Consider the following 54575-nt stretch of genomic DNA (forward strand, 5'->3'; position numbering starts at 1 on the left):
GACGACGGCTTCTACGTCGGTACCACCTGGCAGGTCACGGCGCCGCTGCTGCTGACTGCGGCGGCCTACTACGATCATTCCCGCAATGCGTTGGACGCCGACGGCACCACGCTCGGCCGCGGCGTCCGCTACTCGGGCGTGCTGCTAGCCGAATACTCGCTGTCCAAGCGGACCGAAGTGTATGGCACGGTCGATTTCATCCGCGGCACTGGCGCGGCGAAAGCAGACTTTCCAGGCCGCAACAACCAGACCGGCGTCGCGCTCGGCCTTCGCAACATATTCTGATTCGTGCTGACCGGTTTGCCGCCGGGCATCGCGCTTCCGAACCACCTGCGCGTGCTTTTTCTATACGCGCGCAGGTGGGGCGCAATGTGCTGCGGATGACCGGTCCGACCGCCAACCTCGCCCTCAGCCGCGAAAATCGAGTTTCCACACGCCCTCGGCCGCGTGCTGCCTCATGCAAAGGGCATACGCAATGTGAGCCGCGTAAGTCTGTGATCGGCGGCACGACCCTCTCCTGCCGTTGGCCCCGAGCAATCCCGATGGCGGCTTCTGAGGTGGAGCAGCCATCGAGTTGGACGACAGCCGCCTAACATCGGCGATGGCCGATGACGTGTCGGCGAGGAACACGTGCGATTGATCGTTGCACTTCATCAAAAGACGTTCAACCAACTGAGCGTCTAACGGCCGAGGTGGGCCGTCGAGACGCGACACTGGGCCCGCGCCGTCGTCATCACTGGCGAGTACCGCTGCGAACCTCTGTATTGGTCGCATAGCTCAAGGAGAAGAGTCGAGTTGGCCTATGGGGCGTCGAACGCATATTAGTCACGCCAGCGGCGAGCCTGATCCTCGTGCGGCTAGGCCGCCCGATCATGTTGCTGAGTCCGACGTGCCGCGCGACCGAAGAGACCGAGGACACGCTTACTAAAATCGCGCTTACAAGCCAAACAGCAGTCGTGTCCGGGTGGTACGGTCGCCCAACGGAGCATCCAGCCTCCTGTGCCCCAACTGGCGACTCTGCGTCAAACCGCCACCTTGCAACCGGCCGCATGCTTGCCTCAAATCGCTCCAACCGCGACATACGTCGGCTCGCATCCTATTGCGCTCAAGAAGCCATCCCAACCGTCGCGTGCCAGGGCAATGGTTGACGTGTTCACGAGCGGATGAAATAGCAGCCGGGACATTTCGCGCAGACTCTCGTCGATCACGAGTTCCACTGCCCTTTCCTTATCATTGATCAGAGCGAGCGGCGACAACGCACCCGGCACGACGCCCAAACGGTCGCGCAGGACATCCGCTGAGCACAACGAAAGCCGCCCACACCCTAGCCTGCGTCCTAGCGATGCCGCATCGACTTGGTGATCCGCTTGCGCGACGACCAACAGTAAACGCCGCTTCTTCTTGTCCTGCATCAGGAGGTTCTTACAGCGCGCCCCCTCGATGCCAAGGCCTAGGCGAGCGGACTCCTGCATCGAAGTCACGACGGCATGAGGTGTTTCCTCGTAAGCAATCGCGTTCTTATCGAGATACGCTAGCAACTCGTGCCTGCCTGCAAGCTGTTTTTGTTCGCTATAGGACATGGCTGAGAAACTCCCGCGTTCGCGGATCCCGGGGAGCATCGAAGAATTCCTTCGGCGATCCGGATTCCACGATCAGCCCTTTATCCGTGAAAAATACCTGATGCGCAACCTCGCGCGCGAAGCGCATCTCGTGTGTCACCAGGATGCTGGTCATGCCCTCCGACACGAGGTCCCTTATCGTGTTCAACACTTCCTTCACTGTCTCAGGGTCGAGTGCTGCAGTCACTTCGTCGAAGAGCATGACGCCGGGGCGCATCGCCAACGAGCGCGCGATGGCAACACGCTGCTGCTGCCCTCCTGACAACTGCCCGGGAAAAGACTTCTCTTTGCCGGACAAACGGACCTTGGCAAGCAGTTCAACCGCGCGCGCTTCGACTTCTTCTTTCGACTGACGCAACACGTTGATCGGCGCAAGCATCACGTTTTCCAGCACTGTCATATGGGGGAAAAGGTTGTATTGCTGAAACACCATCGACACGTCCTTGCGCAGCGCGATGCGATCCTTGTCGTTGCGCAGAGTGTGAACCGCATGGCCCGCCGCATAGACTTCACCATCGTCGATGTCGACGAGGCCGTTGATACAGCGCAAGAGCGTCGATTTGCCCGATCCGGATGGACCGATCAAAGCCGCCGCGGTCCCCTTTTCCACTTCGAGGGACACGCCGCGCAACACTTGATGCGTCCCAAAGGCCTTCTTTACATCGCGCACCGACACGATGGGCTCTGCCGCCGACGCTAAAGGCGGACGTGCGCTCGATGGCGCCAGTTCAATTCGCTGAGTGGCCGTCATATGTCTCTCCACATTCTTCCTGTATTCGTTGGCGCTCGTCGGCTTATCGATAGCGCCGCTCAAGCTGCTTCGTGAGCATCGCAATCGGGGCGCAGTAAGCAAAGAAAAGCACGAGAATGAGACCGTATACGGGCATCATTAGCGCGGGATTGGCGAGCGCCGACAGCACCGAGCTCGCGATGCTCACGCTCTCGTCGACACCTACTATCGAGACCAGCGGCGTCGACATCATCAAAATTGCGTACGTGTTCATCCAAGGCGCGGCCATGCGCTTGACCGCTTGCGGCAAGATGCAGAGCTTGAGCGTTTGCCCGCGCGTGAGGCCGAGCGCGGCCGCAGCCTCCCATTGCGCCGTAGGCAAAGACTGAATGCCGCCGCGAACCACTTCGGACACGTTGCCCATTACCGGAAAGGAAAGCCCCACGATGCCCTTGACCCAGGCAGGAAACGGCACCGACAAACCCAGCACGTTGATCTGATACGGCATCAGGTAAATGCAGAAGAACAAGATGACGAGCCATGGAGCGTTGCGGAAGAATTGGGTAATCCACCGGCTGGCCACCCGCACGCCTTTATGGTGCGATATCTGGCCAATGCCGGCCGCCGTGCCCAAAACCGTTCCAATCGCCATCGCTACGAAGCTGATCAATACGTCGAACGCAAAACCTTTGAGAAGAACGGGAAGCCATGGAATCAATGTCGTCCAGTGGGCACCGTCCGCGCCGGCGGCAGTAGTTTGCGCGCTCGCCACTGCCGGGCAAGCCAGAGCGAGCAAGGCGGCAGCGCCAAGCAACAACGACGGCGACGACGAAATGGAATGACGCGTACTCATTGTTTCCCCCAGCCCGGTACGGCAATCGACTTTTCCAACCTATTCATCAGCATCACGAAGAGACCGATGACGCCCAGATAGAACACCAGCAAAACGATCATCATCTCGAGTGTGTTCAGGTCTTGAGCCCAGATCTGCGACGACACATACAGCAGCTCCGGTACCGCGATGGCGTATGCGTTGGTTGTTGTCTTGATCAGATTGATCAAGTTATTGCTCAACGCCGGCAAGCTGATTCGCAGCGCTAGCGGCATCAAGACTTTGCGAAAGGTTTGCAGATGGCTCATTCCGAGTGAGGACGCAGCCTCCAACATCGAATGCGGTACTGCCTCGATTCCGGAGCGGAAGATTTCGACGTTGAATGCTCCCGCAAACAGGATCAGCGAGACAACGGCCCATCCGATATTCCCGAGCAGCGGCGTGGGAGCGCCGGCCAGATGAGTCAGAAAGGGACTCAGTGCGAAGTAAAAGAAGTACAGCTGCACGAGCGGTGGCGTGTTCCGGAATATCCACACGTAGGCGAGCGCGCACAGGCGCAGCCCTCGTGAATGCGAGCGCTGGAAAAACGCACCGATCGCGCCCAACACGACGCTCCCCGCGATCGATGCGGCCGACAGCACGAACGTCATCGCGATACCACGCACGAAGGTATGCCATTCGAATGCGTCGTAGAACACCGAGAAGTTGACGCCGTAGTGCGCGTTCAACCACTGAAATAATCCAGCGGCATTGATCATCTATTTGCTCCTCTCCAAGGCATCGCCCACGGGCTTGTATCATCTCCATCGGAGCGCTGCCCCCGGTCTCCACCGCTACTAGTTTTACGAAACCTCAAAACGTAGGACGCGTCGATTCCTCGATATGACGGCGAGCCTCGGTCGCGCTCAGTACGCCGCTCTCCTCGAGGATCTTGATCAGCGGCTGCCCTTCCTGCACGGACTGCCTGGCCAATTCGCTGACCTTCGCGTATCCGAGCGTTGGCACGAGCGCCGTGGCCACGGCCATCGATTCGAACACGTGCCGCTCGTTGACTTCGACGTTTGCCCGAATGCCTTGCACGCACTTCTCGCGGAATAGACGAACACCGTTCGTCAGCAACCCCAACGATTCGAATAACCGATCGGCCACCACGGGCTCGAAGTGATTGATCTCCAACTGACCGCATTGGACGGCTTGGGCGACGCAGTTATCGTTGCCGACAACCGCGAACCCCAACTGCACGATCGACATCGGCACCACGGGATTGACCTTGCCGGGCATGATCGACGAACCCGCCTGCACCGCCGGCAACGTGAGCTCCGCGAGTCCGCCAACAGGGCCCGACGAGAGCAGAATCAAGTCCGAAGCGATTTTTCCGAGCGACGTGCCGCACACCCGCAGTTCGGCGGAAATGCGCGAGAACACATCGAGGTTTTGCATCGCATCGAACGCGTCGTCCGGCGCACGGTAGGCAATGCCAGTCAGAGAAACCAGGTGAGCAAGTGCCGCGCGCCGGTAGCCTGCCGGCGAGCCAAACCCCGTACCGATGGCGGTACCGCCGAGCGGCAAAGCGAGCAGGTTTTCGCGAGCAGCTAGCAACTCATTGGCGAGTCGCTTCGTCAGCGCGGCATAGCCGCCGAACACCTGACCCAATCGCATCGGCTGCGCATCCTGCAGACACGTTCGGCCCAGATGCAGCACGTCGCCGAACTCGATGGCATTGGATTCAAACTCCTGAGCGAGTTGCGACAACTCGGCTGCGAGCGGCACGATCAGTTCGTAGACCGCCATCTTCATCGCGGCCGGATAGACGTCGTTCGTCGATTGTGAGCGGTTGACGTGATTGTTCGGATGCACGAAGTCGTAGCGGCCAGGCACGCCGCCGAGCAACTGTTGCGCACGATTGGCAATCACTTCATTGAAATTCATGTTGGTCGACGTGCCGCCTGACCCTTCGAGCAGATCCACCACGAACGAGCTGGCGTGCAGCCCATCGACGATCTCGCGACATGCCCCGACGATTGCTTGGCACTGCTCCTCCGTCAAGACACCCAGATCGCGATTCGCCAGCGCGGCGGCCCATTTGCATCGTGCGAACGCCCTGACGAACTCGGGCACGTCTGCGATCGTCCGCTTCGATACGCGCAAATTCTCCACGCCTCGCACGGAATTCACGCCATACAGCTCATGGTTCGGGATGCTGACATCGCCCCAATAATCGCTTTCCGTTCGCGTCAAAGCCTCTGTGCTACCGCTCATGTTCAGTCTCCGTTTCGATGTCGATCAGTTTGGGAAGGTCGGCATGGATTTGTGCAAGCCGTTGCAATAGCGACGTCGACACGATCGAGTGAGCGATCGCATAGACGTCGTTGAATAAATGACTGTATTCATCGCGGCGTGCGATGAGATAAAGCGAGCGGCCGGAGGTCGATGCACTCAGGAAATGCAACTTCACTTTTCTTGCGTACTCCCCGGCTTGCAACAGGCACATGGGTGTCGTGATCGCCCAGCCGATGTCGCCGGCGACCATCGACGTCAGTGTGTCGGCCGTATCGACTTCGAGGCGTCGAGCAATCCGGACATCGATACGCCGTAGGTAACGTTCGATTTGTGCCCCGATGTGCGACTGCCGATTGAAGCGGACGATCGGCAATGCCTCCCCCAGCGCGCGCAAATCCGCAGGCGTACGTATGGCGCCCGTTTGCTGCTTGGGTGTGATCACCACGAAGGGTTCGGAGAGCAGCCGCCGACGCTCGATGCCGTCAAGGTCCGCCAATGGATCCGTCGAGATGACGAGATCGAGGTCGCGCCCGACGAGCCCCTCGCTGTGATATGGCGAGAGTCCCGTGCGAATCGAAAGCGTGGTGGACTCATTTAACATCGCTTTGATGAACGCTGGCCCGCATGTCCCGGCAAAGGAATCGACGAGGCCGACGCGCACATCGGGTTTGATGCCTTTGCTCGCATCGATGACATGCGCCTTCAAACGATTCAAATCCTCCAGGAGCGCCATGCCGCGATTGCGTAACGCCAAGCCGGCCGCCGTGAGGGTCAGCGGGCGCCGCTCGCGATTGAACAGCACCACCCCGAACTGGTCTTCGAGTTGCCGGATGCTTTGCGACACTGCGGACTGAGTCAGGCCGAGCCGCTTCGCGGCGTTCGACATGTTTCGTTCCTCAGCCGTGGTCACGAAGATCTGAAGGGTTTGCATATCCAAATTCTTGAAGGCGGGCACGATGTTCCCTCTCTTGGTTGGACTTTAAGCGCGGCTCAGTAGACGATCAAATGATAGGTCGACACTATCAGCAACGCTAATTCTGTCCCCCAGTTTTCCTAATAGCACGCCCCGATCATTTGAAAATCGACATTTGGCTGCGTAGGCTGGAATCGCTCGGACGCCTTTGTGGCGGTCCGATCGAGAGTCACACAAAACCGGCGTTAGCCTGAATCTTGGAGGAGTCCATCGTGAAATCGCTGTTTGGAATTGCCCTGTCGCTGTGCGTGGCGGCTTTCAGCATGCAGGCGCATGCGGGTGCGGATGCGTTGAGTCAGATCAAGAGCGCGGGCGTCATCAAGATCGGCGTGAACACGGACTACAAGCCGTTCGGCATGCGCGATCAGAGCGGTCAGATCGTCGGGATTGAGCCTGACTTGGCGCGCGATATCGGCAAGCGGCTGGGGGTAAAGGTCGAAATGGTCCCGGTGCAGCCGGCGAACCGGATTCAGTTTCTGCAGCAGGGACGCATCGACGTCATTCTGGCGAGCCTGACGTACAACCAGGAGCGGGCGAACGTCGTCGACTTCATCCAGCCGTTCTACTACGCCGGCGGTACCGGCTTCATCGCACGTAAGGGCTCGAACTTCAAGAATTGGACCGATCTTCGCGGCAAGACGGTGTGCGGCGTGCAAGGCACCTACTACAACCGAGCCGTCAGCGAGAAATACGGCGTAAACATCGCCGCCTTCGCGGACCTCACGCAAGCAATCAATGCGTTGATGAACAACTCTTGCGTCGGGTTCGTCGAAGACAGCACGGTGACCGGGCAGTTACTGAACGACAGCAAGCTGAAGGATTTCGATGCGCCACTGCCGCCAGACGACGTGCAGCCGTGGGGCCTGGCGGTGGCGAAGGACAACGCGGACACGCCGTTGACCAAGTTCTTGTCGAGCACAGTCGCCTCTTGGCACAAGAGCGGCGAGCTGATCGACTTGGAAAAGAAGTGGGGCCTGCCGGCCTCGGGATGGCTTCAGGCCGAGCATAAGAAGCCGATGTAAGGGGTATCGCGATTGATCGAGCGGAGGCGCGTCGGCCGGGCGCGCCGTTGGGTTCGAAAGGCGTGGTTGGCGATCATCACGGGTACCGCTCCGAAAAGTCCCGTCTACCGGTGTAGCGTTTCCGCAACAACCAGAGAAAGCCAGCCTCCGTTGAGTACGCTGGTGAGTACACCGATGACCGAAACACACTAGCAGCTCTTTGAGAGTCCTAAGAACTGCTAGATTCCGCGCTGCAGTGAATGAGGAAACGACTTCGGTTCAACGATAGAACTGGCGCCCCTACCTGCGTGGCGAGTTGCTGGCCGAATCGCGCACCGACCAGATGCAGCATCAGATCAAGTGGCGCGGTGCCGCCTGTGCATGTGAGGCGGTCGCGATCGACAACGAACAGTTCGTCGGAGAAATACACCTGCGGAAACTCGTCGTGCAGCGCCGACAGATTTTCCCAGTGGACGACGCAGCGGTAGCCGTCGAGCAGTCCGCTCGACATCAGCGCATACGCGCCCGTGCAGATCCCCCCGAGGGGCAGTCCGCGCTTCGCCGGCATGGCAAGTTTCGCGCGCGCGTTTTTTTCGTCGACGACCTCGCGAATGCCGACCCCGCCGCAGACGATCATCACATCCGGCATCGCTCCCGAATCGAGCGTTTGGGTCGGCCACACCGCAATCCCGTTGCTTGCGTGGACCGGTGCGCCGTCGAGCGAATAGATCGACCACCAGTAGTGATCGGCGCGTCCGACGTAGTTCGCCATGCGCAATACTTCCACCGCACTCGAAAACGCGATCATCGAGAAATTCGGCAACGTCAGAAAACCGAAGTGCGCGAGAGACGTGGCCGTAGATGCGCAGTCGACAGGTTCAGCGGCAACGGAAATCACAGCAACCTCCTGAAGAACGGGTCGTGCTATACCGGCTCCGCGGCGAAGGTGGGGAAAGCCGGCACTCGGCTGCCGGGCGCCGCAACGGGCGCCCGGCGCAGCCCTCGCTGAATCAGGTACCCACAGCGGTAGGCTTGGCGCGGAACAACGCCTTGAGGCCTGAGAACAGCGGCGCTTTCGCGGCGCCCGGCGCGCGGCCGAAGCTTTCGGTGATGCGATCGAGGATGATGGCGAGCAGCACCACCGACAAGCCGCTTTCGAAGCCGAGCCCGATGTCGAGACGCTGGATGCTCGCGAGCACGTCGTTGCCGAGGCCGCCCGCGCCCACCATCGACGCGATGATCACCATCGACAGCGCCATCATGATCGTCTGGTTCACGCCCTGCATGATCGAAGGCAGCGCGCTGGGGAACTGCACCTTGTACAGCAGTTGCAGCGGATTGCAGCCGAACGCATGCCCCGCCTCGACGATCTCGATGTTGACGTGGCGAATGCCGAGGCTCGTCAGGCGCACCGCGGGCGGCATCGCGAAGATCACCGTCGACAGAATCCCCGGCACGCGGCCGAGACCGAACAGCATCGCTGCCGGGATCAGGTAGACGAACGCCGGCATCGTCTGCATCAGGTCGAGGATCGGGCGCACGACCGCGGCGACCCATTTGCTCTTGGCGGTCGTGATGCCGAGCGGGATGCCGAGCACGAGGCTGATGATCGTCGACGACAGCGTGAGGCCCAGGGTGACGACCGTTTGGTCCCAGAAGCCCGTGGCATAGATCAAGAAGAGCGCCAGCGTCGTGAAAATCGCAAAGCGCCAGCCCACGCGCCACAGACCGATACCGATGAAGAACGCCATCATCGCCCACATCGGCACGGCCTGGAGGCCATGCTCGACGAGCGCGGCAAGCGTCTCGATTGCGTGGCCGATGGCATCGAACGTCTTCGCATCGTGGTCGAGCAAGTAGTGAACGGATTGGTCGACCCAACTACCGAGGGGGATCATTTCAGACATGGGAACCTCGCGAACGCGTGATGGCCTTCAGGATGAGCGCGCGATCGACCGAGCCGCAGTAGCAGCCCTGGTCGTCGACGACGGGCAGCGCATTCGGACTCGCGACCACGCGCGCGACGACATGTTCGAGCGACGCGTCGCGCCGGATGCTTTCGACCGGCCGCAAAGCCGGCGCGGCATTGCCCGCGCCGTTGCCCAGCGCATCTCGCGTGACGAAGCCGCGGATCTTGCGTTGCGCGTCGAGCACGAACGCGCATCCGGCGCTGCCGTTGAGCGCCGCCGCGACGTTCGTGGCGTCGGCTTCCGACACGAGCGGCACGGCGCCCGTTTGCATCAGATCGCCCGCCGTCAGATAGCGGCTCGTATCGATGCCATGGAAAAACGCGCGCACGTATTCGTCGGCCGGGTTCGCGATGATCTGCTGCGGCGTGCCGACCTGAACGAGGCGGCCGCCTTCCATGATCCCGATCCGGTTGCCGATGCGCAGCGCTTCTTCGAGATCGTGCGACACGAACATGATCGTGCGGCGATGCTCCTTTTGCAGCTGCAGCAGCACGTTCTGCATTTCCTTGCGCTTCAGGGGATCGAGCGCGGAAAACGCCTCGTCCATGATCATCAGCGACGGGTTCACCGCGAGCGCGCGAGCGAGGCCGACGCGCTGCTGCATCCCGCCCGACAGCTCGCGCGGCAGCTTCTGCGAAAACGGCGCGAGGCCCACCTGCTCGAGCACGTCCATCGCGCGGCGCTCGCGCTCCTTCTTGCCCATGCCCGCCACCTCGAGGCCGAATGCGCCGTTCGACAGCACGGTGCGATGCGGCATGAGCGCGAACGACTGGAACACCATGCTCATGTCCTTGCGGCGCAGCGCGGTGAGTTCCGAGCGGCGGGCGGTGGCGACATCGCGGCCGTCGATCAGCACCTTGCCGGCGCTCGGGTCGACCAGCCGGTTCACGAGCCGGATCAGCGTGGACTTGCCGGAGCCCGAGAGGCCCATCAGCACGAAGATCTCGCCTTCCTGCACATCGAACGACACATTGTGCACGCCGACGACCTGGCCGGTGCGCTTGAGTACTTCATCCTTCGTCGCTCCGGCGGCGAGCATGTCGAGGGCCTGCTTCGGGTTGTTTCCAAATACCTTGCAAAGACCTTCGACTACGACCTTGGGGGGTTGCATCGAGACCATCTCCTCATCTATCTGAAATTCGTGCGCCTCACTCCGATGCCTACATAGTTGCCCAAAAAAACAATGGCCTTTCAAAGTTTTGCGACTAGCGCTTGCGCTCTTGCGACACGTCATCCGGGAGCGGCTGGAGGAACTCGCTAAAGAGCGGGGTGGGTTCTCGACACAGGGGTGTCTGCGCACAAGAAAAAGGCCCAATCGACTGGCGTCAATAGGGCCTCCTTAGCCGGTCCAACGGCCCTGAGCACTCGGTTCAACGCCCTGTCCGGCGCGCCTTCCGATGGACAGGGATCTCGCCGCAGGGCGATCCTGTCACTGCGCGCCTGCGACCCAGGCACTGACGCGGTCAGGGTGGTCGGCGATCCACTTGTCGGCGGCGGCCTCCGGTTTCGCGCCGTTCTGGATCGCCAGCATCACGCTATCGATTTCGCCCGGCTTCCACTGAAATTTCTTCAGGAACGCCACGACGGGCGGCGCCTTCTTGTCGAGAGCCGGGTTGACCACGCTATCCACGTGCTCAGCACCGCCGAAGACCTTCTTCGGATCGTCGAGGAACTTCAGCTTCCACTTCGCGAACATCCAGTGCGGCGCCCAGCCGGTCACGATAATCGGCTTGTTGGCGTGCATTTCGCGCGCCAATTCCGAGGTCATCGCGCTGCCCGAGCTCGGCATCAACTGATAGTCGAGGTTGTAGGCCTTGATCGCCTCATCCGTTTTCTTCATCACACCGGCCCCCGCATCGATGCCGACGATGCGGCCGCCGAAGTCCGCCTTATGACCCGCCAGATCGGGAATGCTGTTCTCCGGCAGGTCCGCCGGAACGATCAGGCCGATCTTCGCATCCGGGAAGTTCACGCCCACGTCTTCCACCTTCGACTTGAACTGCTCGTAGTACGCGGCGTGCGTGACCGGCAGCCACGCGGAGAGCGTCGCGTCGAGGTCGCCACGCGCCACGCCCTGCCACATGATGCCCGCGGCGACCGGCACGAGTTGCACCTGGTAGCCGAGCTTCTCTTCGATGACGCGCGCGGCGACGTTCGACGTCGCGACGCTATCGTCCCAGCCTTCGACGTAGCCGATCTTCAGCGTCGGCTTGCCGTCGGCGAACGCCGGCGCGCTCAACGCCACCATCGCCGACAACGCGCCGGCACACAACAGTTTTCCCCAAAGCTTCATGCTCAATCTCCTCTGAATAGGGCAGGCGCCCCGTTGCCTCACTAGGGTCTTCCGCCGTAAATCGGCGGTATCGTTGTTATGCGACACACGTTTGTCCTGCAGCGACTTCCTGCAGCGACGTCCTGGTTATTTATCGACGACGAGATCAGTGAGCGGCTTGCTGCAGCAGAGCAGCACCATTCCCTGATCGATTTCGCGCTGACGAATGCCGCCGTTGTGCTTCATCTCGACCTGGCCCGACACGAGCTTCACCTTGCAGGTGCCGCACATGCCCTGTGTGCACGACGCGGGCAGGCGCACGCCGGCTTGCTTTGCGGCGTCGAGCACGTGCTGCTCCGAGCCGCAGACGATCTCGCGGCGGCTCTTCGCGAAGCTGACCGCGAACTGCTTCGTCTCGGCGCCGCCGTTCATCGCGGGCGCGACTTCGGCAGCCGGCTCGTCGCTCTCGGTCTGCGCGAGCTGCTCGAACGAAAAGCTCTCTTCGTGATACTGCTTGCGATCGAAGCCGGCCTCGTCGAGCAGGTCGCGCACCGCCTTCATGTACGGCGCCGGTCCGCATGTGAAGACTTCGCGTTCCATGAAATCCGGCGCGATCAGCTTCAGGAGCGGCAGCGTCAAAAACCCTGTGATTCCAGGCCAATTCGTACGCGCCCCTGCCCGTTCACAAACGAACGACGTGCGAAAGCGCGTGTGGTTCGAGGCGATCAGGTCGAGCTCGCGCGCAAAGATGATGTCGTCGGGGGTTCGTGCGCTGTGCACGAACACGATGTCGCGGTCCTCGGCGAGATCGTGGTGCGCGCGGCTCATCGACATCAGCGGCGTGACGCCCGAACCCGCCGAAAGAAACAGATACTTGCGCGCCGGATGCCGCGCGCAGGTGAATTCGCCCGCCGGGCCCAGCACGCGGATCGGCGCGCCCGGCTGCAGGTTGTCGTGCAGCCAGTTCGACACCTTGCCGCCTGGCGTGCGCTTCACCGTGATCGAGATCGTGTGCGGCCGCGCCGGCGACGAAGAAATCGTGTAGCACCGGTTGATGGTCTCGCCGTCGATATCGAGCTCGAGCGTGATGAACTGCCCCGGCTCGAACACGAATGCACGTCCTTCGGGCGACCGGAAGAAGAAGCTCTTCACGTCGTGTGTTTCCTGCCGCACGTGGCAGCACACCAGCGTCTCCTCGGCGTCGCTCGTCCAACGCTCAGGAAGTGCGCTCCAGAACGCAGGCCGGGTGACCCTGCTGTCCGCCGCGTCCAATTGGGCCGCCTCTCGCATCATGTAAAACTCCGCTCCTCAAGCCTCTTGCGATGCGTCGATCTGCTCGGCAAGCCGACTGGTGTACCAGTCGCAGAACTTCTCGACGAGACCTTCCGTGTACGGCGAATACGGGCCCGGCTCGTAGGCGCTGCTCGTCGCGCCGCGCTGCGAATACTCGACGAGCGTGCGGTCTTGATCGTTGGTCGCGTTCCACACCGCCGTGAGATTCTTGACGTCGTAGTCGGCGCCTTCGACCGCATCCTTGTGCACGAGCCACTTCGTGCGCACGAGCGTCTCGCCCGCGGACAGCGGAATCACCGAGAACGTCACGATGTGATCGCTCATGAAGTGGTGCCACGAGTTCGGCTGCGTCCAGAACGACAGGCCGCCGAGATCGGCTTGCTTGAATTCGCCGAGCAGCTTCTTCGAGGCGACCTTCGCGTCGAGCGTCTGCGACTCGCCGCTACGGTCGAGCGGCAGGCGCTGCGTGCGAAAGCCGGTCGTATCGAGCAGCCGCTCGATCTCGGCCGACGGGAGGTTCAGTTCCGCCCATTCTTTCGCCCGCGCGATGCAAGTCTGTGCAAACGCTTCCATCCCTTCGGCGTTGGCCGGCGAGCGCTGATAGCCGAAGCCATATTCATAGAGCGAGATGGTCAGCTCGGGATGGTTCGCGACGCAGTGATAGCACTCGCGATTGTTCTCCATCGTGAGCTTCCAATTGCCCTTTTCGATGATGTCGATCTGCGCCGCGATCTTCGCGTTCGGCAGATCATGCGGCAGCAGGTACGGTTCCATTGCCGCGCGCATCGCAGCGAAATCGGCAGGCGGTTCGTCGGCGAGGCAGACGAAGATCAGGCCCGCGAGGTTCTGCACGTGAATCGATTTCAAGCTGTGCTTGCAGCGGTCGAACTGCTCGCCCATGTGCTCCGCAAACAGCAATTGGCCGGTGAGGTTGTAAGTCCAGCTGTGGTACGGGCACACGATATTGCCGACCGAACCCTTGTCTTCATTGCACAGGCGCGCGCCGCGATGGCGGCAGACGTTGTGGAACGCGCGGATCTTCATGTCGTCGTCGCGCACGATCAGGATCGAATCGTGACCGAGCTCGACCGTCACGTAGTCGCCCGGCTCCGGAACGTCCGGCTCGATGGCGACGTGAATCCAGTGCTTGCGAAAGATCGCTTCCATGTCGAGCGCGAAAATCTCGTCGCTCGTATAAAACGGCGCTTCGAGGCTGTAACCCTTTTTGCGCCGATCGACCAGCGCGCGAATGTCTGCCGATACTTTCATATCGTTGGCTCCGGATTCGTTACGTCTCTGTGCTTGAGTGCCTGGCTGAACGCAGGCACGTCAGTAATCGATGAGTTGGTGCTCGCGCAAATACGCGAGGATCACTTGTGCTTTTTCGACCGAACTTCCGTCAATTACGACGCTGCCGCCGCGGCTTTCGGTTGTCGTCGCCGAGAGCATCCGGGCATGCCCGGAGCGCTTTTCGGCGGCGGCGAGCTTCACAGGCTTGCGCTCGATCGGTCCCACCTTCCATGCGCCGGCGTCGGTGTCCGCGCCGGGCACGACACGCACCGGCCGGACCGCGCCGGCGCGCAGCCTTGCATACGCGTAGCGCGGCTGTGCGTTGGCGAGCGGATGCACGGCGACGACGGCCGGCAGCTGCGCGTCGACGCGCCGTCGCAATCCCTTCGGCAAAAACTGCCGGATCGTTGCGCGACCGTTGTCGACCGATACGTCGACGGCCGCGCCGACAAGCGGATAGCCGAGCGCTGCGGCAACACAGTACGGAAGCATGCCGGTGTCGTACGCGCCCTCAGCGCGCGTGCCGGTCAGCACGAGGTCGCAGCCCTCCAGGCGCGCCGCGAGCGCGCTCGCGGCGTCGCCGTCGCGATAGGTCAGCACCTCGACCTCGCGTGCGCCGAGCGCCAGGTATTCGGCGAGCGCGGGTGTGATCGGGTCGCCCGCATGGAGCACGTCGAGTTGCGCTTGATGGCGCTCGGCCAGCGCGCGGCCGATCTCGAGCGCGATCGCGTCGTTGCGGCTGTAGCGCGATTCGCCGCTGACCGGATGGCGGCCGACGGACACCAGCACCGCGATGCGTCTCAACAGTCGAGGGGCATTCATGCTGCGACTCCTGCCAGTTTCGGTTCGCCGGCCACGGCCGGCGTTTGTCCACGCGCTGCGCGCGCGGCCTGCACTTGCTCGATCAACGCGGCAATCGTCGCCTGCGCGTCGCCGACCACCGTCAGGTTCGCGCGCTTCGCGATCGGCGCGCTGCCGTCGAGGTTCACGGCGATCACGTGCCGGCAGTCTTTGATGCCCTGCAAGTGCTGCACCGCGCCGGAAATGCCGAACGCGATGTAGACGCTTGCCTCAACCGTCTTGCCGGTCGCGCCGACCTGCTTGTCGCGCGCGAAGTGGCCGTTGTCGACTGCGACGCGGCTCGCGCCGATCGCCGCGCCGAACGCACCGGCTAAATGCTGGAACGCCGCGATGTCGGTTACGCCGTTGCCGGCCGACACGATGAAATCTGCTTCCTCGAGCGCGACCTGCGCGGCGTCGATTTCCTCGAGGCCGAGGTCGCGGCAGGGCTGCGCGGCTTGATCCGCCGGTCGAACGAAATCGCCCGACAGACGCTCGCCCGAGCCGACGAAGGGCAGCTTCGCCTCGACCGCGTTTTGCGCGAGCAGGATCACTTCGGGCAGCGCGCGCGTCGCGAACGCGCGTTTCGCTTGCGCATACGCGCCGACGTGGTGCGCATCGATCTCGACGACGTGCGTCGCGACGCTCGCCCCGGCGGCGGCCGCGTAACGGCGGCCGAGATCGCCATCGCCGGTCGCGTTGTCCGGCACGAACACGTGCTTCGGCGACAGCGCCGCGGCACATGTCTGCAATGCCTGCAATTCGCGCTCCGGTGCGAAGGTGCGCCGGTCGAAGCCGGGCAGCTCGATCAGCTTGTCGACACCCAACGACGCCACGTCGTCCTTCAGTTCACCGAACACCAGCAACGCGACTTCGGTATGCGCGTCGGCAAGCAGTGCCGCGGCGGCGAGCGCCTGACGTGCGTGGTCGTCAAGCGCGCCGCGCTCGCTGTGCGCGACGACGAGATGGCGGCGCGACACGTCGCGCAGCGCGCGCACGGGCTTCGCTTGCTGAGCGCCGCCGTGCGCATGGCCGGCCCATTGGGCCGCGCTGGCGTCGGCACTGCCTTCTTCGCCCAGCGTAATGCGCTTGAGCCCAGCCGGCGTGACGACGAACGGCCGGCGCGGATCGATTCTCTTGATCGTATTCATCGATTCACTCCAGCGAGGCGGCGACGAGTTCGGCTACATCGAGCACATCGGGGCGCGGCCCCACGACGCCCTCGAGCATCGCCGTGCAATTCGGGCATCCGACCGCGACGACTTCCGCGCCGATCGCACGCGCATCGGCGATGCGGATGTCGGGAATCCGCTGCTTGCCGGGGATATCGGTCAAAGGCGCGCCGCCGCCACCGCCGCAGCAGCGTCCGCGCATGCCGTTGCGCTCCATTTCGACTACCTGGATGCCGATCGTTTTCAGCAGCTTGCGCGGCGCTTCGGTCTCGCCGTTGTAGCGGCCGAGGTAACACGGATCGTGATAGGTGGTGCGCTTCTCGCGCAGCGCTTCGACTGCCTTCGGCGCGATGCGGCCGCTCGATGCGAGTTCCGCGAGGAACGTCGTGTGATGCAGCACGTCATAGCGTGCGCCCAACGCACGGTACTCGTTACGCAGGCTGTGCATCACGTGCGGGTCGGCGGTCACGATGCGCTTGAAATTCAGCGTCGACAGCGTGCTCATCAGTTGCTTGGCCATACGCTGGAACGTGGCTTCGTCGCCGAGACGCCGCGCGACATCGCCCGTATCGGTTTCGATGCCGCCAAGCACCGCGTAATCGACGCCCGCGCGGTTCAACACTTTGACGAGCGCGCGCAGCGTGCGCTGGTAGCGCATGTCGAACGCGCCCTCGCCCGCGACGATCAGCACGTCGACCGCCTTGCCCGGCTGCGCGACCGGCGCGTCCAGGTCGACCGACCAATCGTAGCGCGCGGCTTTATCGTAGCCGCCCGCTGTGCCCGTCTCGCGCAGGTTGGCGAGCACCTCCGGGCCCTTGCCCGGCACTTCGCCGTGCACGAGCGTCTGGTTGCGGCGCATGTCGACGATCGCATCCACGTGCTCGATCAGCATCGGGCACTCCTGGACGCACGCGCGGCATGTCGTGCACGACCAGAGCGTCTGCGCCTCGATCAGACCCGATACGATCGGGCCGTTCGGCGCGCCGCCATGCTGGCCTTCCGCGATGCCTGGCGTCGGGCTGCCCGCATAAGCGGCATCGGTGCCGCCCGCCAGCCCGACAACGAGATCCTGAATCAGCTTCTTCGGATTGAGCGGCTGACCGGACGCGAACGCCGGGCATGCCGCCTCGCACTTGCCGCATTGCACGCACGCATCGAAACTCAGCAACTGGTTCCAGCGGAACTCGACGGGCTTTGCCACGCCGTATTCCTGGTGCTCAATGTCGGGCAGCTTCAGCGCCGTCGGCGGCGTGGCCGTGCCGTTGCCGGTGAACGATTCGCGCGTGGCCGCAAAACGCTCCTGGCGCGGGTGGAAGGCGAGATGCAGCAGGCCGGCCAATGCGTGTTTCATCGGGCCGCCCTTCGCGGCGCCGAACGTCATCGCGAAGGCGCCGATGCCGATCAGTACCGCGCAGCTCACCGCGAACGCCTTCGACATCGCGGAAGCCGGCACGACGATGAACAGCAGGAGCCCGAGCGCAAACGAGCCGAGCAGCCACGGCAGCGTATTCCAGGGGCCCTTCGACAGCCGCGTCGGCACATCCTTCGCATGACGGCGGCGCCACACGAACACTGCACCGACCAGCATCGCGAGCGCCGCGAGGAAGATCAGCTTGTCGAGCCACGGCGAATAGATCGCCAGCCCGTAGTTGACGAACACGAGCGCGAACGCGGCGATCGCGCCGCCGGCGGTCGCGACGTGTGTCTTCGCGATGTACGGATCGCGCGCCACCACATGGTGCAGATCGACGAAATAGCGCTTCGGAATCGCGAACAGGTTTGCGACGCCGAATGAGCCGGGCGCGGTGGCGCGCCCGAGACGCCAATACGCTGAGCGCTTCGCGAGCGCGAACGCAAGCCCCGCCACCGACAACCACAGCAACGCGGTAATGAGCAACGCCGGGCTCATGATCAAAAGTCCTTGCAAAGGCGCAGCGCGTCGTAGATCGCGCCGTGGATGTTGTGCATCGAAATGCAATCGCCGACGCGAAACAGCAGGAAGCGGCCGTCGCCCAGCGTCTCGGCGAGCGATGGCTGCGGCTCGGCCGCAAAGAGCTTGTGCACGTCGACCTGTCCGCGGTTCACGGACTCGGGCTTGAGCTTCCAATAGAGGGCGTCGTTGGGCGTGACGCCGTTTTCGATCACGACCTGATCGACCGCGCGCTCTTCCTGCTCCTCGGTGTATTCGTTGCGCAGCACGGCGATCTTCTTGCCGTCCTCTTCATACACGCTATCGAGCCAGTAGTTCGGCGTATGGATCACGCCCTGCGCATACAGGCGGCGATAGAAGATCGGGAACGTGGTGCCGCCGACGTCGTCGGCCACCTTGACGTCAGGCGTCACGATCTCGACTTTCGAGCCGCGGCTCGAGATGAAATCGGCGACGCCGGCGCCCGCATGCGTGCTCACGCCGTCGTAGACGAGCACGTTTTGTTTCGGCTCGACCCGCCCCGCGAGAATGTCCCATGAGCTGACCGCGAGCCCCTCCTCGACGCCCCACGCCGGCACCTGGTTCGTGAAGCTCGAACCGCCCGTCGCCAGCACGATGATGTCCGGCTTCTCCGCAAGAATCATCTTTTCGTCGGCCGCGACGCCGAGGCGCCGGTCGACGCCGAGGCGCCGGTCGACGCCGATGCGCTTCGTCTCCATGTCGAACCAGCGCACGATGCCGGCCATCTGCTCGCGCTGCGGCGCTTTCGCGGCCAAGAGGATCTGCCCGCCGACTTCGTTCTGCTTTTCGAACAGCACGACGTCGTGCCCGCGCAAACGCGCGACGCGCGCGGCTTCGAGCCCTGCCGGCCCCGCACCGACCACCACCACTTTGCGCTTCGGCCCGCGCGACTTCTCGACCACGTGCGGCATTGTCGCTTCACGCGAGGTCGCCGCGTTTTGCACGCACAGCACGTCGAGGCCGTTGTATTGGCGGTCGATGCAATAGTTCGCGCCGACGCACTGCTTGATTTCGTCTTCGCGTCCGTCGCGGATCTTGATGACCATGTGCGGATCGGCGATCTGGGCGCGCGTCATGCCGACGAGATCGACCATGCCGCTCGCGAGCAGGCGCTCGGCCTGGCCCGCGTCGCGGATGCTCTGCGCATGCATCACCGGAATCTTCACCACCGACTTGATGCCCGCCGCGAGATGCACGAACGGCTCCGGCGGCAGCGCCATCGGTGGCATGCAGTTGGCGAGCGTGTTGTGCGTATCGGCGCCTGAGCCGATCACGCCGAGATAGTCGATGAGCCCCGTTTCGGACATCGCTTGCGCGATCTCTTTCAGTTGCTCGTGATCGAGTCCGTCTTCGTGGAATTCGTCGCCGCACATGCGCAGGCCGACGCAGAAATCCTTTCCGACCGCCTCGCGCACGGCCGTCAGCACTTCGATCCCGAAGCGCAGGCGGTTCTGCAGGCTGCCGCCCCACTCGTCCGTGCGAAAGTTCGTGCGCGGGCTCCAGAACTGATCGATCAAATGCTGGTGGGCGGCCGAGATTTCGATGCCGTCCATCCCCGCGTCCTTCACGCGCTTCGCCGCCGCCGCGAAATCGGAGATGATGCGGCGGACTTCCTCGACCTCGATGATCTTCGCGTTACCGCGGTGTACAGGCTCACGCACGCCCGAGGGCGACATCAGATGCGGCCAGTGCTCGCCATGGAACGCCGAGCGGCGTCCCATATGCGTCGCCTGGATCATGATCTTCGCGCCGTGCCGGTGCATCGCTTCGGCCAGCCGGGAGAGTGGCTCGACGATGCGATCGGTTGCGAGATTCACCGATTTCCACCATCCCTGCGGACTGTCGATCGAGACCGGGCTCGACCCGCCGCACACGGCAAGGCCCACGCCGCCCTTCGCCTTCTCCTCGTAGTAGCGGATATAGCGATCGCCAGGCAGGCCGCCGGGCTCCGCGTACACCTCGGCGTGCGCGGTGCTGACAATACGGTTGCGCAGCGTGAGCTGGTTCAGCGTCAGGGGTTTGAACAGGTGGGGATAGCGCATTTCAAGCGACCTCGAACGTAGTGCTCTATTGCTGTGTTATTGAACGAGCGGCGAAACTTCAAACACGCAATGGTCATGGCCTTCGGCCGCGCATTGCACCTCTTTCGATTGCGAGCGCGGCGCATGCTTGCCTTGCTCGCTCGTATCGTTCACCCAGTCCATCGCGCCCGCGAACCAGCCGGCGAACATGTAGCAGAGCTTGCCCTCCTTGCCCGGCTGCTGGAGCACGAAGGACGAATGGCGCAGCTCGATGCGTGCGTGAGCGCTTGCCGGATCGGCCTCGACGATCTTGAAGAGACCCCAGCCGCGTTGCGACAAACGCTTCAAGTAGTGCTCGAAAACCGCCATGCCGCTGAGGCCGTGCTGCTTCGCTTCCTTATCGCACCAGTGGTACGCGGACTTGTAGCCGGCCTTGTAGAGAATCTCGGCATATGCATCGCGGCCAAGCGCTTCCTCGACTGCCGTATGGTTGTTGGTGAAGAAATGACGCGGGACGTACAGCATCGGCAGCGCGTCGGTGGTCCAGACGCCGGTGTTGGGATCGACGTCGATCGGCAGTTGGGGTTGCATTGTGGTGTCTCCGTAAGCGATGGGGCGCATGCGTATCGCTATTTTTGCGTATGTGGATGAAGCGAGGCTGAAGCGCTAGGCGCCCCACACGTCCTTGAAAACACGCACCCAGTTTTCGCCCATGATCTTGCGGATGCGGGTCTCGCTCCAGCCCGCGCGCTCCATCGCCGCGGTCAGGTTCGGAAACTCGCCGATCGTGCGGATCCCTTCGGGGTTCACGACCTTGCCGAAGTTCGTGAGGCGCCGATAGCGGCCCTTGTCGTGCGTCAGCATGTCGAAGAAGTCCGTGCTGTAGCCCTGCGTGAAATCGGTGCCGATGTCGACCGCATCTTCGCCGATCAGATTGACCACGTAGCCGATCGCTTCGATGTAGTCGTCGATGGTGGCGTCGATGCCGCGCTTGAGGAACGGCGCGAACATCGTCACGCCGACAAAGCCGCCGGCGTCGGCGATCTCTTTCAATTGCTCGTCGCTCTTGTTGCGCGGATGCTCCTTGAGCCCCGACGGCAGACAGTGCGAATAGCACACCGGCTTCTTCGAAAACGCGATCGCTTCCGACGACGTCTTCGCGCCGACATGCGACAGATCGACCATGATCCCGACGCGATTCATCTCCGTGATGACCTCGCGCCCGAAGTCCGACAGCCCGCCGTCACGCTCGTAGCAGCCGGTGCCGACGAGGTTCTGCGTGTTGTAGCAAAGCTGCACCACGCGCACGCCCATGTCGGCAAACGCTTCGATATAGCCGAGGTTGTCCTCGAACGCATGCGCGTTCTGAAAGCCGAAGATGACGCCGGTCTTGTTTTCCCGCTTCGCGCGCAGGATGTCGTCGGTCGAGCGCACGAGCGTGAGCAGCTCGCTGTTCTCGCGGATCTGCTTCTTCATCAGCGCGATGTTGTCGACCGTCTTCGTGAAGCTCTCCCAGACCGACACCGTGCAGTTCGCGGCTGTGATGCCGCCCTTTCTCATGTCTTCGAATACCGAGCGGTCGAACTTCGAGATGTTCAGGCCGTCGATGATGATGCTGTTCTCGTGCAGCGTACTCATGAAGTGCTCCAGGCTTGTCGGGTCGGTCGGATCAGTAGATCGGGAAGCGTTCGCACAGCGCGAAGATCTCGCGGCGCACGCGCTGCTCGGTGGCGTGGTCGCCTTCCGGATTCGCGCGCAGTGCGTCGAACACGTCGAGGATGAGGCGGCCGATCTCGCGGAACTCAGCGACGCCGAAGCCGCGCGTCGTGCCGGCCGGCGTGCCGAGACGAATGCCCGACGTGATCGTCGGCTTCTCGGTGTCGAACGGGATGCCGTTTTTGTTGCAGGTGATGCCCGCCCGTTCGAGCGCCTGCTCGACTTGCGTGCCCTTGAGCCCCTTCGGGCGCAAGTCGACAAGCAACAGGTGATTGTCAGTGCCGCCCGTCACGAGATCGACGCCGCCCTCCTCCAGTACTTCGCCGAGCGCCTGCGCGTTCGCGAGCACGCTGTCGATATAAGTTTTGAAGCCCGGCTGCAGCGCTTCGCCGAACGCGACCGCCTTGCCCGCGATCACGTGCATCAGCGGCCCGCCTTGCAGCCCGGGGAACACGGCCGAGTTGATCTTCTTCGCGATCTCCTCGTCATTCGTCAGAACAAACCCGCCGCGCGGGCCGCGCAGCGTCTTGTGCGTAGTCGACGTGACGACGTGCGCATGGCCGAGCGGATTCGGATGACGTCCCGCCGCGATGACGCCGGCGATGTGCGCCATGTCGACCATCAGCTTCGCGCCGACGCCGTCGGCGATCGCGCGGAAGCGCGCGAAATCGAGCACGCGCGGATAGGCGGAGAAGCCCGCGATGATGAGACTCGGCTTGTGCTGCTGCGCGAGCTCCTCGACCTCGCCGTAGTCGATCAACATCGTGTCGCGGTTCACGCCGTACTGCACCGCGTTGAACCACTTGCCCGAGAGCGCCGGCTTCGCGCCATGCGTGAGGTGCCCGCCTGCGTCGAGCGACATGCCGAGCACCGTATCGCCAGGCTTTGTCAGCGCGAGCATCACCGCGCCGTTGGCCTGTGCGCCCGAGTGCGGCTGCACGTTCGCGTAGCCCGCGTTAAAGATTTGCTTCACGCGCTCGATCGCGAGCGCTTCGACTTCGTCGACGAATTCGCAACCGCCGTAGTAACGCTTGCCCGGATACCCCTCGGCGTACTTGTTGGTCAGCACGGAGCCTTGCGCTTCGAGCACCGCGCGCGACACGATGTTTTCCGACGCGATCAGCTCGACCTGCGACTGCTGCCGCTCGAGCTCTTTGAGGATGGCGTTCTGAACCGACCCGTCGCGATGGGACAAAGACTGCGAGAAGAAGGACTGGCTGTTCGACATGGAGCGTCCGTGACAGTGAGAGTGGGCGAAGGGCAACGCGAGGACCCCGCGATTTCCGGCATTCCAGCGGAGTCACGCTATGGCTGCCGACGGCACTATTCTTGTCGTTCGGATTTGCTGTCGTGATGCGAATTTAGACGTGTTCTTTACCTTTTCCGCCATTCGCGTCCATTTACCACTAATCGTCAGCGCAAAGCGCCCATGCGACGCGCCAACGCCGTCAAAGGATCGCCTCGTCCCGCAGACGGAACTGCGCAACCGCATCGTTGAACCGCGCGCTCTGCTCTTCGAGCGACAGCGCGACGGCCGACGCCTCCTCGACGCGGCGCGTTGAAGCGCCGATCAGCTCCTTGATCTCTTTGGCAGCCGACGCGCTGCGCGCGCATCGACGTGGCAAATTGCGACCTACGTATGCGCGGCCTAGGGTTTTGTCGCATGGCACGTTTCTTCTGCTCGCTCCCAAAATACGGTGCGGCATTCCAGCCACCCTAACCGACACCGATCAAGCTCAAGGAACGGTCCATATGTCCCCCGACCGTGCAGCGAAGTTCGCACACTTCGCCTTCATGCCACTGCCTAACTTCACCATGATCGCGTTCGTGAGCGCGATCGAAGTGCTGCGCATGGCCAACTACTTGAGCGGCGAGCCGCTCTACCGATGGTCGATCGTCAGCCCGGAAGGCGGCCCGGTGACGGCAAGCAACGGGCTCGATATCAACACCGGCCCGGTGGAATGCGTCGGGCAACCGGACATCGTGTTCGTCTGCGGCGGCGTCGACGTGCAGAACGTCACGACGGCCGCGCATCTGTCGGCGTTGCGGCGCTTTGCCCGCATGGGTGTCGCGCTCGGCAGCCTCTGCACGGGCACCTATGCGCTCGCGAAGTCCGGCCTGCTCGCCGGCTACGCCTGCGCCATCCACTGGGAAAACATGTCGGCGCTCAAGCAGTCGTTTCCCGACACGCGCTTCTTGAAGGAGCTGTTCGTCATCGATCGCGACCGCATCACCTGCACGGGCGGAGTCGCACCGCTCGACATGATGCTGCATCTGATTACTGCACGCGTCGGTACCGCACGCGTCATGCAGATCGCCGAGCAGTTCATCGTCGAGCATGTTCGCGACAACAATGCGCAGCAGCGAATCCCCCTCATTGCACGGCTGGGTTCCGCTAACAAGTCGCTGTTCGAAGTCATGGCGCTGATGGAAAACAACATCGAGGAACCGCTCTCGCGCGATGAGTTGGCGCGTCTTGCCAACATGTCGCAGCGACAATTGCAAAGGCTGTTTCATGAGCATCTCGGGATGACGCCCACGCATTACTACCTGACGCTTCGGCTGCGTCGCGCGCGTGAACTGCTGTTGCAGACCGATATGTCGATCATGGACATCACGATGGCGTGCGGTTTCCAATCGGCGTGCCACTTCAGCAAGAGTTACCGTGAGACGTTCGGCGTGCCACCCACGCGCGAACGCCGCAAGCAGCTCGCGCCACTGGCGGCCCACGCTTGAGCCGCCCGCTCCCGGCTCACGACGTCTGCCAGCCATTGAGTAGGGGGCGGGGTCACCCCCGTCGCCCTCTCACACCACCGTACGTGCGGTTCCGCATACGGCGGTTCATTAAACACGCTGGAAGCGCCGCTGAGTCTCCAGCAACGAAACCAACCCTAGTACGTCAAAGAAGCTCTTCGGATAAGCCGTGTTCATGTGGCTCGCGCCGGCGTTCCACCAGGGGCCCCGTCCGTTGCTTGCCGATTTCCATGCACGCGTCTTATCCAGGCCTCGCGCTTGTAGTCGCCTGTTACGGGTAGCCGGGCGTTTCCATTGCCGCCACAGCAGGCAGCGCAGTTTGCGCCGTATCCACCCGTCCAGCTCCTCCAGCACACCTTTTACCTCAGTCAGACGGAAGTATGAGGCCCAGCCACGTAGCACCGGGTTGAGTGCCGCGATCGTGACGGCGAGGTTGCGCGAGGCATTCCCCACCACGATCTCACGCACCCGGTCCCGCAGTCGCTTCAGACTGCTGTCGGCCACCTTCAGGCGCGCCTGCTTGTGCCATGTGGCGCTGTAGCCCAGAAACTTCCGCTGCCAGGGCCGCGCAACGGCGCTTTTATCCCGGTTAACCTGGAGTTTCAGTTTCTTCTCCAGATATTCGGTGATCGCCACCATCGCGCGCTGTCCTGCCGTTTGGCTTTTGACGTAGATGTTGCAATCATCGGCGTACCGGCAGAACCGATGTCCCCGACGCTCCAGTTCGCGGTCCAGATCCGTCAGCAGGATATTTGACAACAGCGGTGACAGCGGGCCGCCCTGGGGCGTACCTTCAGTCCTCGCGCTGACGACCCCTTCAGACATCATGCCCGCTTCCAGATAGCGTCGGATCAGTTTCAATACCCGTCCATCTTTCACCTTGCGGGCGACCCGCGACATCAGGATGTCGTGGTTCACCCGGTCAAAGAATTTCGCCAGATCCAGGTCAACCACCCAGCGGCGGCCTTCCCTGATATAGCCTTGCGCTCCTTGCACCGCTTGCCATGCATTGCGGCCCGGTCGGAAGCCGTAGCTATGCCTGGAGAATTCGGGATCGAACTCCGGCTGGAGAACTTGCAGCAGCGCCTGCTGGATCAGTCGATCCAGTACCGTCGCAATACCCAGTGTGCGCACCCCGCCGTCAGGCTTGGGTATCTCCACCTTGCGTATCGCCGCCGGCATGTGGGGCCAGCAGCAGACGTCGTGGCTGCATCAAGGCCGGATATAGATCCGCAGCCCATCCTGTCTATCGGAACACACGAGAAACTAGCGCAAACGGGACGCGTTCATATAGATTACCCCACCACGCGCTACGCCTTCGACGGCGTCGTCAACAACGTGGGACTCGTCCGACCTCAGGTCCTCGGTGAAATCCAGCTCGACGACCTGGACGATGTGTTCGCGCTCAACCTGCACCCGGCCGTGCAGGCCGTGCAGGCCCTGTTGCCGGGCATGCACGCTCGCGGCTGGGGCCGGGTCGTCAACGTTTCCAGCCTGACAGTCCTCGGCATCACACACCGGACCGCGTACGCCGCCGCGAAAGCCGCGCTGGTCAGCGTCGCGCGCTCGTGGGCGCTCGAGCTGGCGAAAACCGGCATTACCGTCAACGCCGTCGCGCCCGGCCCGACGGAGACGGAACTGTTCCGCAAAAACAGTCCTCCCGGCAGCGAAGGGGAGCAACGCTACCTGTCGGCAGTGCCGATGGGCCGGTTCGGCAAGCCCGACGAAATCGCCGCGGCGATCGCGTTCCTGTTGTCGGACGATGCCGGTTTCATCACCGGACAGACGCTGTATGTCGACGGCGGCGCCTCCATCGGCAAGGCGCAGATCTGACCGCATTCCGGCCTAGAATGACTTCTATTGCCCCCTGCCATCCGTCAGGGACCACATTCAGTAAGAACGCTATAGCGGCACGGCGGCTAGGATTCATGGAACGGCACCGCCCGCGCCTAGCCGGAGCCCTCTACCGCGCGAGCGGTGTCCTTCCTCGACCCGCTACTGCCGTTCGGGCAAAATCTGTGAACGGCTCAAGTTCAACTCAATCCAGACCAACGAGCGTCACGCATGCATCGACCCGCTATTGCATCTCGCCGACGTCTGAGCGGCGCCGCCATGGCCATTTCCGGGCTCCTTTTCGTTCTTTACCCGGCGATCCGCCCTTTCTCCGACGAGCGCTCCCTGCGGGGTGCTGCCGCGTTCGCGAGCGGCCAGTGGTTGATCGCGCACATGTTGGCCATGGTGGCTTTTACGTTGCTTCCATTGGGGCTGCTCGAGCTTCACAGGTCACTACAACGGACGGCGGCAGAACGCGGCGCGTACTGGGCGGTCGTGCTGAGCCTGCTTGGGACAGGACTGACCTTGCCGTTCTACGGCGGGGAAGCCTACGGTCTTCACGCGATCGGACAGCAGGCCGTCATCCAACAGAGTGTTGCGGTGCTGAGTCTCGCCACCGATGTTCGTTCCGGCCCCGGCCTCGCCATGTTTCTTATTGGGTTGCTGTTGCTCGCTGTCGCGGCGATCATCGCCGCAACTACGATCTGGCATTCGGTCATTTATCCGCGATGGAGTGGCGTACCCCTGGCCTTAGGCCTCGCGCTCTACATCCCGCAGTTCTTCGGAACGCAGCCGCTGCGCGTCGCCCACGGGCTGCTTGTCGCCATCGGATGCTGGTGGATTGCCGCAGGGATATGGAGCCGCGGCACAACACAATGCTCGCTGGCTACGCAATTCAATCCTGGAGCGCATTTGTGTCGCCGGGAGGCAAGCGAACCATGATCGATCTCGACAAGCTGGGCAGGATACCGGTGTTTGCGGACCTTTCGCCGGAACGGCTGCAATGGCTGTGCGACAACCTGACGGAGTTCACTGTCGAGGCAGGCAGCGTACTCCTCGACGAAGGCGAGCTGAGCTCCAGTCTCTTCATTCTGCTCGAGGGAGAGCTCACGTTAACGCGACGAGCGGAGGGACACCTTCCGAGCGAGCGTTTTGTTGCGCCGGAGATCTTGGGCACGCCATGCCTGATTGCTTCGATTCCCTATCCGGCGACCGTCAGGGCCGCAACCCCTTGCCAGCTCGCCGAGCTTTCGGACGCCGCCTTCCGCGATCTGTTCATGTCGTGCGACCCTTTCAACCGCGCCATCACCCGCGTGATGACCGACTGGCTCACCACGCTCGAAGCGGCCGGACACAATCACGAGAAGCTGGACGCATTGGGCAAGCTCGCGGCCGGGCTCGCACACGAGCTGAACAATCCCGCTTCGGCCGTTGCGCGTGCGCTCGACCACCTGCTCGGCGAACTCGCAGCGCTTGAGAATTCAGCGTTGGCGCTAGGCTCGAGCGCGGTACCTCGCGATGCCGTGGATGCACTGAGAGCACTAGCCACGAACAAGACTTCGGAAACTGGCGCGAGCGGCGCGGATTCACTGCGGCAGAGCGAAGCGGAAGCACGCCTCTGCGACTGGCTCACTGCCCAGCGCGTGACCAAGCCGTGGCTGGCTGCTCCGTGTCTTGTCGCACATGGAATCACGTCCGACGCGCTCGGGCACGTGGCTGCCGGCCTGAACGCCGAACAGTTCGATGCAGGCGTCGGGTGGATCGCTCAGGTACTGGAGCTTCGCTCGGTACTGCGCGAGGCGATGCGCGGCGCGGAGCGGATCTCGGACATTGTGAAGGCGATGAAGGCGTACTCGTACATGGATCAGGGACCGCAGCAGGAGATCGATATTCACGACGGCATCGAGGATACGCTGACGGTGCTTGCGCATGAACTGAAGCAGACCGTCGTGATCATCCGCGACTACGACCGCAGCCTGCCGCGTCTGCAGGTATATGGCAGCGAACTCAATCAGGTGTGGACGAGGATCATCGCTAACGCGATCGAGGCGATGAACGGGCACGGCGACCTGACTATCCGCACGCGCCGCAATGCGGACTGCGCGATGGTCGAGATTACCGATACCGGGCCCGGTATTCCGCAAGCAGCTGTGCCACACCTGTTCGAGCCTTTTTTTACGTCGAAGCCGGTAAGCAAAGTGCAGGGGCAGGGCCTGGGACTTGGTCTGCACATCGCCTACCGTATCGTGGTCAATCGGCATGGCGGGACGATTCAGGCAAGCTCACGTCCTGGCGAAACGACCTTTCGGGTGACGCTCCCACTGGCAGGTGCGGGGACCGGTGTCGCTTGACCTGAGGGACACGTGGCCTGGCTTCTCTCGCAATCGCGATGAAAGCACGCCCGCTGTCCCGGATTCAGCCCGTCGTCCTGCGCTCAATGAATGGCGGCCAGCGGCAGACGCACCTGGAATATTGTTTCGCCCGCTCTTGAGACGATATTGATCGTGCCACCGTGGCGGTTGACGACAGTACGGTAAGCGATGTGCAAACCCAGGCCGCTTCCCTTGCCAGGTGGTTTGGTCGTAAAGAACGGATCGAATAGCTGTGCCTGGATCTCCTCCGGGATGCCGGGGCCGGTATCGGCGATCTCGACCGATGCCAAATCCCCTTCCCGGCGCGTGCGGATAGTGATCTCGCCTTCGCCCGACATCGCGTCAACCGCATTGTCGATCAGGTTGGTCCACACCTGGTTGAGTTCGCCACCGCACACCGGCACGCGCGGCAGCGTGCGATCGTAATCGCGCTTGACCGTGACCCCATGCTTGAGCTTGTACCGCATGATCGTCAGCGTGTCCTCGATGCCGTCGTGGATGTCGACCTCCTGCAGCGGCGCCTGGTCCATATACGAGTAGTCTTTCATGGCCTTCACCAGCTCGGAAATACGCGCGGCGCCGAGCCACGCCTCGTCTGTGAGGGCCCGCAGTTCCAGCCTGGCAGCCAGCCACCGGATGCCCGCGCCGAACTGCGCGGAGCTCACACGTGCGGCTACCGGAGCAAGATCGTCCAGCGAGATCCCGGCGGCCACCAGTTGCGGCGCGACAAGCCAGGGTTTTGCGGTGCCGCATCCAGCCAGCCAATCCGCCAGCGAGCCTTCCGCTTCGCTTTGCTGCACCGCGCTTTGATGGTTCGCTTGCACGGGTATCGCGCGGCTTGCCAGCTCGTTCAGCGTCCCCATGACATCGGCAGGCATCGCGCTTGAAACCAGTGCGTGGATGGCTTCGCCTGTGCCAGCGAGCGATGCGCGCAACTGGTCCGTCGCGCGCGCGACGGCGGCTGCGGGATTGTTCAGCTCATGTGCCAGTCCAGCGGACAGCCGGCCCAGTGCGGCCAGCTTCTCGCCAGTGAGAATGAACGTGTCGTAGGCGCTAATGCGCGCGAACATCGAACGATAGATGACCCTGCTGAAGGACTGGCATTCGCTTAGCAGCGTGCGAAACGCGTCGTCGGATAGCGCAACCAGACGGCAGTTCGTCGCAGCGGTGAAGGTCAACGGCACCGGCACCTCGGCGAGCAGCGCCGCTTCCGCGATGGAGGTCGGCGCGCTGCGCCGGTCGTCGAACATCTGCCGTCCACCGACGGCTTTTTCCGTCACCAGTTCGCCCTCGAGCAGTATGTATTGATGGGTGACGCGCTCGCCTTCCCGAATCAGCACGTCGCCTTTGTTCAGGCGACGCTCGCTCAGGTTTTCGCTCAGCCATTGCCTGCGCTCCTCGGACATACCCGCGAAGAGCGGCATCTCGAACAATGCGGTCAGGTCGCTCATAGATTCGCCAGGTACTGGTGGACAGAGTGCACCGCAATCGCGCCTTCTCCGACAGCCGCCGCGACGCGCTTGACCGAGTCGGCACGCACGTCGCCGGCCGCAAAGACACCCGGCACGCTGGTTTCCAGCAGGAACGGGTCGCGCCTGGGCAACCATCCGCCCTGCCCCCGGCCTGCCTTGACGACGGCGCGGCCGGTCAACAGAAAGCCATGCTCGTCGCGCTCGAGTACCCCACGCAGCCACTCCGTGCAGGGCGCGGCGCCGATGAAAACGAAAAGGCCAGTCGCGGGAACAGACTCTATTTGTCCGATCCGGACATCGCGCAGCGTGATTTCCGCAAGGTGCCCCTGACCGCTCACGCTTTCCACCACGGTATTGGGACGCAGATGGATGTTCTCCGTATCGTTGATCTGTGTGAGCAAATAATGCGACATATCGGGATTCAGGGAGCCGCCGCGGCACAGGATGGTCACCGAGCGCGCGTACTTCGACAGGAACATCGCACCCTGCCCAGCCGAATTAGCCGCGCCGACGACGTAAAGATCCTGATTGGCGCAGGCGACCGCGTCGACAAGCGAGGCGCCGTAATAAACGCCCGCACCCGTCAGTTCCTCGATACCGCGAGCCTCGAGCTTGCGATAAGACACGCCGCTCGCGACCATGAGCGCCAGGCAGCTGACTTCGGCTCCATCCGACAGCCTGATGAACTTGTACGGCTCGTCGATGCGCAGACCCACCGCCTGTTGCGTCAGGATCATTTCCGCGCCGAAACGCCTCGCCTGCATCAGCGCACGGCGCGACAGCTCCGCGCCGGTCACGCCGGCCGGAAAGCCGAGATAGTTGTCGATGTGGGAACTGGTGCCGGCCTGGCCGCCGGGCGCATCGCATTCGACGATCGCCACATGAAGTCCTTCAGAGGCGCCATATACGGCGGCAGCCAGCCCGGCCGGCCCGCCACCGACGATCACGAGGTCAAAAAACGGCGTGGTCGAACGCGTGCGCAAGCCCACTTGCTCGGCAATCTGACCGGTCGTGGGCCGACTCAAGACCGTGCCGTCCTCGAAGACCAGCACCGGCAGTTGCTGCTGCGCCGGGCTCAACGCGTTCAGCAGCGGGTCCGCCTCGTCGTGCCGCTCCACGTCCAGCCAGCGGTACGGAATGTGATTGCGCGCCATGAAGTCACGCAATTGATGCCCTTGCGGCGACCAGCGATGATCGAGCAGACGAATGCCCTGAAACGGAGGTAAATAGGAGGCCTGCCAGTCGGCGAGCAGATCGTCGAGCGCTGGATAGAAGTTTTGTTCCGGCGGATGCCAGGGTTTGCGCAGGTACTGGTCGAGGTGCACCGTATTGATCGCACGAATCGCGGCATCCGTATCCGCATAGGCGGTCAGGAGCACGCGCTTGGCGTCGGGAAACAGCTCGATGGCCTGCTCGAGAAACTCGATACCGCTCATCTGCGGCATGCGCTGGTCCGCGATGAAAAGCGCGACCGGGCGGTTTAGCCGGCGCAGTTCTTGCACGGCGTCGAGCGCCGCCCTGCCTGATTCGGTGCGCACGATCCGGTAATGCTCGCCGTACGCAACCTGCAGGTCACGGGCAACCGCACCGGACACGATGGGGTCGTCGTCGACTGCGAGGATGACGGGCTTATCCATGGGATGTCGAACTCTGCAAACACTCCCTGACATCTTCAAAACTGGCGCGGCGCTGCTCGGCGACAGGCCGAGGCCTGGACCGACGGGTTGAGAGCGCGCCTGAATCCATTTTAGGCGCTACCAAGTCCGTACTCCCCAGGGTGCCAACGCTACCGCGCCATGGCCGGCGCGGTGTCTTCGGCCACTGGCGCGGCCACCGACGCAACATCAGGCGCTGCGTGGGACAGTTTCATCATGCGCGGCTGGAGCAACAGCGCGACGAGCCCGCTCCAGCCGGTCTGATGCGAAGCGCCGACACCGCGTCCGTTGTCGCCGTGAAAGTACTCGTGGAACAGTACGAGATCCTGCGAACGCGGGTCGGCCTGCAGCATCGGATAGGCCGCCATCACGGGCCGCAGGCCTTGTGCATCTTTGAGAAAGAGCGTGGTGACGCGCCGTGCGAGGTCATCGGCAATCTCGCTCAGCGAAAACCTGTTGCCCGATCCCGTCGGATATTCGACGCGAAACCCATCACCGTAGTAACGATGGAACTCATACAGCGATTCGACCAGCAGGTAGTTGACCGGCATCCAGACCGGCCCGCGCCAGTTCGAATTGCCGCCGAACACGCGCGAGTCCGATTCAGCAGGCAGGTACTTGATGCAGAAGCTCACGCCGTCATGGTCGAAGACGTACGGTGCATCGCGATGCACACGGGACAGGGCCCGCACGCCGTGCTCGGAGAGAAACTCGTCTTCATCGAGCGCACGGCGCAGCAGCGCCGTCATCCGGTGTCCGCGCAACAACGACAGCAGCGTGGTGTTGCCTTTGCCAGGTTCGGTCCAGCGCGACACCAGCTTCGCCAGATTCGGCCGATGATCGAGAAACCATGCCAGCCGTTCGCGCAATCCGGGCAGATGACCGTACACGCGCTCTTCGAGCACGTGTACGGCGAACAGCGGAATCAGCCCGACGATCGAGCGAATGCGCATCGGCAGACGGGTACCGTCCGGAAGGTGCAGGACGTCGTAGAAGAATTCGTCGTGTCCGTCCCATAACCCTGTCCTGCAGCCTTCGCTGCAACTGACTGCTTCCGCGATATACAGAAAGTGCTCGAAGAACTTCACCGCGATTTCGACGTACGCGTTGTTCGTCATCGCCAGTTCGAGGCCGATCTGCATCAGGTCGAGCGCGTACGAGGCCATCCATGCCGTGCCGTCGGCCTGATCGATGCGGCCGCCGGTCGGCAGCGGCGAAGACCGGTCGAAGATGCCCACGTTGTCGAGTCCAAGAAAGCCGCCCTGAAAGATGTTGCGGTCATCGGCGTCCTTGCGGTTGACCCACCACGAGAAATTGAGCAGCAGCTTGTGGAACATGACTTCGAGAAACTCGTGATCGCCAACGCCCGTCACCTCGCGGTCGAGTTCGTACACACGCCATGTTGCCCACGCATGAACCGGCGGATTCGCATCGCCGAACGCCCACTCGTAGGCGGGCAATTGCCCGTTCGGATGCATATAGCGCTCCTTCACGAGCAGCAGCAATTGCTGCTTCGCGAAGTCGGGATCGATCATGGCGAACGCGACCGCATGAAACGCGAGGTCCCACGACGCGTACCATGGGTACTCCCACTTGTCGGGCATCGACACGATGTCGCCATTGCACATATGCCGCCAGTCCGCGTTGCGGCCGTGCCTCCGTGCTCTTGGCGGCTTCGGCTGGCCGGGGTCACCGTCGTGCCAGCGCGTCACGTCGAACTGGTAGTACTGCTTCGTCCACAGCATGCCGGCGAGCGCCTGACGCTGCACGAGCCGCGCATCGACGTCGGGGATGTCGTGCTGAAGCGCCGCATAGAATTCGTCGGCCTCCGCTTGCCGGCGCGCGAAGAGCTCGTTCATGTCGAGCGGCACGGCATCCGGAGCCGGTTCGGGACGCCAGCGCAGATACAGCACCGAGCGCTCATGAGGCGCGAACTGCAGGTACACATGCGCGGCGGCGCGGGTGCCCTGGTCGCGCCGGATGGCCTGCTCGTCGCCGTCAACGAGGTAGTCATTGAAGCCGTCCTTGAACGGCCCCGCTCCTTCGAAGCCGAAAAGGCGGCGCACATTCGTTTCGTTTTCGCAGAAGAGCCACTCGATCGGCTGTTGCGCCGACGCTGTCACGATCATCGTTCCCAGCGCGGGATTGTGCGCGACGACGCGCGCGCCTTCCTCTGCATTCGGCTCCAGCGTGAGCGACGGCTTGCCGCGCTTGCCCGACCACGCCCATCTGTTGCGCGCCCAGAATTGCGGCAACACATGAAGCGCCGCGCGCTGATCCGCGCGGTTTTCTACCGTAACGCACATCACGATATCGTCGGGTGTGTGCTTCGCATACTCGACGCAGACGTCGAAGTAGCGGTTATCGTCGAACACGCCCGTATCGAGGATTTCATATTCGGGCTGATCGGCGCCGCGCCGCAGATTTTCGTCGATCAGATGCTGGTACGGGTACGCGTCGTGAGGATACTTGTACAGCATCTTCATGTACGAATGCGTCGGCGTGCCGTCGAGATAGAAGTAAAGCTCCTTTACGTCCTCGCCGTGATTGCCTTCCTCATTCGTCAACCCGAAGAGCCGTTCCTTGATGATCGGATCGTGCCCGTTCCAGAGCGCGAGCGAGACGCACCAGTCGAGCGGGTCGTTGCCGAATCCGGCAATGCCGTCCTCACCCCAGCGGTACATGCGGCTGCGCGCATGATCGTGTGGAAAGTAGTCCCATGCGGTGCCATTTTCGCTGTAGTCTTCGCGAACAGTGCCCCATTGCCGCTCGCTCAGATAAGGTCCCCAGCGGCGCCATCGGTCGAGTTCCGGACCATGGAGCCGGGCCCCTTCCTTCGACTGGAGAAGATTGATTGCTCGTAGCGGCGGCATGGAACCTCCCGACCCGACATCGACCAGCCAACACATTCAATGCATGAACGTCTGTCCTTTTTCGACGAACGGCCCCATCGACCGTGGCCAGACGGTGCCTTAATGATAGGCGCCATCGTGCTGCGGCGGCGATCCACCGTACCGGCCGGCGTACCCCCTCGCTGTCTCCCGGTTATCCGGCGCAGCACGAGAGCTGCGTCACGTCCTGCTCGATCGGGTCGACGCCACCCGGCGCTCATCCGCGCCTTTGTGGCACGTCGCAGGCGTCGGTGGTGCATCGCCGGTGGGCGGGCGAGGTCAGATCCCAGATTGCGACGGCAAGCATCGATGCGAGGCCGGCATACAGCAGACCCGGCGCCCACGTCCGGCCGAGAAACACCACCGACGCCGCCAGCACGATCAGCGGGCCGATCATGCCCAGCGCGCTACGGTGCCATTGCCGATGGCTCAGGAAGCCCAGTGCATTCGCGACCAGCACCAGAAGCGCGGAAACCGGCAACACGATTTGCACCAGCAGACCTTCGTAACGGTTCAGAAAGCCCAGTCCAAGCGCGGCCCCCAAGCTGGCCAGCGCTGGGAAGCATCCCGCACAGCCCATCGCGGAAACGAGGCTGCCGAGCGCGCCGGTCTTGTCGGCGATGCGAGTCAATACGCTCATGGTGACGACTCCGGTTACGGGTTCAATGGATAGCGTAACCTTAGGTCCGTACCTCAGTACGGAGTCAAGCGGAATGAACAACCATCGCGAGAGCCTGACCATTGGCGCCTTCGCCAGAGCGGCGGGCGTCTGCGCGGCAGCGGCGGGTCAGCGAGAGCCTGGACCTCCCTGCTCTCCTTCCCTCGTCCCGTCGAAGACTGAAACGCACCTCCCTTCGCCGAAGCCTGCCGCGCCGGGCCTGATTAGGTGTAACGGGGGGGACCAAGCTGAGCGCGAATTTCTATCATAAGCCTGACAGTTATAAGGCCTAGCGTTTTCATACGGGAGCTGGGTAGTTCCCCGTGGGCGCGTAGTCGCATCAAGCTACATATAGCGCGACAGTTCCCATCTCGCTGCTTGTCGTCACCGCGTCAGGGTCAGGGTCATTTGGTATCTGATCATTGACACGGACTGCGATGTTTCCGAATAGCTCTGTGCATCTATATAACCCTGGCGCTTATGATAGAAATTCGCGCTCAGCTTGCTCCACCCCCATATGGGGTGCCGTCAAGATTCGGATTTTTTCGTACGCCAGGCGTCTTGGTGGGCGTTCCGAACGTCGCTGATCGACCCAACAGAGCCGTTCGTCACGACGCATTGTCTATGGCTGGCAGAGCGATGAGAGCGGCCATTTGAAGTTGTTCATCGCCTGTGGCCAGGCGTAACGGGTATTCCGGCCCGGTTATCGGTTGCTCATTATTCGTGAAAGGCCCACGACGAGTCGACGGTCACCGGAAGGATGAAGAACGCAGTTATAACCACACAGTAAATCGCGTTCCTATCGCGAGACTGCTCACCGTCAACCGCCAATTGTGCGCCAACGCAATTTCCTTACATATTGCCAATCCGAGGCCCGCCCCGTCGTGTCTTGCATTTGGCGCACGCCAGAATCGCTTGAACAGAAACGGAAGATGATCCTTCGGTATGCCACACCCTTCGTCACGAACCTCGATCGATGCCTCGTCGATCGTTAACGACACGATGCTGTTGGCGCGCGATGCATTGATCGCGTTTTCGACGATATTCTTGAGGAGGATGAACAGCGCGCCCTTGTCCGCCCAGATCGGCGGCGATGCACGACACTCCTCGATCCGCAGCGTCACCTGTTTTCCATCCGCCTTAGGGGCCAGATACGCGACGACATCCTGCATTACATCGATCGTGCGGACTTCGCCGAAGTCGAAATTCTGCGCCTCGCTGACTTCAGCAAGATGCAGGAGTTGTCGAACCTGTCGCGACATCAGGTCGATTTCACGAAACAGCAGGTCTTTCCGCGCGATCTCCGGCTGCAACTCGATCTGCCCGCGGATCAAGGTGAGCGGCGTTTGAAGTTCATGCGCGGCGGCCGCAAGAAATTGCTGTTGGACTACGAAACCATTCTCCAGTCGTTCAAGCGCCTCGTTGAAAGCGTTGATCAACGGCTTGATCTCACTCGGAATGCCACTGGCCAAAAGGCGCGTTTTTAGCCGGCGCGGGGTTATCCGCGTAGCCGCCTCTGACGCATCTCGCAACGGCTTGAGCACCCGGTAGATTGTAAGCGGCAGCACCAGGCCCGAAATAATAGCCACAACGAAGAAAATAACCTTGACCGTGGCCGGAATCGGCTTGACTTTTGAACTGACCAAGGCGTCCAGGAAACGTTCGCTGGTTGCGGTCTGCACATAGAACGCGGATTGTCCTCGCAGGACCCGCTGCGTCGCGACGAAGAACAGCTTTCCATCGATATTCACGTAGGATATCTTGCCGACGGCTCCAGCCAGATCGGCTGTCAGCCACGGACCGACTGTGTTTGCTCCCGTCGAGGCAAGCAGGACGTGACCTTGTCCATCCAGCACACGGTATTTGAGTTCGGTGGGCACGAGATTAAACAGCCACCCAACATCACGATCATGAAGGTCGACAGAATAGGGGCGATCCGCCTTGTTGAACCTGATTCCATCGATTACCCGATCGAGGTCCTCCGTCAATTCGTGGCGACCCAGCGTCTGCTGTGGATAGTGATCGAACACGTAGATAACCAGACCGGCAATCACCGTCAGGCTGACTGCAAGTGCGACGACGGTCGTCGCCCACAGCCGCGCCGACAGGCTTTGAATGTAGTGATCGAGCATGACGCCCCCACATTAGAACGGGTGTGGAATGCCTGAGCCGAGTAATAGATCGCTCATGGAACACCTCTCAAGTGCCTTCCGGCCGCCCCGAAAGCTGCCGCTGTTGCTCCGATACTTCCTCGAGAGCAAATCCCGCGCTGCGAACGTTCGTTAGGCGTGTCCTGGTGTTGATCGAAGCCAGTTTCTTACGCAACCGGTGCACGGTCACCTCCAGTGCATTCGGTGTTACGGCTTCGGCGAGACCCCAGGCGGCATGCTCAAGTGCAGCGTGCCGCACCGTTCGGCCGGCCGCTTCGATCAGGCAAAGCATGATCTGCAGTTCAGCGGGCGCGAGCAGGACCAACCGCGCGCCGCAGCGCATCTCACGTTGCTGGGGATCCACTTCAACGTCCGCGAATGACGCGACAAGCGTAGTTAGCACCACTGGCCGGCGCATCAGAGTGCGCACCCGCGCAACCAGCTCGCTCATCTCAAACGGCTTGGTCACGTAGTCGTCCGCGCCGCTTTCGAGCCCGTCGACACGATCGTGCAAAGCATCGCGGGCCGTTAGCATGAGGCACGGCGTCATTTGACCGGTCGCACGCAACGCGCGCAGGAAGCTCAGCCCATCGCCGTCCGGAAGGCTACGATCGATGATCAACACCGCGTAGTCGAACTGGCGCACACCGTAGGTTGCTCCAGAGATATTGTGAAACTGGTCGGTTTCGATTCCCACGCGCATGAGGGCCTGGCTCACCATGTCGGCGAGGCGTGCATGGTCTTCGACAATTGCAACTCGCGACATGACGCTGAACTCACTTGAATTGGTATATGTAGCCGATCCCGACCTCCGGGATGAACCGCTTACCGACAAGGGGACTGTCCGTGACACCGCCGCCAAAGTGCGACACACCAACGTCCAGCAGGAGGCGTTGGTGCTTCGTGAGGTTGTAATCGATACGCGTTCCCAACGAAGTCTTCCAGGTTGCCGTGCCGGTGTACGCCTGACGTCCGGGGCGCACCTCGGAGGGGCGCACGCCGTAATAGTAATCGACGTATTTGCCGCTCAACCAGTCCACGCCCAAATGCGGATTAATCGAGAAATCTCCAACATCAAATGACTTGCTGTAGTTCAGGCTGGCACGCTGCCCCTTGTTCCCGCCCACCAGATAGTCTCCCGAAAGCGTGCCGAATGCGGTATGTAAAGCAAGCGCAGGACCGTACCAGAACGCGCCATTTCGGTCTTCCATGCCATTCAGGATTGGAGCATCAGACTGCTTGTAACCATCGCCAAGCGAAAATTTTCCGCGCAGCGCAACGCTTACACCGCTCCAGTTCCCGATCTTCACGTCGATCGTAGTGCCGAAAACATGTACCCACTTATCGTCGAAGTAGACCAGCGGGAGCGGCTCGACTTTTGAGCCGTATCCCTTATACGGCGACTGCCCAATACCGACACCTGCACCAAGCCCCCAGTGGGTCACGTTCGTCGCATTGTTCAGGATCATAAGACCTGAACTCTCCGCGTCGATATGGTCAATGTCACCTCCTTCCGCCCGCGCTAGCCCGGAAGAGAGCGCGAACAAGGCAGCAGTCAGGAATATGCGGTGAACAGGCAAGGGATTTTTTTTCACGATCGCTTCCAGGAAGTCAGTGGACAAAGTGGAACCGACTTTATGGGAGCTCGACTTACCGGTTACTTACCGGTTCAAAAATTGATATCGCCGATGCACCTGCGCACGTCAGTGTCATAGACGTAGCGTTGCACTGGTCTTTTCCGTGCCTCCAGGACACGCGACGAACATTGCCGGAGCGCGCATGCGGTTTCGCAGCCCGGAAGTAAGTGTTTCGTATGTTGCGCGGATCCATCATGCATCCCACTACACGCCGGCGCCCCATCCGTGATCCGCAGGTCGCAGCGCTGCAGCCTCTCTTTCCTTGTTGAACACCAAGGCGGGCACCACATGGAAAACCCTTTAGTGACCGCTAATCGGAATCGACCATCTAGTTGCAGTCATACCCTCCAGTGAGCCACGAATGGCATCAGCGACCGGAACGGATGCAGCGAGAGCGACCCGACGACCGCTTTGGCTACGAACCTGCCCATTTCCTAGCCATGCTGAACGGCCGCTCATGGCCGAACCCGGGCTCCGCATCGAACTGGCGGAGCGGCCTGCCATTGATCGCCCGAGGGGGCGAAAACGGTGGCTTCAGCTACGCAGATTGCGCGCGAAAAGTTCCAGACAGTCCTGGACAAGGAGTGCGTCAGCGGATCGGATGTTCGTGAGCATCTGGTCTTCGAGCGAACGCACGACGTCCATGCCCTGGCGCAACACGCCGCGTCCCTCCTCCGTCAGTCGCAGGACTACGATACGTCCGTGGTTAGGATCAGGCTCGCGCGTGATCCAGTTTTTCGCAGACATCGCGCTCATCACTTCGTTGGCCGATTGTGGTGTAATGAAGGATCGTTCGGCCAGTTGCGCATTTGATGCCTGCCCGCGTGCGTCGAGCACCGACAGCGCCGTAAATTGCGCGAGCGTAAGCCCGACAGGCGCCAGTGCCTCGGTCATCTTGCGGCGGAGGATGCGATCGAGGCTTCCAACCAGATAAGTCAGGCGTGGCCGCGCCTGACCCTTGCGCGGGCCTGCGGCCTGGGCGGATTTCGTCGTCGACGTAGCTTTTTTTACTGGCAGTTTGGTCGGCATCGCAACGCTTAACGGGGCTAGTGGAGATGCCAATGTTACCGCGTCGGCGCGCTCTGCCTGATTAATGTGAAGTTTCAACCGCGCATGCCCCTCGCGAGGATTACCCGCGAATCAGCTCGACTCGAGTCATATAAGGCATCGACGATCGCCGCGCGATGTGTCAACACCGCCGACTGATTGATCGAGCCTTTGTCGGTGACCTCGCCGCGATCGAGCGACGGCGGTACTTCGAGCAAGCGCATCCGGGCGATGGTATTTGCGCTGCCTGTTGCCTGCCGGTTCAATCGTGCAAGCAGTGTCACGAAGAACTCGCGCACCGCGGGCACCTCGGCGACTTCGCTCGCGCTCGCATCGGGCGACAGACCCGCGAGCTTTCGAAGCTCGTCGAGTCTCGGAAACACCAGCGCGCCAACGTCGTCACGGTTCATCCCTGTGATGACGACATCTTGAACGTACGGCGCCCCTTCGGAGATGATACGGGCACGCATGGGCCCGACGCTCACAAAAGTCCCGGAGCTAAGCTTGAAGTCTTCAGCGATGCGGCCATCGAACATGAGTCCGAGCTCGGGCCGCGCCGCGTCAACAAATTTGAGCGCATCGCCGCTGCAGTAGTAGCCTTCTTCGTCGAAGCTCTGCGCCCCTTGGCTAGCTTCCATCCGCCAGTAACCCGCCATGACATGCGGGCCACGATACCGTGCTTCCAGTTTTCCGGCCACTGGGACCAGCTTGACGTCACAGCCGGGAGCCGGCACACCCACGTATCCGGCTCGCATGATCGGGCCCGTCGTGAACAGGCACGACGGCGATGTCTCCGTCATGCCGAGCCCCGCCATGATCCGGATGCGTTCACCGCAGTAGCGGGCCGTCACCTGTTCGAGCCGGTCCCATGCAGCCTGCGAAAGCCCTGCGCCCGCGAAGAAATACACCTTGACGCGCGAGAAGAAGGTCTCGCGTAGCTTGACATCGGTTTCCAGCGCAGCCGTCAGTTCCTCCCATCCCTTCGGCACGTTGAAGAAAATCGTCGGCGCGATTTCGCGCAGATTGCGAAGCGTTTCCTCGAACTTGGCCGGAACCGGCTTGCCGTCATCGATATAAATCGTGCCGCCGTTATACAGCGCGATACCGATGTTGTGACTGCCGCCGAACGTGTGATTCCACGGCAGCCAGTCGACCAGAACCGGCGGTTCATCCGCGAATGCGGGGAACGTCTCCAGCAGCATCTGCTGGTTGCTGCACAGCATGCGGTGCGTCGTCGGCACGGCCTTCGGCAGCTTCGTCGATCCCGATGTGAACAGAAACTTCGCGATGGTGTCCGGTCCCACCGCACGCTGCGCATCGTCGACGCTCGTTGGGGACGTTGCGATCAGATCGGCGAACGATGACGCTGCCCGCCCGCACGATCCAGATGCGCACACGACTTCGACGCCTTCCGGCACTACCGCATCGATGGCAGCCGCGAAAGCATTCCCGTCGGTGGCGAAGACGAGGCCGGGCTTCAGCACATCGAGCGTATGACGCAGCTTGCCGTAATCGCTGGACACCAGCGAGTATGCCGGCGAGATCGGCACATAGGGCACACCGGCCCACATCGCGCCGAGCGCGAGCTGCAGGTGTTCGAGATCATTGCCCGAGAGGATCACGACGGGTCGCTCGACTGAGAGCTGACGGTCGATCAGTGCTTGGCCGATGGCTCGCGCGCGTTCCAGCATCTGTGCATAGCTGATGCCGTTCCAGGCGCCGCTAGCATCGCGGCACGCGACGAGCCAGCGCTCAGGGTGCGCTTCGGCGCCGCTCACGAGCCTGTCCGTGAATCGCTCCGGATAGCTTCCGAGCGGCTCCTGCGTGCTCATGTAGAAGATGTCGCCGTCCTGGCGCACGTTGATACCCGGGCTTCCGATGCGCACCTTTCGATGCGGCAACTTCGCCAGGTCCCACGCTTCTTCGCCTCTTTCTTGAGTCGGCTCGAAGTTCACTGATTGTCTCCGCTGAATGTCCCCGGCGTCGTCCCGCGCATTTCATGGCGCGCCGGTACGACCTTCGCCCTCACGGCGGTTGTCGGTGGATTGATTTGTCGTCGCGCCTTGGGTCAGATGGGATAATGTCGCTCGCCCGTCTGAACCGTGATCCAGCGCAAATCGGTGAATTCCGCGATCGATGCCTTGCTGCCGAAGCGGCCATAGCCGCTCCCCTTCACACCGCCAAACGGCATCTGCGCTTCGTCATGGACCGTGGGGCCGTTAATGTGACAGATGCCCGATTCGACGCGCTTCGCGACATTCAACGCGCGCGCGACGTCACGACTGAACACGGCCGCCGACAGGCCAAACTCGCTGTCATTTGCCACCGCCACGGCTTCATCGTCACTTGCGACGCGCTGTACCGTGACCACCGGTCCGAACGATTCCTCCGCGTACAGCTTCATGTCGCGCGTGATGTCATCGACGATGGTTGGCTGCATGATCGCGCCGTCGATTGCCCCGCCTGCCCGGATTTTCGCGCCGTGGCTGCGGGCGTCCTCGACCAGCGCTGCGATGCGCTGGGCAGCTTTCGCATCGACGAGCGCGCCGAGCTTCGCACCCGCGGCCGTCGGCGCCATCGCAACGAGCGTGCGCGCCTTCGCCGTGAGCTTTTCGACCAGTTCATCCGCGATACTTCGATGCGCGATGATGCGCTCCGTCGACATGCAAATCTGGCCTTGATTGAAGAAGGCGCCGAACGCGATGGCTTCGACAGCGGCATCGAGATCTGCATCGTCGAGCACCAGCGCGGGTGCCTTGCCGCCGAGTTCCAGCAGCGCGGGCTTCAAGTGTTTCGCCGCATGCATGGCGATGATGCGTCCGACGTGGGTCGATCCCGTGAAATTCACCCGGCGCACCGCGCGATGCGCGATTAATCGCTCGACGATTGCCGCCGCGTCCTCCGGCGCGTTCGTTACGACGTTGACGACTCCATCGCCGAGCCCCGCTTCCTGAAGCACGGTGCCAATCATGCGATGCACCGCGGGACACGCCTCCGACGCTTTGAGCACGACGGTGTTGCCGCACGCGAGCGGCATCGCGATGGCGCGCGTGCCGAGAATTACCGGCGCGTTCCACGGCGCGATGCCGAGCACGACGCCACATGGCTGGCGCACTGCGAGTGCGAGATTGCCGGGCATGTCGGTGGGAATCACGCTGCCGTCGATCTGCGTGGACATCGCCGCCGCTTCGCGCAGCATGTTCGCGGCGAGATGGACGTTGAAGCCGTACCAATTCGCCATCGCGCCCGTCTCCGCCATGCCCGCCGCGATGAAATCACTGGTGCGCGCATCCATGATGTCGGCGGCCTTGAGCAAGCGTGCGCGCCGCTCCGACGGCGTCATTGCCGACCAGGCCGGAAACGCCCGAGCGGCCGATTCAACCGCGGCATCGGCGTCTTCGAGCGTTGCGGCCGGTGCGCGCGAGGCCACCAGTCCTGCGACTGGGTCGAGGCGGTCGAATGTCGCCCCATTCGATGCGGCGCGATCCTGCCCGCCGATCAACATGCTCAGTTCGTTCACGGTGTTCTCTCCTGAATCGCGCTTACTCTTCCGTGCGCTTGTACGCCTGCAGACCCGGCTTAATCGATTTCTCGTCGAGGAACTGCTTCAGACCCTGTGCGCGGCCCTGTTCCGGATCGCGGTGCAGCGCCTGATCGAGCTTCGCGTAGAGATAGTCCTCGTTCTGGTCCCACGTGAGTTCGCGGGAGCGCTTGAAGCCGTGTTTGGCCGCGCGCAGGACCACGGGATTCTTCTCCAACAGCTTCGCCGCGAGCTTTACGACTTCCTCGCGCAACTGCGTACGGGGCGCGCTCTTGTTGACCAGGCCCATCGCTGCGGCTTCCTGACCGGTGAAGGTGTCGCCCGTCATGATGTAATGCAGCGCCTGACGATGACCGACGGTATCGGCCATTGCCTTGCTCACGAGATTGCCCGGCGGAATGCCCCAGTTGATTTCAGAAAGGCCGAAGACCGCTTCGTCTGCCGCAATGGCGAGATCACACGCCACCAGTGGCGAGAAGCCGCCACCGAAGCACCACCCGTTCACCATCGCAATGGTCGGCTTTGCGTACATGCGCAGAAGTTTCCATTGCCACTGGCACGCGTCGCGTCGAATTTTTTCCTGAAGGATTTCCGGGCCAGCGTCCACTTCGCGGAAATACTCCTTCAGGTCCATGCCGGCGGTCCAGGCGTCGCCCGCGCCGGTCAGCACCAGTACGCGTGCATCCGCATCCAGCTCGAGCGTCTCGAGCACCTGAATCATCTCGCTGTTGAGCGTAGGGCTCATTGCATTGCGCTTTTCCGGGCGGTTGAACATCACCCACGCGATGCCCGATTCAACCTTCACGTCAACGGTTTTCCAGCGACCTTCATAGCTTGCCATGCGTATTCTCCAGCGCCTCGCGGCGCAAAGTGTCAATGTGTTCCCTGATCACGGCTGCCGTAGCATCTAACCGGCTATATATCAGGTAACCTGAGACTAATTCTAGTATCAAGCTGCCTGATAAAACAAGCGCCGTGAACTCAGTGAAAACCCTCGATGGGCGCGGGAATGCGGTGCGGACAGGACGCCTTCTTCACCTAGGGGTATTCACCGAACGCATTTGACTTGCCTTGATCAGGCTTCCTGATATGAAATACGCCCATCCAGCCGAACGGACAGCCAATGTCCGTTTTTTTCGCGCTCGATATCAGGTCGCCTGATTAATAGTCGAGTGTCCACCGATCAATCAACCGACATGAAAACCACCAGAACAGCATTGGCAGGAGACAGCATGAACGCGCGATCCATCGCGAGCACCGGCACGCTCGCCACCTTGGGCCTTTGTTTCGCCATTGCGTTGCTCGAAGGACTCGACTTGCAGTCGGTCGGCGTAGCCGCGCCACGCATGGCACGTGAGTTCGGCCTGTCCGTCGCGCAAATGGGTCTCGCTTTCAGCGCCGGCACCTTTGGACTTCTCCCGGGCGCGATGTTCGGGGGGCGGCTGGCCGATCGGATCGGTCGTAAGCGGGTATTGATTCTCTCTGCAGCGATCTTCGGGCTGCTGTCGATCGCGACCGCGCTCGTCACGAGTTTCAACGCACTTGTTGCCGTTCGCGTACTCACGGGCATCGGCCTCGGCGGCGCCTTGCCCAACCTCATCGCGCTGTCTTCGGAAGCCGTGTCGCCCAAGGCGCGAAATACGGCGGTGAGCGTGATGTATTGCGGCATCCCGTTCGGCGGCGTAGTCGCATCGGTCATCGGTATCGTGAGCGCGGGCGATATCGAGTGGCGCCATATTTTTTATGTTGGCGGTGCCGGACCGCTTGTGCTCGTGCCGCTGCTCTTCGCGTTCCTGCCCGAGTCGAAGGCCTTCAGTCACGCCACGCATGGCGCAACGGGCAAGCCCGAGCCCGTCACGCAAGTGCTGTTCGGCGAACATCGCGCGCTGTCGACGACGCAAATCTGGGTCAGCTACTTCTGCACGCTGATCGTCCTCTACTTCCTGCTTAACTGGCTGCCTTCCCTGATGGCTGCGCGCGGCCTCAGACGCCCCGAGGTGGGCATCGTGCAGATCTTCTTCAACATCGGCGGTGGCCTCGGCGCGCTCTTTATCGGCATGCTGATGGACCGCCTGCGCGGCAGCATTGTGGTCTCGGGAATGTACGTGGGCATCATCGCATCGCTCGCCGCGCTTTCCGTCGCGCCCGGATTTGCGGCGCTCACCGCGTCCGCGTTCTTCGCGGGCATGTTCGTTATTGGCGGGCAGTCGGTGCTGTATGCGCTTTCTGCTGCCTTCTACCCGACCTCAATGCGCGGCACCGGCGTCGGGGCGGCGGTTGCGGTAGGCCGCGTGGGCTCCGTCGTCGGTCCTCTCGCCGCTGGGCAATTGCTTGCAATGGGACGCAGCGCCCCAGTCGTCATCGGCGCGAGCATTCCCGTGACCTTGATCGCGGCCGTCGCGGCGCTGATGTTGATCCGCCGTCCGCGGGTGAGCGACTAAGTCCATATAACGACACAACACAACACAACAGCCCATTGGTTTGGAGAGACTATGCAAGCACGTCAACATAAGAAGAACGTAATCCTGGGCAGCGCGCTGCTTGCCGTTGCCGCAAGCGCATCAGCGCAGTCAAGCGTCACGCTCTATGGGATCGTCGATACGGGCATCGAATACGTGTCGCACGCAAACGCGGCGGGTGACGCAGTGTTCCGCATGCCGGCGGTCACGGGCGAATTTCCTTCACGGTGGGGACTGCGTGGCGCCGAAGATCTCGGCGGCGGATATAGCGCGGTATTCACATTGGAAAGTGGCTTCAATATTCGTGACGGAAGCCTCGGTCAAGGCGGACGACTGTTCGGCCGGCAAGCATTCGTTGGTGTCAAGAGCCCCTACGGCACGGTCGCCTTCGGACGGCAGTACACCATGACCTATCTTGCGGTGATGAACGCGGACATCATCGGTCCGGACATCTACGGCATGGGCTCTCTCGATGCGTACGTGCCGAACGCCCGCGCCGACAACAGCGTGACGTACATGGGCACCTATCGCGGCTTGACCCTCGGCGCTGGCTATTCCTTCGGTCGCGATGCAGCGGGCAATAACTCGCCGGGACAGGGTTCTTGCGTGGGCTCTGTGCCGGGGCACGGAACCGAGTGCCGCGACTGGTCCGTGATGCTCAAGTACGAAGCGCAGTACTTCGGCGCGGCAGCCTCGTACGAAGAGCAACGTGGCGGAGCGACGGCCGCCGCCAACTTCTTCGACGGTGTCCCCCCGACGCCGCTCACCAATGCTGCCGACAAGGATGCGCGCACGCATGTGAGCGCCTATGCGCAGTATGCGGGCGCCAAGATCGGTTTGGGTTGGCTCGGACGCCGGGTTGTCACCGATTCCCCCGCAATCGCCAATGCCCGCTCCGATCTTTTCTTCGTAGGCGCATCGTATTTCGTGACGCCATCGTTCATCGTTGATGGCGAAGTCTATCGCATCGTCAATAGCGACCACGACACGCGTGCAACGATGGGAACCTTGCGCACGACCTATCAACTGTCCAAGCGCACGGCGGTCTATGCACAGGCTTCGTATCTCGCCAATAGCGCGAAAGCGCGCTACTCCGTAAGCGGCGGCGGAGGCGGTACGACGCCCGCGGCCGGCGTCGGACAGACCGGCGCAATGATCGGCGTACGTCACTCGTTCTAAGGAGACATCCATGAAAAAGACCATAATTGCAGCAGTCGTTTCAACGATGGTCGCGGCATGCGGCGGCGGCTTGGACGATCACAGTTCGTCACTGCCGCAACTGAGCGCCGCGAGCCCTGCCAGTCTTTCCGGCACGTGCGACGCGCTTGCAGCGAAGCTCGCCTTTGCCAATACGACGTATACGTCAGTCAAGGACGTACCCGCAGGCACGCTAACCATCGCAGGCAAGGCCGTGCCGGAACATTGTGTTATCCAAGGCACGATGAACCAGCGCGTGAGTTCCGTCGACGGAAAGACGTACGCGATAGGCTTCGAAATGCGTCTGCCGCTCGCGTGGAACGGACGCTTCTTCTACCAGGCAAACGGCGGGCTCGACGGCAGCGTCATACCGGCGACTGGCGTCATCAGCGGCGGCGGTCCGCTCAACAATGCGCTCAACATGGGCTTCGCGGTCATTAGTTCGGACGCGGGGCATTCCTCGTCGCAGAACCCGCTTTTCGGGCTGGACCCTCAGGCGCGGCTCGACTATGGCTATCAGGCCGTCGCCAAACTGACGCCGATGGCCAAGCAGGTCATCAAGACGGCTTACGGCAAGGGCCCGGACCGCAGCTACTTCGAGGGATGCTCCAACGGTGGCCGCCACGCGATGGTCGCAGCGGCGCGATACGCCGGCGACTACGACGGCATCATTGCGGGCGACCCGGGTGTCCATCTGCCAAAGGCCGCGATCGGCGAAATGTGGAGCGCGCAGCAGTTCGCCAAGGTCGCGACGGCGAAAACGGCAAGCGGGCTGCCCGACATTACGACAGGATTAACGGCGGCAGAGCGGCAAATGGTTGCTTCGCACATCATTGCTAAGTGCGATGCGCTCGACGGGGCGACCGATGGCATGGTGCATGACATCAAGGCCTGCCAGGCGAACTTCGATCTCGCTCGCGATGTCCCGACCTGCTCCGCCAACACGCGCGATGGCTCATGTCTCACGAGCGCACAAAAAGACGCGCTCGGCAATGTCTTCTCCGGCGCGCGCAACAGCGCCGGCACCGCCCTCTATGCAAGCTTTCCGTACGATGCGGGCATCAGCGGCTCGAACTGGGCGCAGTGGAAACAAACCAATTCGATCACGCTCGATCCCGGCGCTGCGGCCTTCACATTTACCACGCCGCCGCAAAGCGCGTCCGTCCTGAGTCAGTTGTCGGCGTATGCGCTCAACTTCAGCATGGACACCGACGCGCCAAAGATCTTTGCGACCAGCGGCGTCTATAGCGAGTCGTCGTGGTCGTTCATGACGCCGCCTGACGAAACAAACCTGTCGGTGCTTAAGAACCGGGGTGCGAAGTTGATCGTCTATCACGGCACGAGCGACCCGGTCTTCTCATCCAACGACACGACAGACTGGTATCAGCGACTCATGACGGCCAACGGGGGCGATGCAAGCAATTTCGCGCGCCTGTACACCGTTGCCGGTATGAACCACTGCTCGGGTGGTCCTACCGCGGATCAGTTCGACATGCTGACGCCGATGATTGCGTGGGTGGAACAAGGCAAAGCACCTGATAGCGTCGTGGCGAACGCGCGCGATGCGAGCAACCCCATACCTAACCCGGAAGTGCCGGCTGACTGGGGCGCAAATCGAACGCGGCCGCTGTGCCCCTATCCCAAAGTCGCGCGCTACAAGGGCGGCGATATCAACTCGGCATCGAGCTTCGCCTGCAGTTGACGAGCTTGTTAGCGGGGCTATCTACTGGCTTCTACTCCTGCAAAACGGCGGGTGGCATCTGACTGAACGTCGCTCGCCGATTCCGAGCCTGCCAACAGTCGAACTGCGGCGAGGCTGACGCATACCATCTGCCTCACCGCTGATGCCTCAAACGTAACAACGCGTTCGTCGGTGGGCAGCGCAACCTTCATTCCGAGTCTCCAATGAGCCACCGATATCATCCGCCGGTTCGAGACATGATGTTTGTCATCGACGACTGGCTGGACGCCGGTTCCACCTGGCAATTTGTTCCCGAATGGGCTGATCTCGACATGTCGACGGCGGAACAGGTTCTCACTGAAGCCGGGCGTTTTGTCGCTGACCGGATTGCACCATTGAACGCGATCGGAGACGCCGAGGGTTGCCGGTTCGAGACAGGCCACGTGTTCATGCCGACGGGCTTCGTTGATTCCTACCGCGCATATGTCGAGGCCGGCTGGCCTCTGCTCGCCGCAGGCGAGGAGGTTGCCGGCCAGAACCTGCCTGGATTAATCGAAGTCGCCCTCCATGAGATGCTCGCAGGTGCAAATCACGCCTGGCTCATGTCTCCGGGCCTGTCTCACGGTGCAGTTGCCTGCCTGAAAGCGCACGCATCCGAAGAGGTCAAGCAGGAATATCTGGAAAAAATCGCCAGTGGCGAATGGCTGACGACAATGTGCCTTACTGAGCCCCAAGCGGGCACCGATCTCGGTCAAATCCGGACCAGGGCGCTAGTGGATTCAGACGGACTCTACAGACTGACCGGCGAAAAGATCTTCATCACCGGTGGCGAACACAACCTTACGGAGAACATCGTTCATCTGGTTCTTGCACGATTGCCAGACGCGCCTCAGGGCTCTCGTGGACTTTCGCTGTTCCTCGTGCCCAAGTACATACGCTCGGCAACCGGCATGAGACGAAACGGGGTGACCTGCGACGGCATCGAGAAAAAGATGGGGCTCACCGCGAGCCCGACTTGTACCATGCGCTTCGACGAGGCGACGGGTTACCTCATTGGCCAGGCGCATGGTGGTTTGCGCGCGATGTTCGTGATGATGAACGCCGCCCGCCTGCAAGTGGCGATGCAGGGCGTCGGCCACGCGGAGAGCGCGCAGCAGCGCGCGAGAGCCTATGCCGAAGAACGGATGCAAATGCGACCTCCATCGTATACCGGCGGCGGCGATGTGCCCATCCCCATCTCGCGCCATCCTGCTGTACGCCGCGTTCTGCTCGACCTTCGGTGCATTGCCGAAGGCGAGAGAATGATCGGATATTGGGTGGGTGAGTGGATCGACAAAGCCGCCAGACATCCGGATCCGGCCGAGCGCAAGCATGCCAACGCCATGGCGTCTCTGCTTACGCCCATCGTAAAGGCGTTCTTCACGACCAATGGCTTTGTGAGCGCATCCGAAGCGTTGCAAGTATTCGGAGGATACGGATACATGCAAGAGTATGGGATCGAGCAAACCGTTCGCGACTCGCGCGTTCCGATGCTGTACGAGGGAACGAACGAAATCCAGGCTATCGACCTTGTTTTGCGAAAAGTGCTGTCCGATAGCGGCGAAATGTTGCGTTCATTGCTGTCTATCATTGAAGACGAGAGCGCCGCTCTCGGGAAGACCGGTGGATATGGCACGCAGATTTCCGAGGTCTTGTCCACGCTGTGCTTCGAAATGAACGAGCTCACGAGCGCGGTGATCACGCGCAGCGAGGACGACAAGGAACTTCCCTACCGTATCGCTGACGCGTATCTCACCACTGCTGGCTGGCTTCTGCTGAATTTTGCGTGGGCTCGCACGTGGCGCATCTGCGTGGGTCGATCTAGCACTGATCCATTCCATGCCGACAAGGTTGCATGTTCCCAGTACTTTCTCGACTTCAAGTCGCTGGAATTCTTCCATTACAGACGCCAGGTTCAGGCCTGCATGGACCATCGTGTTCCAGCGTTGGAATTCGGGCCCACTTGAACGTGTGGACTCCTCCACGCCAACCATCAACTCCGATTCACTATGAAAGTAGAACAGCTCGTTGCGATCGATACCCACGTGCACGCCGAGGTCTCGTGCTGCCAGCCCCCTGACCTGTTTGGCAGGGAATTCGACGAGGCTGCCGATAAGTACTTCGGCACGGTACTTAAGCTAGGGCGTCGTCCAACCATACCCGAGACGATCGATTACTATCGAGAGCGCCAGATCGGGTTCGTAATGTTCACTGTCGACTGTGAAGCCAACCTGGGGCGTCGGCGGATCTCGAACGAAGAAGTCGCCGAATTCGCGCAAAAAAACGACGACATCATGATCGCGTTCGCAAGCATCGATCCACACAAAGGAAAGATGGCCGCCCGCGAAGCACGGACGCTGATCACGGACTACGGCGTTCGGGGATTCAAGTTCCACCCGACGCTACAAGGGTTCTTTGCAAATGACCGCCTCGCCTATCCACTCTACGAAGTGATAGCCGAATTCGGTTTGCCTGCGGTATTTCATTCCGGGCATTCCGGGATTGGGTCGGGAATGCCAGGCGGAGGCGGACTGCGGCTCAAGTACTCGGAACCGATCTATCTGGACGATGTCGCTGCTGACTTCCCCAACATGAAGGTGATCATCGCGCATCCTTCATGGCCCTGGCAAGAGCAAGCGCTATCGATTGCATTGCACAAGGAGAACGTATTCATCGACCTCTCGGGTTGGTCACCCAAATATTTCTCTCCCGAGCTCGTTCGGTACGCCAATACTGTGCTTAAGCGCAAGGTGCTCTTCGCATCGGATTTTCCGCTCATTACACCGGATCGATGGATTGCGGACTTTCAAATGGCCGGATTCCGGCCTGACGTTCAACCGCTGATCATGAAGGACAACGCAGTGAACTTGCTCTCCCTCATGCAAAGCTAGGCTACACCTTGTTCCGGGCATGAACATTGCAGCGGCGGTCCGGCGACTGACAAGTTCAACGTGCTTCCGCACCTGAGAACTCGGTCGAGAAGGGGTTGCACCGAACTCGGTCACTGCCTCTGCAACAAATCCCGGCTACTTCAATGTCGCTTCCCGCACTCGTCCTCTTTGCCCCTATCCTCAGCAGTCACGATACAAGGGCTCGGTCGATATAATCACGCACGTGTTCGCGCCTGAGTGACCCATTCCTGGCTGGAACCGCCATCTGAATGTCTGAGCCACGACGCCAGAAAATGACCGCTCATGGCCGAACCCGGTCCGACGCCGAACCGCCGAGTTGGCCGCCGTTGATCGTTCCGCAGCCGGCGGAAGTCGACCCTTAATCAATACGGTTGAATCGTGCTGGAGGTTCAATCTCCCGAAGTGGGTTGCCGCAATAGCCCGCCCGCGGCCTCGATTCACATCATTTCGGGGCTGCTCAGTTTCGTTCCGTCGGAAAAGCGGGCCAGTCTGTAGGGTTTAATGTCGAACTGCGGCGCCTCGTCCATTACCAGCCGGCTCACGAGAACGCCTGCGCCTGGCCCTAGTCCAAAGCCGTGTCCGCTGAAGCCAGATGCGATCACGAGACCAGGGTTCGCATTAACCTTCGAGATGACGGGAACGAGGTCCGGCGTCGTGTCGATCGCGCCCGCCCATGCGTGAGCGATCCGCAGGCCCGCCAGCTCGGGAAACACGCTGGACACATTTTGCAGGGCACGTTCGAGCCATTCGGTATCAGGCCGGGGATCCAGCACCCGCGTTTCTTCGAACGGCGAGACGTCATCGTCGCGCCAGGTTGCGCTTGCCTCCGGTCCGTGGAAGAAGCTGGCACCGACGCGAATCTTCAGTTTTTTCTTCAGCTTGCTGCGGAACATGGTGCGGAACTTCACCGAATGCCGCAGGTTTTGCGGCGCGAGTTCCACGCGTCCGTAGCCGGGAACAGCGATGGTGTAGCCGCCGTCCAACCGTCTTCTCAGCGCGAAGTTAGGCCCGGAAAAACAGCCTTCGATGACCCCCGGCGCCTCAGCGGTTCGCAACGCCGTTCCCATCACGTTGATGGAGGGCAGATCGACGCCGTGATGCTGGCAGAACAACGCGCTCCAGGCGCCTCCCGCGAGAACGACGGTGTCGGCTGCGAGCCGGCCGCGCTCCGTCCAGATGCCAGAGACACGCCCAGCACTCGTGTCGAGACTTCGTACCGCGCAGTTCTGATACACCATCGCGCCGAGACCTTGCGCGCCGCGAGCAATCGCAGGCGCGGCTTTCGACGGCTCGGCGCGGCCGTCCGTGACAGACCACAGCCCTCCAGCCCACTTCGCACGTCCGGACGGAATGCGCGCTGCCAGTGCGCGCGCACTGAGGATCTCGCTGTTAAAGCCGACTTCCCGGGCGCGGGCAAGCCACGATTCCCACTGCGCGATGTCCGATTGATGCTCCGTGCCGTACAGGATGCCGGCCTTACGAAACCCAATGTCCTCGCCCAGTTCTTCGCTTAGTTCGCTCCAGCGCTTGAGGCTCTGCATCGCGAGCGGCAACTCATGGAGGTCGCGGTTCTGCTGACGCACCCAGCCCCAATTGCGCCCCGACTGCTCGCAGCCGATGACGCCCTTTTCGAGCAGAGCCACCTGGACGCCGCGTCGCGCCAGTTCATACGCGGTGCTGACGCCAATAATGCCGCCGCCAATTACTGCGACATCGCATCGCTCGGGGAAACCTTCGCTATCCGTGACTTCGTCGATCCTTAGCATTTCATAGCCGTTGGTTGCCGCTTCTTAGTACGTTACTGCAGTCAAGACCGTCGGAAATGCGCACCTAAAGCGCGATTTCGCCATCCGCAGATAGTGGCTACGATTTTGGTCTGTTCCACCGCTTCGCTGATAGGACGATCCTGTTGTATCCGAAAGGGATACAACGACGATCCACCAAACGCTGAGGCAAATCTTGAATTGCAATCTTGCAGACTGTTGCCGAGACCAGGTTTCTGCCTAGCCACATTCTCACACTCTTGCTTCCTGGTTAGCAGACGTGCAAGCACAGGATGTGCGAACGGCGGCAAAGGCCGATCATGGGGCGCTCGTCGTTAACAAGCGGATGGCTGGTTGCGGGGCGAAGCCGACGCCTGAACGTCCGACCGGCGACGCGTGTGAACGACGGGTTGTGGCCGACCTCTGCCTCACGCGATCCGCATGTGCAGCACGAGCCCGGCGGTCGGCACCGCGCGCCCCCAAAAGCGGACAGTCTGGCGAGACCCGCTACAAACTTTTCAGAAGATTGTCGATTTTCGATCATCAGCTTCGTC

41 protein-coding genes and 3 pseudogenes are annotated in these 54575 nt (G+C 61.9%); 11 read left to right on the forward strand and 33 right to left on the reverse strand.

The genetic code is table 11. The features are described from left to right. Positions 1–285: pseudogene (locus tag AC3WLT_RS31010) on the forward strand (porin); the annotation flags it as partial. A 773-nt stretch (positions 286–1058) separates the two neighbouring features. Here AC3WLT_RS31010 and AC3WLT_RS31015 read toward each other — a convergent pair. The 6 genes from AC3WLT_RS31015 to AC3WLT_RS31040 all read right to left on the reverse strand — a co-directional run bounded on the left by AC3WLT_RS31015 (position 1059) and on the right by AC3WLT_RS31040 (position 6416). Further along, positions 1059–1580 carry a prolyl-tRNA synthetase associated domain-containing protein gene (locus AC3WLT_RS31015; protein ID WP_492595460.1) on the reverse strand — a complete coding sequence of 174 codons (522 nt, stop codon included), beginning with the start codon at positions 1578–1580 and terminating at the stop codon, positions 1059–1061. Then, positions 1570–2370, reverse strand: a complete 801-nt coding sequence (locus AC3WLT_RS31020; protein WP_492595461.1) for an amino acid ABC transporter ATP-binding protein — start codon at positions 2368–2370, stop codon at positions 1570–1572. The genes AC3WLT_RS31015 and AC3WLT_RS31020 overlap by 11 nt, the downstream gene beginning before the upstream one ends. Before the next feature lie 43 nt (positions 2371–2413). Continuing rightward, positions 2414–3121: an amino acid ABC transporter permease gene (locus AC3WLT_RS31025; RefSeq protein WP_492595462.1), complete on the reverse strand. Its 708-nt coding sequence runs from the start codon at positions 3119–3121 to the stop codon at positions 2414–2416. Between the two features lie 77 nt (positions 3122–3198). Continuing rightward, positions 3199–3939 (reverse strand): amino acid ABC transporter permease, encoded by a 741-nt coding sequence (locus AC3WLT_RS31030; protein ID WP_492595463.1) that lies wholly within the window; start codon positions 3937–3939, stop codon positions 3199–3201. A gap of 94 nt (positions 3940–4033) precedes the next feature. Beyond that, positions 4034–5440: an aspartate ammonia-lyase gene (locus tag AC3WLT_RS31035; RefSeq protein WP_492595464.1), complete on the reverse strand. Its 1407-nt coding sequence runs from the start codon at positions 5438–5440 to the stop codon at positions 4034–4036. Further along, positions 5430–6416, reverse strand: a complete 987-nt coding sequence (locus AC3WLT_RS31040) for a LysR family transcriptional regulator (RefSeq protein WP_492595465.1) — start codon at positions 6414–6416, stop codon at positions 5430–5432. The genes AC3WLT_RS31035 and AC3WLT_RS31040 overlap by 11 nt, the downstream gene beginning before the upstream one ends. Positions 6417–6646: 230 nt before the next feature. On the opposite strand from AC3WLT_RS31040, the gene AC3WLT_RS31045 reads away from it, so the two are divergent. Further along, positions 6647–7456: a transporter substrate-binding domain-containing protein gene (locus tag AC3WLT_RS31045; protein ID WP_492595466.1), complete on the forward strand. Its 810-nt coding sequence runs from the start codon at positions 6647–6649 to the stop codon at positions 7454–7456. A 280-nt stretch (positions 7457–7736) separates the two neighbouring features. Here the strand turns inward: AC3WLT_RS31045 and AC3WLT_RS31050 are convergent. The 14 genes and pseudogenes from AC3WLT_RS31050 to AC3WLT_RS31115 all read right to left on the reverse strand — a co-directional run. Beyond that, positions 7737–8333 (reverse strand): annotated as a pseudogene (locus AC3WLT_RS31050) (AraC family transcriptional regulator); the annotation flags it as partial. A 112-nt stretch (positions 8334–8445) separates the two neighbouring features. Beyond that, a complete protein-coding gene (gene choW / locus AC3WLT_RS31055; RefSeq protein ID WP_492595467.1) occupies positions 8446–9342 on the reverse strand; it encodes a choline ABC transporter permease subunit in 897 nt (298 codons plus the stop codon). Continuing rightward, positions 9335–10636: pseudogene (locus tag AC3WLT_RS31060) on the reverse strand (quaternary amine ABC transporter ATP-binding protein); the annotation flags it as partial. The pseudogene AC3WLT_RS31060 and the gene choW, both read right to left, overlap by 8 nt. A 198-nt stretch (positions 10637–10834) precedes the next feature. Beyond that, positions 10835–11698: a glycine betaine ABC transporter substrate-binding protein gene (locus AC3WLT_RS31065; protein WP_492595468.1), complete on the reverse strand. Its 864-nt coding sequence runs from the start codon at positions 11696–11698 to the stop codon at positions 10835–10837. 126 nt (positions 11699–11824) lie between these two features. Then, positions 11825–12970 (reverse strand): FAD-binding oxidoreductase, encoded by a 1146-nt coding sequence (locus AC3WLT_RS31070; RefSeq protein WP_492595469.1) that lies wholly within the window; start codon positions 12968–12970, stop codon positions 11825–11827. A 15-nt stretch (positions 12971–12985) separates the two neighbouring features. Then, on the reverse strand, positions 12986–14239 hold the full coding sequence (locus tag AC3WLT_RS31075; RefSeq protein ID WP_492595470.1) for an aromatic ring-hydroxylating oxygenase subunit alpha: 1254 nt from the start codon (positions 14237–14239) through the stop codon (positions 12986–12988). Between the two features lie 60 nt (positions 14240–14299). Then, a complete protein-coding gene (locus AC3WLT_RS31080; RefSeq protein WP_492595471.1) occupies positions 14300–15082 on the reverse strand; it encodes an electron transfer flavoprotein subunit beta/FixA family protein in 783 nt (260 codons plus the stop codon). Beyond that, a complete protein-coding gene (locus tag AC3WLT_RS31085; RefSeq protein WP_492595472.1) occupies positions 15079–16251 on the reverse strand; it encodes an FAD-binding protein in 1173 nt (390 codons plus the stop codon). The genes AC3WLT_RS31080 and AC3WLT_RS31085 overlap by 4 nt, the downstream gene beginning before the upstream one ends. A 4-nt stretch (positions 16252–16255) precedes the next feature. Further along, positions 16256–18181, reverse strand: coding sequence for a (Fe-S)-binding protein (locus AC3WLT_RS31090; RefSeq protein WP_492595473.1), 1926 nt, complete (start codon positions 18179–18181; stop codon positions 16256–16258). Positions 18182–18183: 2 nt separating this feature from the next. Then, entirely contained in the window at positions 18184–20265 is a 2082-nt protein-coding gene (locus AC3WLT_RS31095) for an oxidoreductase (protein ID WP_492595474.1), read from the reverse strand. A 36-nt stretch (positions 20266–20301) separates the two neighbouring features. Next, positions 20302–20835, reverse strand: a complete 534-nt coding sequence (locus tag AC3WLT_RS31100; protein WP_492595475.1) for a DUF5943 domain-containing protein — start codon at positions 20833–20835, stop codon at positions 20302–20304. A gap of 75 nt (positions 20836–20910) precedes the next feature. Then, positions 20911–21882, reverse strand: coding sequence for a dipeptidase (locus tag AC3WLT_RS31105; RefSeq protein ID WP_492595476.1), 972 nt, complete (start codon positions 21880–21882; stop codon positions 20911–20913). A 31-nt stretch (positions 21883–21913) separates the two neighbouring features. Next, entirely contained in the window at positions 21914–23188 is a 1275-nt protein-coding gene (locus AC3WLT_RS31110) for a serine hydroxymethyltransferase (RefSeq protein WP_492595477.1), read from the reverse strand. A gap of 220 nt (positions 23189–23408) precedes the next feature. Beyond that, complete coding sequence (locus AC3WLT_RS31115; protein ID WP_492595500.1) at positions 23409–23666, reverse strand: hypothetical protein; 258 nt, start codon at positions 23664–23666, stop codon at positions 23409–23411. A gap of 46 nt (positions 23667–23712) precedes the next feature. Here AC3WLT_RS31115 and AC3WLT_RS31120 point away from each other — a divergent pair, with 46 nt between their 5' ends. Continuing rightward, complete coding sequence (locus AC3WLT_RS31120) at positions 23713–24696, forward strand: GlxA family transcriptional regulator (protein ID WP_492595478.1); 984 nt, start codon at positions 23713–23715, stop codon at positions 24694–24696. 108 nt (positions 24697–24804) lie between these two features. On the opposite strand, the gene ltrA is transcribed toward AC3WLT_RS31120, so the two are convergent. Then, positions 24805–25896 (reverse strand): group II intron reverse transcriptase/maturase, encoded by a 1092-nt coding sequence (gene ltrA, locus AC3WLT_RS31125; protein ID WP_492595479.1) that lies wholly within the window; start codon positions 25894–25896, stop codon positions 24805–24807. A gap of 66 nt (positions 25897–25962) precedes the next feature. On the opposite strand from ltrA, the gene AC3WLT_RS31130 reads away from it, so the two are divergent. The 3 genes from AC3WLT_RS31130 to AC3WLT_RS31140 all read left to right on the forward strand — a co-directional run bounded on the left by AC3WLT_RS31130 (position 25963) and on the right by AC3WLT_RS31140 (position 28898). Then, a complete protein-coding gene (locus AC3WLT_RS31130; protein ID WP_492595497.1) occupies positions 25963–26547 on the forward strand; it encodes an SDR family oxidoreductase in 585 nt (194 codons plus the stop codon). 279 nt (positions 26548–26826) lie between these two features. Beyond that, positions 26827–27489 (forward strand): hypothetical protein, encoded by a 663-nt coding sequence (locus tag AC3WLT_RS31135; protein WP_492595480.1) that lies wholly within the window; start codon positions 26827–26829, stop codon positions 27487–27489. After that, a complete protein-coding gene (locus AC3WLT_RS31140) occupies positions 27486–28898 on the forward strand; it encodes an ATP-binding protein (RefSeq protein ID WP_492595481.1) in 1413 nt (470 codons plus the stop codon). The genes AC3WLT_RS31135 and AC3WLT_RS31140 overlap by 4 nt, the downstream gene beginning before the upstream one ends. Positions 28899–28981: 83 nt before the next feature. Here the strand turns inward: AC3WLT_RS31140 and AC3WLT_RS31145 are convergent, their stop codons facing one another. From AC3WLT_RS31145 to AC3WLT_RS31195, 11 genes are all read right to left on the reverse strand, one after another. Further along, on the reverse strand, positions 28982–30370 hold the full coding sequence (locus tag AC3WLT_RS31145; protein ID WP_492595482.1) for an ATP-binding protein: 1389 nt from the start codon (positions 30368–30370) through the stop codon (positions 28982–28984). After that, positions 30367–32028, reverse strand: a complete 1662-nt coding sequence (locus AC3WLT_RS31150; RefSeq protein WP_492595483.1) for an FAD-dependent oxidoreductase — start codon at positions 32026–32028, stop codon at positions 30367–30369. The genes AC3WLT_RS31145 and AC3WLT_RS31150 overlap by 4 nt, the downstream gene beginning before the upstream one ends. Positions 32029–32177: 149 nt before the next feature. After that, positions 32178–34919 carry an MGH1-like glycoside hydrolase domain-containing protein gene (locus tag AC3WLT_RS31155; protein WP_492595484.1) on the reverse strand — a complete coding sequence of 914 codons (2742 nt, stop codon included), beginning with the start codon at positions 34917–34919 and terminating at the stop codon, positions 32178–32180. Positions 34920–35154: 235 nt separating this feature from the next. Beyond that, positions 35155–35577 carry an organomercurial transporter MerC gene (gene merC / locus AC3WLT_RS31160; RefSeq protein WP_492595485.1) on the reverse strand — a complete coding sequence of 141 codons (423 nt, stop codon included), beginning with the start codon at positions 35575–35577 and terminating at the stop codon, positions 35155–35157. Positions 35578–36368: 791 nt separating this feature from the next. After that, complete coding sequence (locus AC3WLT_RS31165; RefSeq protein WP_492595486.1) at positions 36369–37727, reverse strand: sensor histidine kinase; 1359 nt, start codon at positions 37725–37727, stop codon at positions 36369–36371. 67 nt (positions 37728–37794) lie between these two features. Continuing rightward, entirely contained in the window at positions 37795–38511 is a 717-nt protein-coding gene (locus AC3WLT_RS31170) for a response regulator transcription factor (protein WP_492595498.1), read from the reverse strand. 10 nt (positions 38512–38521) lie between these two features. After that, positions 38522–39340, reverse strand: coding sequence for a MipA/OmpV family protein (locus AC3WLT_RS31175; protein WP_492595487.1), 819 nt, complete (start codon positions 39338–39340; stop codon positions 38522–38524). A 576-nt stretch (positions 39341–39916) separates the two neighbouring features. Beyond that, a complete protein-coding gene (locus AC3WLT_RS31180) occupies positions 39917–40411 on the reverse strand; it encodes a MarR family winged helix-turn-helix transcriptional regulator (protein WP_492595499.1) in 495 nt (164 codons plus the stop codon). Positions 40412–40485: 74 nt separating this feature from the next. Further along, positions 40486–42384 carry a feruloyl-CoA synthase gene (locus AC3WLT_RS31185; RefSeq protein WP_492595488.1) on the reverse strand — a complete coding sequence of 633 codons (1899 nt, stop codon included), beginning with the start codon at positions 42382–42384 and terminating at the stop codon, positions 40486–40488. A gap of 113 nt (positions 42385–42497) precedes the next feature. Next, positions 42498–43949 carry an aldehyde dehydrogenase gene (locus AC3WLT_RS31190; RefSeq protein WP_492595489.1) on the reverse strand — a complete coding sequence of 484 codons (1452 nt, stop codon included), beginning with the start codon at positions 43947–43949 and terminating at the stop codon, positions 42498–42500. A 22-nt stretch (positions 43950–43971) separates the two neighbouring features. Next, positions 43972–44811, reverse strand: a complete 840-nt coding sequence (locus tag AC3WLT_RS31195) for a p-hydroxycinnamoyl CoA hydratase/lyase (protein WP_492595490.1) — start codon at positions 44809–44811, stop codon at positions 43972–43974. A 391-nt stretch (positions 44812–45202) separates the two neighbouring features. On the opposite strand from AC3WLT_RS31195, the gene mhpT reads away from it, so the two are divergent. From mhpT to AC3WLT_RS31220, 5 genes are all read left to right on the forward strand, one after another. Then, positions 45203–46411, forward strand: coding sequence for a 3-(3-hydroxy-phenyl)propionate transporter MhpT (gene mhpT, locus AC3WLT_RS31200; RefSeq protein WP_492595491.1), 1209 nt, complete (start codon positions 45203–45205; stop codon positions 46409–46411). A 51-nt stretch (positions 46412–46462) separates the two neighbouring features. Then, positions 46463–47608 carry a porin gene (locus AC3WLT_RS31205; RefSeq protein ID WP_492595492.1) on the forward strand — a complete coding sequence of 382 codons (1146 nt, stop codon included), beginning with the start codon at positions 46463–46465 and terminating at the stop codon, positions 47606–47608. Between the two features lie 10 nt (positions 47609–47618). Beyond that, positions 47619–49328 carry a tannase/feruloyl esterase family alpha/beta hydrolase gene (locus AC3WLT_RS31210; RefSeq protein ID WP_492595493.1) on the forward strand — a complete coding sequence of 570 codons (1710 nt, stop codon included), beginning with the start codon at positions 47619–47621 and terminating at the stop codon, positions 49326–49328. Positions 49329–49531: 203 nt separating this feature from the next. Next, positions 49532–51313, forward strand: coding sequence for an acyl-CoA dehydrogenase family protein (locus AC3WLT_RS31215; RefSeq protein WP_492595494.1), 1782 nt, complete (start codon positions 49532–49534; stop codon positions 51311–51313). 42 nt (positions 51314–51355) lie between these two features. Then, positions 51356–52237 carry an amidohydrolase family protein gene (locus tag AC3WLT_RS31220; RefSeq protein WP_492595495.1) on the forward strand — a complete coding sequence of 294 codons (882 nt, stop codon included), beginning with the start codon at positions 51356–51358 and terminating at the stop codon, positions 52235–52237. A gap of 458 nt (positions 52238–52695) precedes the next feature. Here AC3WLT_RS31220 and AC3WLT_RS31225 read toward each other — a convergent pair whose 3' ends face one another. After that, positions 52696–54024, reverse strand: coding sequence for an NAD(P)/FAD-dependent oxidoreductase (locus AC3WLT_RS31225; RefSeq protein ID WP_492595496.1), 1329 nt, complete (start codon positions 54022–54024; stop codon positions 52696–52698). Positions 54025–54575: the final 551 nt, after the last annotated feature.

This window comes from Paraburkholderia sp. FW306-2-2C-D06C (genome assembly GCF_058781505.1).

Excerpts from the sequence above, each read along its gene's own strand:
- AC3WLT_RS31015 (WP_492595460.1), bottom strand. The coding sequence starts at position 1,580 with ATGTCCTATAGCGAACAAAAACAGCTTGCAGGCAGGCACGAGTTGCTA.
- AC3WLT_RS31020 (WP_492595461.1), bottom strand. The coding sequence starts at position 2,370 with ATGACGGCCACTCAGCGAATTGAACTGGCGCCATCGAGCGCACGTCCG.
- AC3WLT_RS31030 (WP_492595463.1), bottom strand. The coding sequence starts at position 3,939 with ATGATCAATGCCGCTGGATTATTTCAGTGGTTGAACGCGCACTACGGC.
- AC3WLT_RS31035 (WP_492595464.1), bottom strand. The coding sequence starts at position 5,440 with ATGAGCGGTAGCACAGAGGCTTTGACGCGAACGGAAAGCGATTATTGG.
- choW (WP_492595467.1), bottom strand. The coding sequence starts at position 9,342 with ATGTCTGAAATGATCCCCCTCGGTAGTTGGGTCGACCAATCCGTTCAC.
- AC3WLT_RS31065 (WP_492595468.1), bottom strand. The coding sequence starts at position 11,698 with ATGAAGCTTTGGGGAAAACTGTTGTGTGCCGGCGCGTTGTCGGCGATG.
- AC3WLT_RS31070 (WP_492595469.1), bottom strand. The coding sequence starts at position 12,970 with ATGATGCGAGAGGCGGCCCAATTGGACGCGGCGGACAGCAGGGTCACC.
- AC3WLT_RS31075 (WP_492595470.1), bottom strand. The coding sequence starts at position 14,239 with ATGAAAGTATCGGCAGACATTCGCGCGCTGGTCGATCGGCGCAAAAAG.
- AC3WLT_RS31080 (WP_492595471.1), bottom strand. The coding sequence starts at position 15,082 with ATGAATGCCCCTCGACTGTTGAGACGCATCGCGGTGCTGGTGTCCGTC.
- AC3WLT_RS31085 (WP_492595472.1), bottom strand. The coding sequence starts at position 16,251 with ATGAATACGATCAAGAGAATCGATCCGCGCCGGCCGTTCGTCGTCACG.
- AC3WLT_RS31090 (WP_492595473.1), bottom strand. The coding sequence starts at position 18,181 with ATGAGCCCGGCGTTGCTCATTACCGCGTTGCTGTGGTTGTCGGTGGCG.
- AC3WLT_RS31095 (WP_492595474.1), bottom strand. The coding sequence starts at position 20,265 with ATGCGCTATCCCCACCTGTTCAAACCCCTGACGCTGAACCAGCTCACG.
- AC3WLT_RS31100 (WP_492595475.1), bottom strand. The coding sequence starts at position 20,835 with ATGCAACCCCAACTGCCGATCGACGTCGATCCCAACACCGGCGTCTGG.
- AC3WLT_RS31105 (WP_492595476.1), bottom strand. The coding sequence starts at position 21,882 with ATGAGTACGCTGCACGAGAACAGCATCATCATCGACGGCCTGAACATC.
- AC3WLT_RS31110 (WP_492595477.1), bottom strand. The coding sequence starts at position 23,188 with ATGTCGAACAGCCAGTCCTTCTTCTCGCAGTCTTTGTCCCATCGCGAC.
- AC3WLT_RS31115 (WP_492595500.1), bottom strand. The coding sequence starts at position 23,666 with ATGCCGCACCGTATTTTGGGAGCGAGCAGAAGAAACGTGCCATGCGAC.
- AC3WLT_RS31120 (WP_492595478.1), top strand. The coding sequence starts at position 23,713 with ATGTCCCCCGACCGTGCAGCGAAGTTCGCACACTTCGCCTTCATGCCA.
- ltrA (WP_492595479.1), bottom strand. The coding sequence starts at position 25,896 with ATGCCGGCGGCGATACGCAAGGTGGAGATACCCAAGCCTGACGGCGGG.
- AC3WLT_RS31135 (WP_492595480.1), top strand. The coding sequence starts at position 26,827 with ATGGCCATTTCCGGGCTCCTTTTCGTTCTTTACCCGGCGATCCGCCCT.
- AC3WLT_RS31140 (WP_492595481.1), top strand. The coding sequence starts at position 27,486 with ATGATCGATCTCGACAAGCTGGGCAGGATACCGGTGTTTGCGGACCTT.
- AC3WLT_RS31145 (WP_492595482.1), bottom strand. The coding sequence starts at position 30,370 with ATGAGCGACCTGACCGCATTGTTCGAGATGCCGCTCTTCGCGGGTATG.
- AC3WLT_RS31150 (WP_492595483.1), bottom strand. The coding sequence starts at position 32,028 with ATGGATAAGCCCGTCATCCTCGCAGTCGACGACGACCCCATCGTGTCC.
- AC3WLT_RS31155 (WP_492595484.1), bottom strand. The coding sequence starts at position 34,919 with ATGCCGCCGCTACGAGCAATCAATCTTCTCCAGTCGAAGGAAGGGGCC.
- merC (WP_492595485.1), bottom strand. The coding sequence starts at position 35,577 with ATGAGCGTATTGACTCGCATCGCCGACAAGACCGGCGCGCTCGGCAGC.
- AC3WLT_RS31165 (WP_492595486.1), bottom strand. The coding sequence starts at position 37,727 with ATGCTCGATCACTACATTCAAAGCCTGTCGGCGCGGCTGTGGGCGACG.
- AC3WLT_RS31170 (WP_492595498.1), bottom strand. The coding sequence starts at position 38,511 with ATGTCGCGAGTTGCAATTGTCGAAGACCATGCACGCCTCGCCGACATG.
- AC3WLT_RS31180 (WP_492595499.1), bottom strand. The coding sequence starts at position 40,411 with ATGCCGACCAAACTGCCAGTAAAAAAAGCTACGTCGACGACGAAATCC.
- AC3WLT_RS31195 (WP_492595490.1), bottom strand. The coding sequence starts at position 44,811 with ATGGCAAGCTATGAAGGTCGCTGGAAAACCGTTGACGTGAAGGTTGAA.
- mhpT (WP_492595491.1), top strand. The coding sequence starts at position 45,203 with ATGAACGCGCGATCCATCGCGAGCACCGGCACGCTCGCCACCTTGGGC.
- AC3WLT_RS31205 (WP_492595492.1), top strand. The coding sequence starts at position 46,463 with ATGCAAGCACGTCAACATAAGAAGAACGTAATCCTGGGCAGCGCGCTG.
- AC3WLT_RS31210 (WP_492595493.1), top strand. The coding sequence starts at position 47,619 with ATGAAAAAGACCATAATTGCAGCAGTCGTTTCAACGATGGTCGCGGCA.
- AC3WLT_RS31215 (WP_492595494.1), top strand. The coding sequence starts at position 49,532 with ATGAGCCACCGATATCATCCGCCGGTTCGAGACATGATGTTTGTCATC.
- AC3WLT_RS31220 (WP_492595495.1), top strand. The coding sequence starts at position 51,356 with ATGAAAGTAGAACAGCTCGTTGCGATCGATACCCACGTGCACGCCGAG.
- AC3WLT_RS31225 (WP_492595496.1), bottom strand. The coding sequence starts at position 54,024 with ATGCTAAGGATCGACGAAGTCACGGATAGCGAAGGTTTCCCCGAGCGA.